This is a genomic window from Caulobacter sp. DMC95, assembly GCF_056313785.1.
In genome coordinates this window covers 540,362-595,804 of record NZ_JBQUZP010000001.1, presented here as the reverse complement: position 1 = coordinate 595,804, position 55,443 = coordinate 540,362, and the positions used below count along the sequence as shown (strand labels likewise).

The following is a 55,443-nucleotide window of genomic DNA, read 5'->3' as shown; positions in this document are numbered from 1 at the left end:
AAGCCGCTGGCCCAGGCCAGCCGGTCATTGGCGGCGGGCAGGTACTCGTTCTGGTGTTCGTCCTCGTGCGGCACGAGGAAGCCGTCCAGCCCCTGCGCCGCCATGGCCTGGCGGATCAGCGGGACGTGCTTGGGGCCGAAGGAGGGATCGGTGGATTCGTCGAAGGTCTGGCGCATGGGGAGGATTTAGGCCTCTCCGGGCGCGCAGGGAAGATGTTCTATCCTCCCCCAAGCGGGGGAGGTGTCGGCTCGAAGAGACGACGGAGGGGGAAGAGGCAAGCTTTGCAGACCTTCCCCCACCGGCCCTTCGGGCCACCTCCCCCGCGAGGGGGAGGATTTGGATTTCGACTGTCTACGGCCGCTGCAGCACCAGCGTCGCCCAGGCGTCGCGGTGGATGCGGGTCACGACCTTGAAGCCGCGCGAAAGGTAGGCGGCCTTGACCATCCGCTCTTGGGTGCGCAGCAGGCCGGACAGGATCACAGTGCCGCCGGGGACGAGGGCGCGCTTGATGTCTTGCGCGAGGCTGATCAGCGGGCGGGCCAGGATGTTGGCGAAGACGAGGTCGTAGGGCGCGTTCTCGGCGACCAGACGGTTCGAAAGGCCCGAGGCGTGGACGAAGCGCGCATTGGCCTTGTTGACCTGGGCGTTCTCCTTGGAGATTCGCACGCTGGGCTTGTCGATGTCGGTGCCGACGGCCAGTTTGGCGCCGGTACGAGCGGCGGCGATGGCCAGCAGGCCGGTGCCGGCGCCGACGTCGAGCACCTTGTTGAACTTGCGCGCCTTGATCAGGCGGTCATAGGCCTGCAGGCAGCCGACGGTGGTGCCGTGGTGGCCGGTGCCGAATGCCGCGCCGGCCTCGATCCGCAGGTTGACGGTGCTGGCCGGCAGGCGGCCACGGTCGTGCATGCCGTAGACGAAGAAGCGGCCGGCGCGCACGGGCGGCAGACCCGACAGGGCCATGGCCAGCCAGTCGGCGTCGGCCAGGGTGTCGCGGGAAACCTTTAGGTCGTATTCGCCCAGCAACGCCATCAGGCTGGCGTCTTCCTCGTCGGTCGTCGGGAAGGCGTCGATGCGCCAGACGTTCTTGTCCTCGTCCTCTTCCAGGATCGAGTAGGTCGCGCCTTCCAGGCCCGGATGGTTGTCGATGGCGTCGGCGGCGGTCTCGGCCTCGACGCGCGAGCCACGGGCGACGATCTGCTGGGGCGTATAGTCGGTCATGCCGCTCCGTTAGCGGCAAAGTCGTTGAAAAGCGAGCCTTCAGCGCGAGGTCATGCCCGTGGCGGCCGCGTCGGCGAGCATCAGGGTGTCCGCCGGGGCTGACAGACGATCCTCGGGAAGAGACGTATCGAGGATGTCGCCGCGTTCCGACGCCCAGTGCGCGCGCTCGGGCCCGGCGGGAACGTCGGCGGCGACGTGACGCGCAGGGACATAGGCTGGAAGCTCCGGCGGCGGGGGCAGGGGCGGCGGCTTATAGCTGGCGTAGGTGACCGGCGGGGCCTGGGTCGCCTTGAGAAAATCGGTTCCAACCACGTAGTCGGGAAGATCGCCTGACGGATAGATAATAGGCTCAGCGGTGGCCTCCATCCTGGTCCGCGTCGGTTCCATGTCCGGCTGGAATGGGCCGTCTTGCGGGCCTGTCTGCATGGCCAAGCCGGCGAGCGCGCCAACAAATGCGCAGAGCGGCGCGCCAAAGGCGACAGGTCGTGTCGCGCCGAAGGCCTTGAGCGGGGCGATCATGCGGTTCAGGCGTTGCATGTCGGCATAGCGCATCAGGCAGATTTTGGTTCTCCATTCCCGGCGGCCGCTGATGCGTTAGGATGACAGGCATGGCCAAGACCGTTCCCAGCTTGCTGCGCGCCCGCAATGCCGAGGAGCATGCGCGGGTCACCTATGCCGAGCTGTTCTTTGACCTGGTCTTCGTCTTCGCGGTGACCCAGCTCTCGCACGTTGTCTTGAAGCACCCGGATGGACCTGGGGTCCTGCATGCGGCCGTGCTGCTGCTGGCGGTGTGGTGGTCGTGGATCTACACCGCCTGGGTGACGAACTGGCTGGATCCCGAGCGGGGGCCTGTCCGCTTGATGCTGTTCGTGATGATGGCGGCGGCCATGGTGTTGGCGGCTTCGATCCCCGACGCCTTCGGCGCGCGCGGCCTGGCCTTCGCCGCAGCTCACGTCTTCATCCAGGTGGGGCGCAGCGCCTTCTTCCTGTGGACGGCTTGGAAGGACGAAGGGCACCGCGCCAACTTCCTGCGGATCACCGCCTGGCTGTCCTTCGCCGGGGTTTTCTGGATCACCGGCGCGTTCGTCGAGGGAGAGGGGCGACTGCTGGTCTGGGGCCTGGCGCTGGCGATCGAGTATGTCTCGCCGGCCGTGGGTTTCTGGACCCCTGGCCTTGGTCGCACCAAGACCTCGGAGTGGAACGTCGAGGGCGGCCACATGGCCGAGCGCTGCGCCTTGTTCACGATCATCGCGCTGGGCGAGTCGATCATCATCTCGGGATCGACTGTCATTGGCCTGGAGTGGGAGGCGTCGGTGATGGCCGCCTTCACCGGCGCGTTCCTGTGCAGCCTGACCATGTGGTGGATCTACTTCTCGTCCACGGCCGAGGCGGCTAGCAAGGCGATCGCTGAGTCGAGCGATCCGGGCGCGATCGCCCGCGTGGCCTATACCTACGCCCATCTGCCCATCATCGCCGGGATCATCGTGACCGCCGTCGGCGACGAGTGGGTGATCCATCACCCTATCGGCCACATGGAGACCAAGGTGGCGCTGGCGCTGATTGGCGGACCCGCGCTGTTCCTGCTCGGCGCGCTTCTGTTCAAGCGGGCGGTGTTCCGCCGCTGGTCGCGGCCGCGCCTTCTGGGTCTGGCTGGGCTGGCGGGATTGGGCGTGGCGTCGCCATATCTTCAGCCGCTGGCGCTATCGTGGCTGACAACCCTGGTTTTGATCGCCGTCGGCGTCTGGGAGACGCTGGGGCCGCGCCCCAGCGAGGCGCAGCCGGAGCATGACGGCGTCCGCCCTGGGCTAAAGCCCGAGGGGTGATCAGGCTTTCTCGACGAAGCTGTCGATGACCTTCTTCTCGCCGGCCTTGTCAAAGGCGACCGTGAGCTTGTTGCCTTCGATACCGGTGACCTTGCCGTAGCCGAACTTGACGTGGAACACCCGGTCGCCGCGCGAATAGGCGCTGTTGGTCGGGGCGGAGACCGCGACCAGGCGGCCTTCGCCCTCGATCGGGGCCGCACGCGCCGCCGAACCGGCGCGCACGCCCTGGATCCCGCGCCAAGATCCGCCACGTTCGCCAAAGCCCGAGGTGCGCTCCTGGGCCCGCTTCCAGCCGGGGCTGTCGTAGCTGCCGGCCTGGAAGGCGCTGGCGCCCGGATCGTCCCAGCGCGAGGCGGCCGTCGACTGCATGCCCGGGCCGCCGCCGTAGTAGCCGGTCTCCGAGGCCGCATCGACGTGGGCGATCGGCAGTTCGTCGACAAAGCGGCTGGGGAGTTGCGACGTCCAGCGGCCATAGACCTGGCGGTTGGCCACGAAACTGATGCGGGCTTCCTCACGGGCGCGGGTGATGCCGACATAGGCCAGACGCCGTTCTTCCTCGAGGCCCTTCTCACCCTTGTCGTCCATGCTGCGCTGGCTGGGGAACACGCCTTCCTCCCAGCCGGGCAGGAAGACCAACGGGAACTCCAGGCCCTTGGCCGAGTGCAGGGTCATGATCCAGACCGCGTCGCCGGTGGCCTCGCGATCGAGATCCATGACCAGCGACACGTGTTCCAGGTAGCCCTCAAGCGTATCGAACGCGCCCATCGACTGGACCAGTTCCTTCAGGTTTTCGAGGCGCGTCTGACTGGTCGGGCCCTTGTCGAGGCGCAGGGCGTCGGTATAGCCGCTTTCCTCCAGCACGGTTTCCAGCAGGCGCTGGTGATGCACGGTCCCGACCAGCGAACGCCAGCGGTCCAGATCGCGGATAAAGTTGCTCAGTGCGGTGCGGGTACGGGCCGGCAGCTCGTCGCTGGCGATGATCGCGCGGGCGGCGTCGACGGTGGAAATCCCTTCCAGGCGAGCGATTTGCAGCAGTTTCTGAACGCTGGTGTCGCCGATGCCGCGCTTGGGCGTGTTGACGATCCGCTCGAAGGCCAGATCGTCGTCGGGCGACTGGATCAGACGCAGATAGGCGTGGGCGTCGCGGATTTCGGCGCGCTCGAAGAAGCGCGGGCCGCCGACCACCTTGTAGGGGATCTGCAGCATCACGAAGCGCTCTTCGAAGGCGCGCATCTGGAAGCTGGCGCGGACAAGGATCGCCATCTGGCTGTACTTGCGACCGGCCTTCTTGGCGCGCTCGATCTCGTCGGCGATCATCCGGCTTTCGGCTTCGCCGTCCCAGACGCCTGACACCTTGACCTTCTCGCCGCCCTTGGACGGGGTCCACAGGGTCTTGCCCAGACGCCCCTTGTTGGCGGTGATCAGGCCCGACGCGGCGGCCAGGATGTGCTCGGTGGAGCGGTAGTTGCACTCCAGGCGCACGACCTTGGCGCCCGGGAAGTCGCGCTCAAAGCGCAGGATGTTGTCCACTTCAGCCCCGCGCCAGCCGTAGATCGACTGGTCGTCGTCGCCCACGCAGCAGACGTTCTGGCGGCCCTGGGCCAGCAGGCGTAGCCACAGGTACTGGGCGACGTTGGTGTCCTGGTACTCGTCGACCATCACGTACTTGAAGCGCTTCTGGAACTCGTCCAGCACGTCAGGATGGCCTGTGAAGATGCTGATATTGTGCAGCAAAAGATCGCCGAAATCACAGGCGTTCAGGATGCGAAGGCGCTCCTGATACTGCCGATAGAGGCTGATCCCCTTGCCGTTTGCGAACTCGCCGGCTTCGCTGGTCGGCACCCGATCAGGCGTCCAGCCGCGGTTCTTCCAGCCGTCGATGATCTGCGACAGGATGCGGGGCGTCCACCGCTTGGCGTCGATGTTCTCGGCCTCGATCAACTGCTTGAGCAAGCGCTCCTGATCGTCGGTGTCGATGATCGTGTAGTTCGACTTCAGCCCGATCAGCTCGGCGTGGCGGCGCAGAATCTGTGCGGCCACCGAATGGAACGTGCCCAGCCAGCGCAGGCCCTCAGCCTCCGGGCCGATGATGTGGGTGATCCGCTCGCGCATCTCGCGGGCGGCCTTGTTGGTGAAGGTGACAGCCAGCAGCTCCCACGGACGGGCGCGGCCGGTGGCCAGGATATGGGCCAGGCGTGTGGTCAAGACGCGGGTCTTACCCGTGCCGGCGCCGGCAAGCACCAGCAGCGGACCCTCGGTGGTCTCCACCGCTTCGCGCTGCTCGGGGTTCAGGCCGTCGAGGTAGCCGGGCGCGGCGCCAGCGGGCGGGCGGGCTCGGGCGAGGTCGGAAATGCGCGGAGCGGGCAGGTCGCCGGGGAATTCCTCGGTGGGGCTCGGCGAGTCGGTGTCGGGAAACATGGAACATATGTAGCACAAAGCGCGCCGGGCTTAAGCCCTTCGCCGTGTGTCTGTCTGTTGCAAGCCCTCAAGCCTGCGGGAACTTCCCATATCTCGCGCCGTTGATGGGCCATCACAGACATTGCCGTAGGGCGAGGAGATACAGATGGCTGAAGGCGCCAATCGTGGTGGGAACAGTGGGCTGGCGTTCATCGTTGGCGCGCTCGTCGTCGTCGTGGCCGTGCTCGCCTTTTTCATGATGTCCGGCGGGTTCACGCAGGAGAAGAAGGTCGACGTCGATATCTCGGCGTCTGCGCCGAAGCTGCCGGATGCGCCCAAGCCGGCGGGCGGCTAGTTCCGGCGGCGCCGCGCTCAATCGATGACGGGCGAGGCCGCTGGCGTCAGCGGGTTTTGAGCGACGTGCTCGAGCGCGAAGACCCTGCACGCCGACGCCAGCGGCCGCTCGCCCCGTTCCCGGTCGACGCTCTGGATCAAGGCCGCGAGGCTGTGGCCCCCTGCAACAGCTGCGGCTTCGAGGACCGCCCAGAACTCTGGCTCTAGAGCCAGAGAGGTGGCGTGGCCGACAAGGTTCACCGAGCGTTTGCGAAGGCCTGGCATGGGACGGTCTCCTGAGCGCTGGACATCGCGCACTTGGGTGTGAGGCGCAAGCGGCTGGCGTCCGACGCACGGATGGCCGACAAAGCGGTCTCTAGGCTCGGGGAGGGCGGACAGAGACTCATGGGCGAGGCGATTCAGTCGATCGTTATCCTTGGCGGCGGCTCCGCGGGCTGGATGGCCGCCGCGCTGCTCAACGCCGCCTTGGGCAAGCGATGCGCTGTCACGGTGGTCGAGTCCGCCGAGATCGGCGTGGTCGGGGTGGGCGAGGCGACCATTCCTGCGATCCGACAGTTCAACGCCATGGTTGGGCTCAAGGAGCCGGCTTTCATGCGCGCGACGCGCGCCACGCTGAAGCTGGGCATCGAGTTTGTCGATTGGGGTTGTTCGGGCGAGCGCTACCTGCATCCGTTCGGTGTTCTGGGCGGCCAGCCGACGCTCGGCGTATTCCCGCAGCATTTTCTGCGGTTGATGGCCGCCGATCCCGACGCGAGCCTGGAAGACTATTCGGTCTGCGCCCTGGCCGCCCGGCAAGGCCGGGCCGGGCCAACCGCCACTGACCCCGCGACGCCGCTGTCACAGCTGATGTCGGCCTATCATTTTGATGCGGTGCTCTATGGCCGCTTTCTCCGGCGATTGGCCGAGGGGCGCGGCGTTCGGCGGATCGAAGGCGAGGTCGTTGCTGTCGATCAGCGGCCCGAGGATGGCTTTGTCGAGTGCTTGCGTTTGAAGGACGGGCGCCAGGTCGAGGGTGAGCTTTTCATCGACTGTTCGGGGTTTCGGGGACTCCTGATCGAGGGCGCCCTGGCGGCCGGCTATGACGACTGGAGTCGCTGGTTGCCGGTCGATCGCGCCATCGCCGCCCCCTGCGCCAAGGTCGGACCCGCCGTTCCCTACACGCAGTCGATCGCCCAAGAGGCCGGTTGGCGCTGGCGGATCCCGCTGCAACACCGCACCGGCAACGGCTATGTCTATTCCAGCGCCTTCACCGACGATGATCGCGCCGAGACGGTTTTGCGTGACGGCTTGGACGGCGACCTGGAGGCCGAACCGCGCAAGCTGCGGTTCGTGACGGGTCGGCGTCGGGCCGCCTGGAAAGCCAATGTCGTCGCCCTGGGTCTGGCCAGCGGGTTCATCGAGCCGCTGGAGTCGACGAGCCTGCATATGGTTCATTCCGGTCTGCAGGCCCTGCTGAAGTTCTTCCCGGACCGATCGTTCAGTCCGGTTCTGCGGGCGGGCTACAACGCTGCGGTCAAGGCCGAGGGCGAGCTGATCCGCGACTTCATCATTCTGCACTATCACGCGACGCGGCGGGTCGGAGACCCGTTCTGGGACTATGTCCGCACCATGCCGATCCCCGACAGCCTGTCCGAGCGTGTGGCCCTCTACGCCGAGCGCGGCGTCTTGGTCAGCGGCAGTGATGAGCTGTTTTCGACCTCGTCCTGGCTTGCGGTGATGCACGGGCAGGGAATTCGGCCGCGGCGAGCCAGTCCGCTGTACGACGGTGTGAACACCGCCGCCTTGGCCGCAGAGTACGCCGCGACAGCCCGGCGGCTTCGCAGACTGGTCGAAGGCTTGCCGCCCCACGAAGTCTACCTTCAGGACACAGGCGCTTGGGCGGAGCCGGACGCCTAAGGGCTCAGTCTTCGCGCTTGGCGCCGTCGAGATCGCGGCGAAGCTTGTCGGCGCGTGCGGCGTCGAGCGTCTTTTCCGCCTTGGTGCGGCCAAAGCGGGCGCGGTTTTCGGCGGCGCGCGCCTTATCGTCGGCCTTGGTCTTGGCCTTCCGGGCCTGGTTCAGATTGACGATTTCGGCCATCGATCTCAGGGCTTCTTCTTGTTGGCGGGGCGGATCACGACTGTCTCTTGGAGCCGAAGCGCCTGGTCCTTCCTAAGGATCAGGGGCGCACGGCCGGGGAACACGCAGTTCTGCATCGAGCGCTCATTGTACAGCATCCAGCGCGTCACCGCCTCTCCATTGGCCTTGCAGGCAAGTCCGACTGTCCAGGCCGGAGAATTCGAGCCGCCCGCCCAGGCGAAGCCCATCGATGGCCCTGCCTTGAGCGCGGCTCCATTGGGAGTGAGCGTCTTTCCAGACGAGGCGAAGGCTAGGTGCTCGGGGTCTACCAAGCGGATCGAGAAGCCGCCAAAACCTCTGTCATCCTCGCTGCCGCCCAGGCCAAGCGCGTCGACGCGGGCGGTGATTGTGGTTTCGAACTCCACACGCCGCACGCCGCCCTTAAGCGGCCTGATGATCACCTGGGTGACCTCGCGGGCGATGTAGGCCAACTCCGGCCCCGAATTGACGATCCAGTCGACCTCCACCGTCAGGGTCCCGCCGCCCTCCGCGTCGCCCAAAAAGCGCTTCTCGCGAACAAAGTACGACAGGTTTTTCATATACCAGCCGTCGGCGACCGACTTGCCGTCCACCTGCACCTTCATCCAGGCCCACCAGAGACCCCGGTGGTGCGGGTGATCTCCAGGCTTGTCCTCGGTAAGCGCCGTTCCGTCCGGCGCGTAGAGCGGGCTGACATAGTTTGCGCGGCCCGGCTCGTTCCCCGCATCCAGCGGCTTGGTGCGATAGACCAGCACTGTCTTGCCGGCCTCGGTCAGGGTCACCGCATCGTCTGCGAAGACCGCCTCGACCCGTTTGCCGATCGCCGGATCAGCGAGAGCGGACCCGGACGCCGCCAGCATGGCGGCGACGAGGAGCGTAAGGAGGCGCATGCAGATCTCCCGGGCATGACGTGAACGTATCAAGAACAATCTTGGCGTGCATAGCAAGCGGGAAGTTTCGCCGGTTGTGCGCGCTGGCGCCACAGTCACTGCGGTCCAAGCCGCCTTGACCCCGGTCGCGAAGCCGTCGTCTATCCGCCTCGACCCACGGAAGGAGACGCGATGTACACGCTCTACGGTTCGCCGAGCACGGCCGGTACGGCTATCCACTGGCTTCTCCTGGAACTGGACGTGCCGTTTGAGATCCGACTCCTGGATTTCGACAACGGTGAGCACAAGACGGCCGACTACTTGGCGATCAATCCCGACGGCGTGGTGCCCACCCTGATCGTGGACGGCGCGCCCGTCACCCAGATGGCGGCGATCGCCACATTGCTGGCCGAACGCCACCCTGAAGCCGGCTTTGCGCCGCCCGTGGGCTCACCCGAACGGGCGGCCTATCTCAGCTGGAGCTTCTGGCTGGCCAACAGCTTTCAACCCCACTTCAGAGCCTGGTTTTATCCGCATGAGCCCGCCGGCGGCGAGGCGCAGGCGGCGGTGCAGGCCGCGGCGCGCGCCAAGATCGAAGAGGGTTTGGCGCGGCTGGACGCCCGCCTCGCCGATCGGGACGTCGTGGTTGGGGACACCTTCACGACGGTGGACCTGCTGACGACGATCCTTTGCCGCTGGACGCGCAACATGCCCAAGCCGGCGACCGAGTGGTCGAACCTGAAACGCTATCTGGATCGCGTGCGCCAGCGACCAGCGTTGATCGAGGTCCACGCTCGCGAGGGTCTGACGGACTGGATCAGGGGATAGATCTTGAAAATCCTCCTCCCAGCGGGGGAGGAGGCCGAAGGCCGGAGGGGGAAGCGCGAGCTATCGTGCCTGTTCCCCCTCCGTCGTCTCTTCGAGCCGACACCTCCCCGTTAGGGTGAGGATTTGAGGACTACTTCACCGCCGCGCAGAAGCGCTGAATGCGCGAGCAGGCGTCTTCCAGCACGTCGCTGCTGGTGGCGTAGCTGATGCGGAAGAACGGCGACAGGCCGAACGCCGCGCCGTGCACGACGGCTACGCCCTCAGACTCCAGCAGTTCGGTCGCGAAGTCTTCGTCGCTCGCGATGACCTTGCCCGAAGGCGCGGTCTTGCCGATCAGGCCGGCGCACGAGGGATAGACGTAGAACGCGCCTTCCGGGGTCGGGCAGTGCAGGCCGGTGGCCTGGTTCAGCATCGACACGACGAGGTCGCGGCGTTCCTGGAACAGCTTGGCGTTCGGCTTGATGAAGTCCTGCGTGCCGTTCAGCGCCTCGAGCGCGGCCCACTGCGAGATCGAGCAGGGGTTCGAGGTCGTCTGGCTGATCATCTTGCCCATGGCCTTGATCAGCGGCTCGGGACCGCCGGCGTAGCCGATGCGCCAGCCGGTCATCGAATAGCCCTTCGAGACGCCATTCATCGTCAGGGTGCGGTCATAGAGCTTGGGCTCGACCTGGGCGATGGTGGTGAACTCGAAGTCGTCGAACACCAGGTGTTCGTACATGTCGTCGGTCAGCACCCAGACCTGCGGGTGGCGCAGCAGCACGTCCGCGATCGCCTGCAGCTCGGCGCGGGTGTAGGCGCCGCCCGACGGGTTCGACGGGCTGTTGATGATCAGCCACTTGGTCTTGGACGTGATCGCCGCTTCCAGAGCCGCCGGGGTGATCTTGAAGCCGCTCTCGGCGGTGGTCTCCACCGAGACGGGCGTCCCGCCGGCCAGCAGGGTCATGTCGGGGTACGACACCCAGTACGGCGCGGGGATGATCACCTCGTCGCCCGGGTTCAGGGTGGCGACCAGGGCGTTGTAGATCACCGGCTTGCCGCCCGGGGCGACGTGGATCTGGCTCGGCTTGTACTCGAGACCGTTCTCACGCTTGAACTTGGCGCAGATGGCCGCCTTCAGCTCGGGCATGCCGTCGGGGTCGGTGTACTTGGTCTTGCCGGCCTTGATGGCCTCGATGGCGGCGTTCTTGATATTGTCCGGCGTGTCGAAGTCGGGCTCGCCCGCAGAAAGGGCGATCACGTCACGACCGGCGGCTTTCAGCGCGCGCGCCTTGGCGCTGATTGCGATGGTGGCCGACGGTGCGATGCGCCGCAGGGCGGCGGACTCGAGCGACATCTTGCAGGACTCCCCTGTGTTGCCTGGTCCGAACAACAGGACCGTTTTCAGGATTGCGGCGGTGTTTACGCCCCCGTTCGCCAGGGTGCAACGCGACACGGTCGTGGTTTGAGACATTTTGGCGAACTTCGCGTCTGAGGGTTCTTGCGCCCGAACGCCCTCGGAGATACCGCTACCATTTGTAGGATCGATCCCGGGAAACGCGGACGATCCTCGGGGGAAACGCACGGCCGTAGGACGGCCACGCAGGGGGAACACCGCCTATGAAATGGAAGCTTCTGTACATCGCGCTGGCCGCCTTGGCGCTGGCGATCGGCGCCGCCTCGCCGGGTCTGGCGCGGCAGTCCAGCGATGGCGACATCATGCAAAAGGCGATCAACCAGCCTTCGGCGACTTGGGGCGTCTATGGCGCTGGCCAGAAGAGCGCGGCGGTAAAGGACAAGACCGTCCAGGGCGGTGGGGCGACCAAGGTCGAGGTGCAAAGCGCCAGCGCCAACCCCTGGGACGTTGGGGCGTCGCAGCCCCTGACCGGCAAGATCACCAAGGGCGACGTGCTGCTGGTGGCGTTCTGGGCCAAGGCCGAGCCTGTCGACGGTGGTCCGGCCAGCGCCGACATTCCCGCCGTCCGCATCCAGCAGTCCTCGGCGCCTTATGACGCGGCGCTGCAGGGCGGGATCAAGGTCGGCGGCGAGTGGAAGATGTACACCGTGCCCGGCCGCGCCATGATCGATATTCCAGCGGGCGCCGGTGCTGTCGGCCTGCATCTGGGCTCGGCCAAGCAGACGGTGCTGCTGGGCGCGCTGTTCGTGCTGAACTTTGGACCCGACTACGACCTGCGCAAGCTGGCGGGCGGTTAGGCCCGCGCCCTGACAATCTCGACGAAGCTCGCCAGGTGGCGCGTGATCGCCTGGCGAGTGCGCTCGTCCGTCAGTACGCCATTTTCGATCTTGGTATGGGCCTGGCCGACCAGGATCTCCGACAGCGGAGCCAGGTCGCAGCCGGCGCGACGCAGGTTGAGGCGAAGGGCGTCCTGCGCGCGGACCGTCCCGGTGATCCCGGGGCTGGCCCCCATCGCACAGGCGATCTTGCCGTCCAGGGGCGCAGGCTTGCCGCGCGAGGCCCAGTCGATCGCGTTCTTCAACGACGCGGTCAGGCCGCCATTGTACTCCGGGCAGGCGATCAGCAGGGCCGGGGCCGCACGGACCGCATCCTTCCAGGCGACGACGGGCGGCGGGTCGCCCTCCGCCTCCACATCCTCGTTGAAGAAGGGGAGGTCGTGCAGGCGGAAGATCTCGATCTCCACGCCCGTGGGCGCGAGTTCGCCGGCCGCGCGCAGCAGCGCGGTGTTGTAGGAGGCGGCGCGCAAGCTGCCCGAGACGGCCAGAATCTTCATGGGCGCAGGCTAGCCCGCCCGGACCTGGATGTCCCCTTGACCCAGCAGCATTGGCGCCAGCAGACCCCAGAGACGCGAGATTTCCTCGGCGGCGGGCGATCCCGGATCCCACTCGCAGACCGAACGGCCATGGGCGATCGACTGCTGGAAGGCGGTGCGGGCGCGCAGACCGACCGCGGCGAGGGGCATCCCCGTGAAGCGCAACGCCTCGGCGGCCTTCAGCACGGCCGGCGGCTCCACGCCGTTGCGACGCGGCGGCGCCTGGCTCAGGACGATCAAGCCCTTCTTACCCAGACGGCGGACCGCTTCGGCCGAGCGGACGACCGAGGCGATGTCCAGGAAGGTCGGGCGGCAGACCAGCACGCAGAGGTCGGCGCAGTTGATCGCCTGCAAGACGTCAGATTCCGGCGAGGCGGGCGTGTCGATGACCAGGGCGTCGAAGTCGGTGTTCTGAGCCTGAACCTGGGTCGAGAACAGCTTTCCCGCATTGATCTCGGCAAGCGTCGGACCTTCGCCGACGCGGGCTCTGATGGCGTCCGACGCGGAGCGTTGCGGATCGATGTCGGCCAGCATGACGCGAAGACCGGTCAGATGCGCCGTGATCGCCAGATTGACCGAGAGCGTCGTCTTGCCCGCGCCGCCCTTGCGGGAAATGACAGCCAGGGTTTTCACGTCCGCGACTCCTTAACAGGCCAAGGTTTGCGGGCCTTGCAGCCTGTGGATAAGTAACGCTGTCATGTGAAGGGCGCGCAACACAAATGTCGCCACGGGCGAATAAGGGCGTCCCCGGATCGCGGTTTGGAGGTATCGGCCCGAAAAACGCCCGTTTCGTTTGCAGCTGTCCGCCTTGCGCCGCTTGACCCCCGAAGGCGCTTGGGCGAGGAGGGCCCGTGATCCGCCGCTTCATCGACTTCGTGACCAATATGGACGCCCGCGCCTGGCGCATGGTGGCGGTGTCGTTCGTCTTGTTCGGCGGGGTTGGCCTAGTCTTCCTGTTTGGCGCGCAACTGCTAGGCGTCAACGGCGAAGCGGCGGTCGAGCACTGGCTGGTGGCGGCCAGCGGACCTTGGGCGCTGCCTGTCGCCATCGCTGTCTTCGCGGTCATGGCCTTTCTGGGCGTGCCGCAGTTCGTGCTGATCGCTGCGGCGGTCGTGGCCTTCGGGCCCTGGACGGGTTTCGCCTACAGCTGGGTCGGCACCCTGGTCTCGTCGCTGGTCGGCTTCTGGCTGGGCCGCGCGTATGGCGCGCGGATCCTGCGTGACTTCGCAGGCGAGAGCGTCAACAAGTTCATGCGGATGATCGGCAAGAACGGCTTCATGGCCAGCCTGATAGTGCGGTTGGTGCCCAGCGCGCCGTTCATCGTCGTCAACATGGCGGCCGGCGTGACGCCGATGCGGCTGCGCGACTTCGCCGCCGGCACGGCCATCGGCATCGTTCCAAAGATCGCCCTGACCGCCTTCGCTGGAAACTCGATCGTTCAGGCCATGCGCGGCGGGGGCAAGCAGCATATCGCGATGATCGCCCTGGCGATCGTGATCTGGCTGGCCATGGGTCTGCTCAGCCGCGCCTGGCTCAAGCGGCGTGAGGCGGGGGAAGCGGAAGGGGGCTGAGGCCCGCCGCCGCATAGGTCGCTTCTCGCCAGGCGCGCACGATCTCGCCGAACCAGCGGGTGCGGGTGTCGTCGTCCATGCCGTCGCTGGCTTCGATCCCGGCGGCCCAGGCCTCAATCACGAACGGCATAAAGGTTCGCGCCGCGTGGCGGCAGGTGGCGCGCGCGGTGTCTGAGGCGTCGGCGGGCGGGGCGACGAAGGGTTCGATCAGACGCGTCAGCAGGGCTTCGAGCGCTGCACGCCAGGCTGCGGCCTCGGGCGCGCCGCGTGCGTCGCGAAGCAACAACAACGCGAGTTTGGGATTGACGCGCGACATCGTGACCAGCCGGGCGATGCTCGAGCCATAGCCGCCCCACGGGCGACCGGCTTCGGCCTCGACGCGCGCTAGCATGTCGCCGAACAGCGCGTCGATCAGCGCCTGACGCGACGGATAGAGGCGATAGATCAGGATCTTCGCCACGCCCATCCGGTCGGCGACGTCCTGCATGGTCGCTGACTGCAGCCCCTTTTCGGCGAAGACCTCGACGGCGGCCTCCAGCACGGCGAGGCCGCGCGCGGCCTTGTCCACACGCGGCTTCGGCTGGCCGGGACGGCCTCTTGGCGTACCGGAGACGGGGGCTTTCGCGATCAAGCTCATCGATGCTATGTAGAATGAAACTATAAAGTTTCAAATAATGGGGAGTGAGATGCGCAAGGGGATGTTCGCGGCCACCGCGCTGGTGATGCTGATGGCGGCCGGCGCCGCCGAGGCTCGGGACCCGGCGTCGCCCGTCACAGTCGAGCGACAGAAAGCTTTCGCCCAGACCCTGCCGACGAACGACCGTCAGGACTTCGATTTCGCCGACAAGGGGTTCTTGGGGACGCGCTCAGACCCGGTGATCAAGCGCGCCGATGGGCAGGCGGCCTGGAATCTCGCCGCTTACGACTTCTTGAAGGCCGAACCGCCGGCGACCGTGAACCCGAGCCTGTGGCGTCACGCTCAGCTGCTGTCCAAGCACGGGCTCTACCAGGTGTCGGACCGGGTCTATCAGGTGCGCGGCTTTGACATCTCGAACATCACCTTCGTGCGCGGGGACACGGGCTGGATCGTCATCGATCCCCTGACCATGCAGGAGACGGCGCGCGCCGCGCTGGATCTGGTCAACGAGAAGCTGGGCAAGCTGCCCGTGACGGCGGTAGTCTACACCCATAGCCACAGCGACCACTTCGGCGGCGTCCGTGGCGTCGTCGACGAGGCCGACGTCAAGAGCGGCAAGGTTCCGATCGTCGCGCCCAAGGGCTTCATGGAGGAGGTCGCCGCCGAGAACATCGTGGCCGGCAACGCCATGAGCCGGCGCGCGCAGTACCAGTTCGGCGTCATGCTGCCGCCAGGCGTCGAGGGGCAGATCACCGCCGGCATCGGCCAGAACATCGCCCGTGGCTCGATCACCCTGATCCCGCCGACCGTCATCGTTGATCATACCGGTCAGGAACTGACGCTGGATGGCGTGAAGGTGCGGTTCCAGTACACGCCCTCGACCGAAGCCCCGGCCGAAATGAACCTCTATTTCCCCGAGCTGCGCATCCTGGACATGGCCGAGAACGCCAATGTCTCGATGCACAATATCCTGACCCCGCGCGGCGCCCTTGTCCGCGACAGCAAGGCCTGGGCCGACGGCCTGACCGAGGCGCTGCGCCTGTTCGGCGACGTCTCCGACATCATGATCACCAGTCATGGGTGGCCGCGGTTCGGCGGTCCGGTCGTCAAGGATTTCCTGGCCAGCCACCGCGACGCCTACAAGTATCTTCACGACCAGACGGTGCGCATGATGAACCAGGGCCTGACCGGCGACGAGATCGCCGCCAAGATCCAGCTGCCGCCCAGCTTGTCCAAGGACTGGTTCAATCGCGGCTACTATGGGTCGATGAGCTTCAACAGCCGGGCGGTCTATCAACGCTACATGGGCTGGTACGACGCTAATCCGGCGCATCTCATCCCGTCACCGCCCGCGGACGCGGGCAAGCGCTACGTGGTCGCGATGGGCGGGGCCGCCAAGGTCAAGGCGATGGCCACTGAGGCCGCCGCGAAGGGCGACTATGGCTGGGCGGCCACGCTTCTGAACCACGCGGTCATGGCCAACGACGGCGACAAAGAAGCCAAGCGCCTGCTGTCCAGCGTCTATGATCAGCTTGGCTATCAGACCGAGAATTCGCTCTGGCGGAACATGTATCTGACGGCGTCCGACGAGTTGCGGGGCGGCGTGCGCAAGTTGCCGCCTTCCATGGCTCCCTTGGACATGATCGCCGCGCTTGAGAGCCAGATGATCTTCGATGTGCTGGCGATCCGTCTCAACGCCGAAAAGGCGAAGGACGCGCGGCTGCGGATGGTGTTCGACTTCCCCGACCGTAAGGAGCGGTTCCTGGTCGAGGTCCGCAATGGGGTGCTGGTCGCACAGCCTTCGACGGGCGGGGAGGGGGCGGATGCGACGCTGACGGTCGACCGGCCCGTTTTTCTGGCCTCCCTGTTCGGCGGCGCGTCGCTGCTGCCCAAGATCTTGAAGGGCGAGGTGAAGCTGGAGGGTGATCGGGCGGCGATGGCGCGGCTTGCAGGATGGTTTGACACCTTCCCGACCGACTTCCCGATCGTAACGCGCCCTCAATAGGCCAATACGGGGAAGGAACTTGCGCCGCTCGCGACTGATTGTTCGGGCGGCGCAAATTGCTTGCTCGATTCAGGGGCTCTGTGTAGAAAGTCAGGCATGACTGTCGCGCGCGACCTGCTTTCGCTTCGGCTTATCAGCCCCTGGGCGCTCTAGGGGCCGCGCATCGTCGTGGCCGGGCGCACAGGGGATGATTGAACCCGCAGCCCGCACGCAGACACACCCCTTTCGACGAGTACTCCTATGACCACCGCACCCGCTGGCGCTATCAGCAAGCGCGACAACGTCGTCGTATTTGACACCACCATGCGCGACGGCGAGCAGTCGCCCGGCGCCTCCATGTCGCTGGAAGAAAAGCTGGAACTGGCCAAGATCCTCGAGGAGATGGGGGTCGACGTCATCGAGGCCGGCTTCCCGATCGCCTCGAACGGCGACTTCGAAGCCGTCCGCCAGATCGCCGAACTGATCACCGAAAGCACCGTCTGCGGCCTGGCCCGCGCCGCCGCCGGCGACATTGATCGCTGCGCCGAGGCCGTTCGCCGCGCCAAGCGCGGCCGCATCCACACCTTCATCTCCACCAGCCCTGTGCACATGAAGTACAAGCTGCAGATGGAGCCGGACGCGGTGCTGGAGGCGATCACCCGCTCGGTCAGCCACGCCCGCAACCTGGTGGGCGACGTCGAGTGGTCGGCCGAGGACGCCACCCGCACCGAGCGCGACTTCCTGAAGCGCTGCGTCGAGGCCGCCATTAAGGCTGGCGCCACCACGATCAACCTGCCCGACACGGTCGGCTATTCGTACCCCTCGGAATACGGCGAGCTGTTCCGCGACGTGATCACCAGCGTTCCGGGCGCCGACAAGGCGATCTTCTCGGCCCACTGCCACAACGACCTGGGTCTGGCGGTCGCCAACTCGATCGCCGCCATCGAAGGCGGCGCGCGCCAAGTCGAGGTCGCGATCAACGGCATTGGCGAACGCGCCGGCAACGCCGCGCTGGAAGAGATCGTCATGGCTCTGCGCGTGCGGGGCGACCACTTGCCTTACGGCACCAACGTCGATCCGGTGCACATCACCCGCGCCAGCCGCTACGTCTCGGCCATCACCGGCTTCCCGGTGCAGTTCAACAAGGCGATCGTCGGCAAGAACGCCTTCGCGCACGAGAGCGGCATCCACCAGGACGGCATGCTCAAGAACGCCGAGACCTACGAGATCATGAAGCCTGAGGACGTGGGGCAGGGCGCCACGAACCTGGTCATGGGCAAGCACTCGGGCCGCCACGCCTTCCGCGAGAAGCTGAAGGCCCTGGGCTATGAGCTGGGCCAGAACGCGCTGAACGACGCCTTCGGCCGCTTCAAGGAACTGGCCGACAAGAAGAAGCACGTCTTTGACGACGACATCGTCGCCCTGGTCGACGACGCCCTGGCCCGCGGCTCGGAAAAGATCCGCGTTTCGCGCCTGCGCGTCGTGGCCGGCACTGACGGCCAGTCGGCCGAACTGACCCTGGACATCGACGGCGTCCCCAGCACCGCCGAGGCGACCGGCGACGGCCCGGTCGACGCGGTGTTCAACGCCATCCACAAGATCGTGCCGCACAGCGCCGCCCTGCGCCTCTTCCAGGTGCACGCCGTGACCGAGGGCACTGACGCCCAGGCCCAGGTCTCGGTGCGTCTGGAGGAGGACGGCCGCATCGCCACCGGCGCGGCCGCCGACACTGATACGCTGACGGCTTCGGCCAAGGCCTATGTCAACGCGCTGAACAACCTCTTCGCCCGCAAGGAAAAGAGCCGGCCCGAGGCGGCGATCGCCAGCGGGTTCTAACCCCAAGCGCTATTGCGACGGACAGGTTGATCCTGTCCGTCAATCTTGCCGGCCCGCCATGGCCGTGCGAACGCACGCGCGTTTTGAAGCGGCTCTTCGCGTATCGCGGAGAGGGGGGGGCGTTTGATCTGGATCCCGATCACCATCGGCGCGGCCGCCCTTCAGGTGGCGCGCAACGCGGCCCAGCGTTCGATCATGGGCGACGCCGGCCCCTGGGGCGCGACCCTGGTGCGGTTTCTGTTCGGACTGCCCTTCGCGACGGTGTTTGCAGCGACCGCTTGGCTGATGACTCCCGGAGCGACGGCGCATCCCACGGCGCACTTCTGGCTGGCCTGCGCAGCGGGGGCGGGGCTGCAGATCGCCGCGACGGCGGCCCTGCTGACCGCCATGCAGCGGTCGACCTTCGCGCTGGGCACCGCGATGCAGCAGAGCGGCCTTCCGTTCGCGCTGGTCTGGGGCGTTCTGTTCTTTGGCGATCATGTCGGCCCGGTGACCTGGGCCGGTGGCCTGATCGCCTCACTCGGCCTTGCGATCCTGACCTGGCCGCGCGGCGAGGTCACGCTCCGCAGGGGCGCGGTTCTTGCGGGGCTGGGATCGGGCGCGATCTTCGCGCTGAGCGCCAATTGCTTCCGGCAAGCCAGCCTAGCGTTCGAGCCGGCCCATCCGGCCGCCTCGGCCTTCGTCACGGTGATGGTGGTTCAGGCCATCCAGACGGCGGCGCTGACGAGCTACCTCGCCTGGCGTGATCGCGGAGCGCTCAGGGCCGTCATCGCCGCCTGGCGTCAGTCTCTGGGCGCGGGCTTCTGCGGGGCGGCGGCCTCGGGCCTCTGGTTCACCGCCATGGCGCTGTCGCCCGTGGGGCCGGTGAGGGCGGTCGGCGTGGTCGAGATGCCGATCGCGGCCATCGCGGGCAGACGTCTGTTCAAGGAGCGCCTGACGGCCTTGCAGATCGTCGCCGGGGCCATAACGGCGGTCGGCGTTGTCATGGCGGCGCTCGGCTAGATTTCGCCACTTTCGGATGCTTGACCGGCTTGGTTGTAAAAGCCTTCAAAAGCCCCGCGAATAGACCTTGAAATCAACGCTTTCGCAGGGCAAACGGGCGACGTCAGCGCGTTTCTCGTCGCTCGGACGACGGCGCGGCCAGGGGGCGGCGCTCCCGTCGGGCGGCTGGACGCGCGGACCGGATCGAAATCCGCCAAATGCGGGAATCATGTTGTCCTCGCATTGAATTGAAGTAGGAGCCTTTTCTTCTCCGCCGACGCCGTCTTCGAGACGGAATTGGCCCTTCTTCAACGATCTGCCCTTCGATCCGACCGCTCGTTACGCCCCTCCTACCCCTCAGTCAGGGCTTTCAATGTTTTCTTCCCTCTTCGGCGTGATCTCGAACGACATCGCCATCGACCTCGGAACCGCCAACACCCTCATCTACATGAAGGGCAAGGGGATCGTTCTGAACGAGCCGTCGGTGGTGGCGCTTCGGAATGTTGGTGGTCGCAAGATCGTCCATGCCGTGGGTATCGAGGCCAAGCAGATGCTGGGCCGTACGCCGGGCCACATGGAAGCCATCCGCCCGATGCGCGATGGCGTGATCGCCGACTTCGAAGTCGCCGAAGAGATGATCAAGTACTTCATCCGCAAGGTTCACAACCGCAAGGGCTTCGTGAACCCGAAGGTGATCGTGTGCGTGCCGTCGGGCGCCACCGCCGTGGAACGTCGCGCCATCAACGACAGCTGCCTGAACGCCTCGGCCCGCCGCGTCGGCCTGATCGACGAGCCTATGGCCGCCGCGATCGGCGCCGGCCTGCCGATCCACGAGCCGACCGGCTCGATGGTGGTCGACATCGGCGGCGGCACCACCGAGGTGGCCGTGCTGTCGCTGTCGGGCATCGTCTATTCGCGTTCGGTCCGCGTCGGCGGCGACAAGATGGACGAGGCGATCATCAGCTACATGCGTCGCCACCATAACCTACTGATCGGCGAAACGACCGCCGAGCGCATCAAGAAGGAGATCGGCACCGCCCGCGCGCCGGCTGACGGCGAGGGGCTGTCGATCGACGTCAAGGGCCGCGACCTGATGCAGGGCGTGCCGCGCGAAGTCCGCATCAGCGAAAAGCAGGCCGCCGACGCCTTGGCCGAACCGGTCGGGCAGATCGTCGAGGCCGTGAAGGTGGCCCTGGAAGCCACCCCGCCGGAACTGGCCTCGGACATCGCCGACAAGGGCATCATGCTGACCGGCGGCGGCGCGCTGCTGCGCGGCCTGGACGCCGAAATTCGCGACCATACCGGCCTGCCGGTTACGGTCGCCGACGATCCGCTCTCGTGCGTGGCCTTGGGCTGCGGCAAGGTGCTGGAGCATCCCAAGTGGATGAAGGGCGTCCTGGAATCCACGCTGGCCTAAGCCGGCATTCCTTCTAGAAGCGCCGCGGGGGGCGTCGGGAGAAACTAAGTGCGCTTTCGTGAAGGTCCGCTGGGCGACCTGAAGGTGCCATTGACGTGGACGGCGGCGGTGGCCCTGATCGTGGCCGCCGTCATCGCTGTCGCCTTTCTCCTGGCGGACCGTCGCGAGACGCTTCAGGAACAGGCCTATGGCGTCACACGGCAGACCGTCGACACCGTAGCGCGGCCCGTCAGCGGCGCCATCGCCGCGCCCGGACGCTGGACGGGCCTGGGCCTCGACTATGTCCGCAGCTACTTTTTCACCGCCCACGAGAACCGGCGCCTGAAGACCGAACTGGCCGAGATGCGTCAGTGGCGCGATCGCGCCCTGGCGCTGCAGGACCAGAACGACCGCTTCAAGAGCCTGCTGGGCCTGCGCACTGACCCGCCTATCCCGATGGCCTCGGCCCGTGTGGTCAGCGACAGCCGTGGCCCATTCGCCAACACGCGTCTGGCCGACGCCGGATCTGAACGCGGCATCGTGGTCGGCAATCCCGTCCTCAACGAACGCGGCCTGGTCGGTCGCGTCGTTGGCGTGTCGGGCGGCGTCAGCCGCGTGTTGCTGCTGACGGATATCGCCTCGCGCACCCCCGTGATGATCGACCGCACCAATGCGCGCGCGATCCTGACGGGCGACGGCGGTCCCAATCCCAAGCTCGAGTATCTGCGGGGCGTCGATCCGATCCAGCAGGGCGACCGCGTCGTGACCTCGGGCGACGGCGGCGTGGTGCCGCGCGGCCTTCCCGTCGGCGCGGCCGTGAAGGGCCTGGATGGCCGCTGGCGCGTCGTGCTGTTCGCCGACCAGGCCTCGATCGACTATGTCCGGATCCTGCTCTTCAAGGACTTCGCCCAGTTGGCTGATGAAAAGCAGCTGCAGGCGCGCTCGCTGCCGCCGGTGACGACCGAGGATCCGCAGACCTCGATCCTGTCGGCCCCCAAGCCCGTCGCACCGTCGCCATCGCCTTCCGCCGCCGCCGCCCCCACGGCTCCGAAGCCCGCGACCCCCGGCGCCCGGACGCCGACCGCCGCCGCCCCGCCTCAGACGGGGGCGCCCCGATGAGCATGAGCGGCGCGCGACCTCTCAATCCGGCGCGCTGGCTGGGCGTGCCGATGTTGATGTGCATCGGCGCCACGATGGCGTTCGCCGCGCCGATCCGGATCTGGGGTCTGCAGTTGCCCGAACCGGTGTTCGCCATGGTGCCGGCCTTCGCCTGGGCGATGATCCGGCCATCCATTCTGGCGCCGTTCGCGCTGCTGGTGCTGGGCCTGTTTCTGGACATCTTCTGGGGCGGACCGACGGGTCTCTGGGGTCTGGCTTTGCTCGTCGCCTACGCGATGGTGCTGATCCTGCGCAACGCGATGACCGGCCAGAGCCGGCCGATGATGTGGGCCTGGTTCGCCGGCGTCACCGCGATCGCCATGGTCGCCGGCTGTCTGTTCACCATGCTCGACAGTTTGGCCATGCCCAGCCTGCTGGCGGTGTTCTGGCAGTTCCTGGTGACGGCGCTGCTGTTCCCGTTCGCTCACCGTCTGGTCGATCGCTTCGAGGACGCCGACGTGCGGTTCCGATGAGGCCATGAGCGAACCGTCCATCTTCTTCTTCGAGGTCAACGAGCGTCAGGGCGTGTTCCACCGGCGCGCGTTCCTGCTGGGCGGTCTTACCGGCGTGGGCTTGCTGGCGCTGGGAGGACGGCTCGCGCAACTGCAGTTGGTTGAAGCCCAGCGCTACCAGAAGCTCTCCGCTGGCAACCAGTTCAACTACCGCCTGGTGCCGCCGCCGCGGGGCCTGATCATGGACCGCAACGGCGTCTCGCTGGCGTCGAACCGGCCAAACTTCCGCTTGATGATCAACAAGGACAAGGGTCTGGACGCCGAAGGGGTGCTCGACGATCTGTCCAAGCTGGTGCCCATCGACGGAACACGCCGCGCGCGTATCCTCAAAGAGCTGGACCGCGCGCCGCGCAAGGCGCCGGTGGTGGTGATGGAGGACCTCTCCTGGGAGGAGTTCAGCCGCGTCAACATCCGGGCGCCGGAACTGCCCAACGTCACCGCCGACATGGGCGAAGTCCGCGTCTACCCGTTCGGCGGCGCCTTCGCCCACGTGATCGGTTACGTCGCCAAGGTGTCTGACCGCGACCTCAAGGCGGCCGAGGGCGACCCCAGCCAGGATCAGGACCTGCTGCACCATCCAGGCTTCCGGATCGGCAAGCAGGGCGTCGAGAAGGCGTTCGACAAGGAGCTGCGGGGACGCGCAGGCGCGACCAAGGCCGAAGTCGACTCCGTGGGACGCGTCGTGCGCCTCGACCCTGCGGGCGATATCCCGCCCGCGGCCGGCAAGGCCATCCGCCTGACGCTAGACGCCGACATCCAGAACCGCGCCCTCGAGGTGATGGGCGAGGAGAGCGGCGCCATCGTCGTGATGGACTGCCGTAACGGCGACCTTTTGTGCATGGCCTCGGCGCCGAGCTTCGACGCCAACCGTTTCGTGCGCGGCCTTTCCGGACCCGAGTACAAGGCCTTGGCCGAGTACGAGCGCAAGCCGTTGCTCGACAAGTCGATGACCGGCCTGTTCCCGCCGGGCTCGACCTTCAAGCCGACCGTGGGTCTGGCTGCGCTCGCCGCCGGCATTGATCCCGACATTCGGATCAATTGCCCCGGCAGCTGGTATTACGGCGGCCGCGTCTGGCGGTGCTGGGAGAAGGGGGGCCATGGCCCCCAGAACATGCACGACGCCATCAAGAACTCGTGCGACATCTACTTCTACCAGACGTCCCTGAAGATCGGTCCCGACGCCATCGCGCGCGCCGCGCGCGCTGTGGGCTTTGGTCAGACCTTCGACATCGGCATTCCCGGCCAGAAGAAGGGCATCGTCCCCGACCGCGAGTGGAAGAAGCGCGCCTTCAAGCGCAATCCCGCCAACCAGATTTGGTTTCCCGGCGAAACCCCCAGCTACGCGATCGGGCAGGGCGCCTTGACGGTCAATGCGCTGCAACTGGCCGTGATGACGGCCCGACTGGCCAACGCCAAGAAGGCGCTGGTTCCGCGCCTGATCAAGTCCATCGGCGACGTTGAGCGTCCCGCCGGCTCCGACGTGCCGGACCTGCCGTTTTCGCCCGAGCATCTGGCCTATGTCCGCGCCGGTATGGCCGCCGTGGCCAACGACGTGCGCGGCACCGCCTACCGCAACAGCCAGCTGGGGCTGGGCGACGTGCAGATGGCCGGCAAGACCGGCACGGCGCAGGTTCGCAGCTACGACAAGGGCGTGTCGCGCGACAGCAAGGACGTGCGCTGGCGCCTGAAGGACCACAACCTGTTCGTCGCCTTCGCGCCCTATGACGATCCGCGCTACGCTGTCTCCGTCATCATCGAGCACGGTGGTCTGGGCGGCGCCACGGCCGGCGCGCCGCGGGCTCGCGAGGTGATGCGCGTGGCGCTGCTGAAGGATCCCGAGATCCGCGCCCGCATCGAGCGTCCCGCGCCCTTGCCCGAAGCGGTCCCCGAAGCCGATATCGAAGGCGCCGCGCCGGACGATCCGGTCGAAGCGCCGCCGCCCGTCCCGGGCGCGCCCCCCACGGCTCCGCAGGGAGGCCAGATATGACCCTGAGCGGCGGCCTCAGCCGGCCCGGCGAACGCGACCGGCCGACCATCAAGTTCATGGAGATCGACTGGACCTTCTGTCTGGTCCTGTGCCTGATCGCCGGCGCCGGCGCGCTGATGCTGTTCTCCATCGCGGGCGCGTCCTGGGAGCCCTGGGCGGCCAAGCACCTGATCCGTTTCGGGCTCTACTTCATCATGATGGTCATACTGGCCATGTGCGACCTGCGTTGGTGGTTCATGGCCGCCTATCCGATCTACGGGGTGGGCCTTCTGCTGCTCATCGCCGTGGAGGTCGCCGGTGATGTTTCGCTCGGGGCGCAGCGCTGGCTGTCGATCGGCGGCTTCCGGTTCCAGCCTTCCGAGATCATGAAGATCGGCCTCGTCCTGGCTCTGGCGCGCTACTATCACGGCCTTTCCGCTGACAGCGCCCGTATGTCCTGGCGCCTGCTGATCCCCGCCACCATGATCGCCTTGCCGGTGCTGCTTGTCGCGCACCAGCCCGACCTGGGCACGGCCTCCCTGATCGCCGCCACCGGACTGTCGATCGTAGTGCTGGCGGGCCTTTCATGGCGCATCATCATCGCCGGGATCACGGCGGTGCTGATCGCGATCCCGCCTTTCGTGATGTTCGTGCTGCATGACTACCAGCGCCACCGGGTCATGACCTTCCTGAACCCAGAGGCCGATCCGTCGGGCAAGGGCTATCAGATCGTGCAGTCCAAGATCGCGCTGGGCTCGGGCGGCCTGCTGGGCAAGGGTTTTGGCCTGGGCTCGCAGAGTCAGCTGAACTTCCTGCCCGAGAAGCAGACTGACTTCATCTTCGCCACCCTGGCCGAGGAGTTCGGCTTTGTCGGCTGCTTCGCCGTGCTGTTCCTCTATGGCGCGGTGATCTTCATGGCCCTGCGGATCGCCTCGATCAGCCACAGTCACTTCGGGCGTCTGGCCGCCGGCGGAACGATCTCGACCTTCGCGGTCTATGTGCTGATCAACGGCGCGATGGTGATGGGCATGGCGCCGGTCGTGGGCGTGCCCATGCCGATGCTCTCTTACGGCGGCACCGTCATGCTGACGGTGATGATCGGCTTTGGCCTGATCCAGGCCGTCCGCGTGCACCGCTATACCGAAGTGACCAGCGGCAAGGGCTCGCTGGTCTGAAGACTGAGGATGAGGCGGCTCTTCAGCCCGCCTCGTCCAGATAGGCCTTCACTCGCGCGAACAGGTCCTCGAACATCGGCGTCGTCAGGCGGCCGGTGTTCGTGTTGAGTCGCGAGCAGTGGTAGCTGTTGAAGATCCGATACGGACCCGCCTGGAACTCAGAGCCGTGGCCGGGCACGCCGGCCGAGGCCTTCAGGCCCAGGGTCTTGAGCACATTGCGGCGCGAGACGTCGCCCAGGGTGACGATGACCTTCAGGTTCGGGAACATCTCCAGCCGCGCCTTCAGGAACGGTCGGCAGGCGTTCTCTTCGGAAGTCTCGGGCTTGTTGCCGGGCGGCGCGCAGCGAACGGCGTTGGTCACCGCCGCGTCGATCAGCTTCAGCGAGTCGTCGGGCCGCGCCTCGAACTGGCCGGTGGCGAAGCCGAACTTGATCAGGGTCTCGTAGAGCAGCGCGCCGGCGAAATCGCCGGTGAAAGGTCGTCCCGTCCGGTTGGCGCCCTTGCGGCCGGGGGCGAGGCCGACCACCAGAAGACGAGCGTTCCTGTCGCCGAACGATGGGGCGGGGCCGTTGAACCAGTCGGGATAGAGATCCTGGTTCTCGCGCCGATAGGCGACGAGGCGCGGGCACAGCGGGCAGTCGCGCGGCGGCTCGGCGGGGTTGGGGACGACTTCGCCGACGATGTTGGAGGGCTGGGACATGCTCAGTACTCGTCGTCGGCGTCGCGTTCGGCGGGGGTGCGGTTATCCATCACCTGTCGGGGCGGCGTGCGCTGCGGGCGGCCGATGATGTTTCCGAGGTCGGCGAGGTCGACGAAATTGTCGGCCTGGCGGCGCAGGTCGTCGCTGGTCATCGGCGGCTGGCTCTTCATGGTCGAGACCACGGTGACCCGGCGGCCCTTGCGCTGCACCGCCTCGACCAAGGCGCGGAAGTCGCCGTCGCCCGAGAACAGCACCAGGTGGTCGGCGGTCTCGGCCATCTGCAGCATGTCGACGGCGATCTCGATGTCCATGTCGCCGCGCCAGCGCTTGCGCCCCTGGCTGTCGGTGAACTCGCGCGCCGGCTTCGTCACCAGGGTGAAGCCGTTATAGTCCAGCCAATCGACCAAGGGGCGGATCGGCGAATAGTCGTCATTCTCTGCGATCGCGGTATAGTAGTAGGCGCGGATCAGGATCCCGCGCTTTTTGAACTCATCGAGCAGCTTGCGATAGTCGATGTCGAAGCCCAGCGCCTTGGCGGCGGAGTAGAGATTGGCTCCGTCGATAAACAGGGCGATCCGGTCGGTTGGATAGAAGGTCACGGTAATTCCTTGAAAAATCAGGTCGTTCGAAATGACTTGGACGAGGCCGTGATCGTGGCGCTCGGCTGCAATCTGCCCGGAGCCTATACGAGTCGCGAGGCCTTGTTGGAAGCCGCCGTGGCGGCCCTGCCGGAGGTCGGGCTGGAGGTGGTCACCCGCTCTAGCTGGTGGGTTTCGGCCGCGTGGCCTGATCCCACGGGACCGGCTTACCTGAACGGCGTCGCGGTCGTGCGGACCGCGCTTTCGCCGAGGCAGGCTTTAGACGCGCTGCATCAGTTGGAGGCGCGGTTTGGGCGGGCGAGGGGAGAGGCCAACGCCCCGCGGACTCTGGACCTGGATCTTATCGCCCATGGTCGCACCGTTCTGGATGACGGCCTTGTGGTGCCCCATCCTCGCGCCCACCAGCGGCTCTTTGTGATGGGGCCGCTCTCCGAGCTCTATTCGGGCTGGATCCACCCGGTCACGGGTGAGTCGGCTTTCCACCTGGCCGCGACCGCCACAATCGGCCAGGACGCGCGACCAATGGCTGCGCCGGCCCCCTAGAGGGTGGACATTGCAACCCGAAGCGGGCATAAGCGCCCGCTCGCGAAAGCAGGATGCTCGTGCGCGGCGTTGCGCGCCGCCGCACAGAAGCCTATTTTCCGTTTGCTTACCGGCAGCCCGAGGAATTCATGGCCCGCGTCACCGTCGAAGATTGCGTCGAGAAGGTTCCGAACCGTTTCGCGCTCGTTCTGCTCTCGGCCCACCGCGCTCGCGGCATCTCGGCCGGCGCCGCGCTGATGGTTGACCGCGACAACGACAAGAACCCGGTCGTGGCCTTGCGCGAGATCGCCGATGACGTGATCGACCATGAAGGCCTGAAGGAGCACCTCATCAGCACGCTGCAGCGCGTTGACGAGCACACCGAGGCCGAGGAAGAAGCCGAAACCCTGGCCCTGCTGGCCGACCCCAGCCACATGCAGATGAGCGAGCTGGAACTAGTCCGCGCGCTGCAAAGCGACCGCGACGGCGGTCAGGAGGAGCGGTACTGAGCCCCGACGGCGCAGACCCTCTGACCCTTGAAGCGGTCGATCAGACCGCTCCATCCGAACGCGCGCCGGATTTGCCCCCTACGGGGACCGAGTCGGGCGCGTCGTCGTTTGTGGCTCCCGCCACGGCGGCTGAGGCTCCGGCCAAGCCGCGCCCTAAATTTCTTCGCCAGTACGAACTGATCGAGCGGGTTCACGCCTACGACCCGACCGCCGACGAGGCGCTGCTGAATCGCGCCTATGTCTATGCGATGCGGATGCACGGCTCGCAGACCCGGGCCAGCGGCGACCCCTACTACGCCCACCCGATCGAGGTGGCGGGCATCCTCACCGAATACCGGCTCGACACCGCGACCATCGTCACGGCGCTGCTGCACGACGTGATCGAGGACACGCCGGTCACCAAGGAGGAGATCGCCAAGCTGTTTGGCGAGGAGATCGGCGAGCTGGTCGAGGGCGTCACCAAGCTGTCCAAGCTCGAGCTTCAGGCCGAGCACATGCGCCAGGCCGAGAACCTGCGCAAATTCATCCTGGCCATCTCCAAGGACGTGCGCGTCCTGCTGGTCAAGCTGGCCGACCGTCTGCACAACATGCGGACGCTGCATTTCATCAAGAACCAGGCCAAGCGCGAGCGCATCGCCCGCGAGACGCGCGACATCTACGCGCCGCTGGCCCGGAACATCGGCTGCCACCGCATCTGCATCGAGCTGGAGGAGCTGTCCTTCCAGCACACCAATCCCGTCGCGCGCGACGCGATTATTCGTCGTCTCGATGTGCTGCGCGAAGAGCAGGGCGGGGCGGTGGCCCTGGTCAGCCAGGAAATTTCAGCGCGGCTGGAGTCTTCGAACCTGCCGGCCCGAGTCTTCGGCCGCGAGAAGTCACCCTATTCGATCTGGCGCAAGCTGCAGCGCAAGTCGATCGGCTTCTCGCAGATGTCCGACATCTACGCCTTCCGCGTGATCGTCGAGAGCGAGGAAGATTGCTACCGGGCGCTGGGCGTCGTGCATCGGGCCTGGTCCAGCGTGCCCGACCGCTTCAAGGACTACATCTCGACGCCCAAGCGCAACAATTACCGCTCGCTGCACACCACCGTGGTGGGGCCGCGCGGCATGCGCATCGAGATGCAGATCCGCACTGAGGCCATGGACCGGGTCAACGAGGAGGGCGTTGCCGCGCACTTCCGTTACAAGGACGCCTCTTACGGCCTAGACCTTGAAGGCATGGAAGCCGCCGGCGGTCGCGATCCGCTGGCGAACCTGCGCCAGCTGGTGCAGGTGCTTGAGCATGGTGGCGACTCTGAAGAACTGGTCGAGCACGCCAAGCTCGAGATGTTCCTCGACCAGGTGTTCGTGTTCACCCCGAAGGGCAAGCTGGTCAGCCTGCCGCGCGGGGCCATGCCGCTGGACTTCGCCTACGCCGTCCACACCAGCGTCGGCGACACCTGCATCGGCGTGAAGATCAATGGCGAGCTGAAGCCGCTGCGTACGCCGCTGGTCAACGGGGACGTGGTCGAGGTGGTGCGGGGCTCCAAGCCCGTGGTGCCGCCAGACTGGCGCTCTCTGACCGTGACCGGCCGCGCCCGCTCGGCCATTCGGCGTCACATCCGCCAGACCGAGAAGGAAGAGTTCCTGCGCCTGGGTCGCGCGTCGCTGGAGCAGGTCTTCGAGCGCGCCGGCAAGAAGCTGAAGGACGTGTCGCTGCGGCCGATCCTGGAGCGGTTCGTGCTAGAAAGCGACGAGGCCCTGTTCGACGCTGTCGGTCGCGGCCGCGTGTCGCCCAGCCAAGTGCTGGAGACCGCCTATCCTGGCATGAAGGACTCTGAGCGCGAGGCGGCGACGGCCCGGCGCAAGATCGAAGGCGGCCAGGAGGCGGCGCGGCTCTATGTGCGCGGCGGCGGCCTGACCCCCGGTGTCTCGCTGCACTTCGCCCATTGCTGTAGCGCGGTGCCCGGGGACCGGATCGTCGGTATCCTGCGCGAGGATGGGGAAGGCCTCGACGTCCATACGATCGATTGCCCACGCTTGGCTGAGTACGAGGACCGCGAAGAACTCTGGCGCGACCTCAACTGGACGCCCGAGGCCGAACGCTCGACCATCTCGCTGACCCGCCTGCACGCCACGATCCAGAACGCCCCCGGCGTGCTGGGTCTGGTCTGCACGATCATCGGCGAGGCCGGCGGCAATATCGTCAACCTGCGCATGCACCACCGGCAGAGCGACTTCTTCGACACCGACATCGACGTCGAGGTCCGCGACGCCAAGCACCTGACCAACATCCAGGCGGCGCTGCGCGCGTGTCCGTCGGTGGAGACCGTGGACCGGACGCGGGGTTAGGGGGCGGCTTCGGCCTGTCGGATCTTTCAAGCAGAGCGACCTCCCCGGCGAACGCCGGGGCCCAGATGCAGCCAGAGAGGTTTGGGGTGACGCGCCATCTCTCGGCTCCGAACGGGTAGGCGCTCGTGGCCTCGATCTGGATCCCGGCATTCGCCGGGAAGGTCGGGTTTGTGGAGCAGTTATGGAGACTGCAGGCGACCCTAGTCGGACATTGGCACCTGCGTCGATCGGCGAATATGCTTAGGCCATGCCTGCTGCAAAGCCGCCGCTCCAACCGATCGCTCCTTGGCCACTCCCAGATACCGAGGCTGCGTTCATCAAGGAGACGGTCCAGCGGGTCTTAGGTACCGACACGGTGGTTCGTAATTTTGGGCCGGACCCTGCTCGGATCGACCTGCATGTCGAGACCAGCGCGACACCCGGTCTGAAGCTGGACGAGTGCATAGGCTATCTGTGGTGTCGAATTGAGAGGCCTATTTCGCTCATCGCAACGAAGCGCGGCACCCGCGCACACGGACTCGCGAAGGTAGCGTACCGTCAGGGCATCATACTCTGACGGATGCCCCTGCGCCCGAACTCCACCTTGAGCGTACATTGGCCCTATGTCGGGAGCGAAACCTCTAAAGCTCGTCCTTCGAGGGATGGGGCATGGCCATTGCGTAGGATCATGACCCCTTTGGCCGTCCCGAGATGGAGGCCACGTGCATAGCCCGAAACCTGCTGCCAGCCTGTGTCGGTCTCCTCCTCAAGCGTCACGGCATACGGTCGTTTTCCGCGAGACCCAAACTTGCAGAAGAGCCGGACGGTACCCGAGAGAAGGCCATCTAGCGCCCTTGCGAATTCGGCTTCTCGGTCGGGACTATGGGCGGGAAACCACTCAATCGAAAAGAACTCGTGCTGAATTCCGATTTCGTCGTTGTTCTGGAGGTTCAACCACAACGACCAATCCAGCCCTGGCTGCTTAGGGATATTCGCGGCCAGTTCAACGGGCGCACCTTCGTCCCATTCGAGGGCTAGAGCATGCTTTTCAGCGGCTCGGATGAACAGTTCACGGGCGCGGGCGATCATCCCTTCCACCCGCACTTCTGATGACTCACCGGTTCCGCGCCTAAACATGGCATGGAGCGTAGCCCGAGCCGGTGTCTGCTTTCCACCCTGAGCCGGCCCAGGCTTGGTCCGCTTTGATGAGGCCGTCGCGCCCTTACTCCTTCGTCAAATCCTGCCGCCGGAACAGCCACACCGCGCCCGCCGTCAGCGCCGAGACCCAGGCCAGCAGCACCGCCAGCGCCACGCCGGCCGAGCCGCCGGCGACGCCCACCTGGTCCGGCGCCAGCAAGGCGGCGCGCAGCAGGTCGGCGTCGAAGACGGGGAGGGCCAGGAGCTTCCAACTCGGCGCCTCGTTTTGCTCCATCAGCCGCAGCGAGCTGGCCAGGATGGTCTGGACGAAGCGGAATCCCAGGCACGCGACGACCACGCCCATGGTCGAGCGCGACAGCACCCCGACGCAGGCCGCCAGAGCCGCCAGGGTCATGGCCTCCAGCCAGGTGATCGCCAGCACCCCGATCACGTCGAACAGGTTGCGGCCCGCCATCGACACCGTCAGGACCTTGCCGTTGATCCCGGCCCCGATCACCCCGGCGAAGACCGACAGGATCGCCGTCAGCAACAGGCTCCAGAACACCGCCTCGCCGACCACGACCAGCTTGGCCAGCAGCAGGTTCTGGCGGGTGTTGCGCGGGGTCAGCAGCCGCCAGGTCTCCCAGCGATAGTCGCCGGCCAGGATGGCGGCCGCGCCGATCATCAGGAACAGCGCGCTGAAGGTCGAGGCGCCGTTCGACAACGCCTTCAGCACCTGGTCGATCAGACCCACGGTCAGGCCCGGCATCGGCTTCTTGATCACGAAGCGCAGGAACAGGTCGCCGCCGATGTTGAGCGCAAAGCCCACCAGCGGCGCGAAGCAGAAGCCCCAGAAGATGGCGGCGCGGTCGCGCAGCAGGCGGAAGCGTTCGGCGGCGATGGCGTCGGCGAGCATCAGGCGGCTCCTTCGGCGGTGGCGGCCGTCGGCGTCTGGCCGAGGGACTTCAGATAGACGCCCTCAAGATCGACCTCGCGCCAGCGGGCCTCGACGATGTCGACGCCGGCTTCAACGAGCGCGCGGATGACGGCGGGCGCTTCAGCGCGGGGGATGTCAGCCAAGACCGAGTCCGGCCCATCGGCCTCGCCACGATCGCCCAGCACCGCCAGGGCCGGGGCGACGGGAGAGGAGAGGGTCAGGCGCAGGCGGGCCTCGCCGGCGGTCAGTTCGGCGACGGCGCCCTCGGCGACGACCTTGCCGCGCGAGAGGATGGCGACGCGGTCGCAGACGCGCTTGACCTCGTCCAGCTGGTGGCTGGCCAGGATGACGGTGACGCCTTCGATCTTGGCCAGGTCGATGATCAGGGCGCGGATCTCCTGGATGCCGGCCGGATCCATGCCGCTGGTCGGCTCGTCCAGGATGACGAGTTCGGGCTTAGTCAGGAAAGCGGCGGCCAGGCCCAGGCGCTGCTTCATGCCGACCGAGAAGCCGCTGGTGGCGCGGTCGGCGGCATGGGTCAGGCTGACCCGCTCCAGCCAGCCGCCGATGTCGGCGTCGGCCTTGCCGCTCTCCAGGGCCAGCATCTTGAGGGTGTCGCGCGCCGTCAGATACGGCGGATAGCGCGGGGTCTCGATCATTGCGCCGACCTTGCGCAGGGCGGTGATGTCGCCCGGCGCGGCGCCGAACAGGCGCGCCGTGCCGCTGGTGGGGCGCACGAGGCCCAGGGCGATCCGGAACAGGGTGCTCTTGCCCGCGCCATTGGGGCCCAGGATCCCGAACACGCCGCCGGCGGGGATGGCGATGGAGAAGTCGTCGAGGGCGCGCACCGCCCCATACGTCTTGGTGAGGCCAGCGGCCTCCAGGGCGATCGACATGGAGCACTTCCGGACGCCGACCTGAGTCGGCTCGACACGGTGACTATGGCGAGCGCGTTCGCCCCCGCCAAGTTAAGAGGGTGTCATGCCTCGCAAACCGCCGATCGTCATACGCCTGCAATCTGGAGCGCGGATGACCCCTGAAACTGTCGTTCCAAGTCGAGTTTGAAGATGATCCTGCGCCGCCTGCTGTCCCTGGTGTTGGCCTTGGGTCTGATCGTCATCGCCCAGAAAGCCGAGGCGCGGGAAAAGGCCCCGCACCTGACGATCCTGGTGTCGATCGACGGTTTCCGCGCCGACTACCTGGATCGCGGCGATACGCCGGTGATGAAGGCTCTGGCTGAAGGCGGCGCCCGGGCGGCGATGCGTCCGTCGTTCCCGTCGGTGACCTTTCCCAACCACTACACGCTGATCACCGGCAAGCGCCCCGACCGCAACGGGATCGTGTCCAACACGATGGTCGACCTCAGCGTCTCCTCGGACAAGTTCACCATGCGCAGCCTTGATCCCGCCTGGTGGAGCCAGGCCAAGCCGTTCTGGGTCTCGGTGGAGCAGCAGGGCAAGCGCGCTGCAGCGATGTTCTGGCCGGGCTCCGAGGTCGAGATCGACGGAGTGAGGCCTTCGCGCTGGGTCAAGTTCGACCAGGCGATGCCTGGCGAGGCGCGGGTCGATCAGGTGCTGAACTGGCTGGACAGCGCCGGTGGCCCGCCGATCGCCTTCTCCACCCTCTATTTCGACATCGTCGATACCCAGGGTCACCACTATGGCCCGGACTCCGCCGAGGTGCGCGCCGCCGCCGCCTCGGTGGACGCCGCGCTGGGGCGGCTGGTGGAGGGCCTGAAGGCTCGAGGTCGCTTCGAGAGCACCGATATCGTCATCGTCGCCGACCACGGCATGGCGCCGCTGCCGGCCGCCAACCGTGTGGTGCTGGACGATCTGGTCGATGTCTCGAAGATCCAGCTGGTCACCACAGGCGCGGTTACCGCGTTCTCGCCCAGGCCCGGCGAGCGCAAGGCCGTGGAGAAGGCGTTCCTCTCCAAGCCTTTGCCGCACATGACCTGCTGGAAGAAGACCCGTATCCCGGTCCGCTTCCACTATGGCCGAAACGCCCGTGTTCCTGCAATTGTCTGCCTGTCGGAGACAGGCTGGTACACGACCACCGCCGCTGCCAAGCAGAAGCCCAGCGCGTGGGACGGCAAGGACGGTGGGGCGCACGGCTTTGATCCCTACGACCCGACCATGCAGGCGGTGTTCGTCGCCCACGGCCCGTCCTTCAAACCTGGCGTCACGCTGCCGCTGTTCGACAATGTCGACGTCTATCCGCTGCTGGCCAAGGTGACGGGTGTTCGCCCGGAGAAGGCGGATGGTTCGCTGAAGGTCGTGGGTCAGGCGCTTCGGTAGGCTTGGCGTCAAGTCGCTTCCCAGACCGGGCGGCTGGCGGCAGTCTCCCCTCGGGGAGGACCATCAGGCGTGATCAGCGAAACGACGGATCTGGGCGAGTACGACTACATCGTGGTCGGCGCGGGCTCGGCGGGATGCCTTTTGGCCAACCGCCTGTCGGCCGATCCGCGTCATCGTGTGCTGCTGGTGGAGGCAGGCGGCGACGATAACTGGATCTGGTTTCACGTGCCCGTCGGCTACCTGTTCGCGATCGGAAACCCGCGCGCCGACTGGATGCTGGAGACCACGCCGCAGGCGGGGCTGGACGGACGGGTTCTAGCCTATCCGCGTGGCAAGGTGATCGGCGGCTCCTCGGCGATCAACGCGATGATCTACATGCGCGGTCAGGCCCGGGACTATGACGGCTGGCGTCAGCGCGGCCTGGTCGGGTGGGGCTGGTCCGACGTGCTGCCGTACTTTCTCAAGCACGAAGATCACCTAGACCTGCGCGGCGACCATCATCGGGCCGGCGGTGAGTACCGCGTCGAGCACCCCCGCGTGCGCTGGCAGGTGTTGGACGCCATCCGGCGTGCAGGTGAGGAGGCCGGCGTGGCCCAGATCGATGACTTCAACGCCGGTGACAACGAAGGCTCTTCTTACTTCCAGGTCAACCAGCGCGCTGGGCGTCGATGGAGCACGGCCACCGCATTCCTCAAGCCGATCCTGTCTCGCCCAAACCTGCGCCTAGTGAAGGGCGTGGAGGTGGAGCGTCTCATCCTGGACGGCAAGCGTGTGCGAGGGCTCCGCGGACGTCGGGGCGCCGAGGCGCTGACCGCCCGCGTGTCAGGCGAACTGATCTTGGCCGCCGGCGCGATCGGGTCGCCGGTGATCCTGCAGCGCTCGGGGATCGGCCACGGCGAGTCCTTGGCGCAGGCGGGCGTCGTGGTCAGCCATGACCTGCCCGGCGTTGGGGCTAATCTTCAGGACCACCTGCAGATTCGGCCCGTGTTTAAGGTCAGCGGCGTGCGGACGCTCAATACCGACTACGCCAACCTGCTGCGACGGGCGGGGATGGGCTTGGACTATCTGTTGCGCCGCTCGGGCCCGCTGACCATGGCCCCGTCGCAGCTGGGGATGTTCTGCCGTTCGGGCCCTGAGCAGGGCCGCGCCAATCTGGAGTTTCATTTCCAGCCGCTCAGCCTGGATCGCTGGGGCGAGGGGCTGCACCGGTTTGGGGCGGTGACCGCCAGCGTCTGCAATCTGCGGCCGACTAGCCGTGGGAGCGTCTATCTGTCGGGGCCGGGCCTTGAGCATCCGCCCAGGATCGATCCCAGCTATCTGGCGACCGAGGAAGACCGTCGCGTCGCCGTGGACTCTCTCAAGTGGGCCCGGCGGATCATGGGGCAGGGAGCTCTGGCGGCCTACGCGCCGGAGGAGTTTCGACCAGGCTCCGCCGCCGACAGCAACACGGCGTTGCTCGCCGCCGCCAAGGCGCTGGCGACCACGATCTTCCACCCCGTCGGCACGGCGGCGATGGGGCCCGATGATGACCGGATGGCGGTGCTGGACGAGCGTTTGCGGGTTCGGGGGCTCGAGGGTCTCCGCGTGATCGACGCCTCTGTCATGCCGGCCATCACCTCGGGCAACACCAATGCGCCGACCGTGATGATCGCGGAAAAGGGCGCGGCGATGGTTATTGAGGATCGCCGCTAGCTTCGAGCTTGCGCAGATAGTTTTGATATGCGTTAAATATTCCATATCCTTGAAAAGGAATGGCGCATGTCCAATCCCGCTGGCCTGGTTTCGGCCGTGACCTATCGCGACCCCAAGGCGGCGCTGGCCTGGCTGGAGGCCGCCTTCGGCTTTGAGCTCACCTTCCTGATCGAGGGGGAGGACGCCAGCGTCGCCCATGCGGAGATGACCCATGGGGCCTCGCGGCTGATGGTCGGCGGGGAATGGAGCCCCGCCCACGCCAGTCCCGCCTCAATCGGCGGCAAGGTCACCCAGACGGTGCACATCTATGTCGAAGGCGATGTCGACGCCCATTGTCGGGCGGCCACGGCCGCCGGGGCCGAGATCATCGAGCCGCCGACGACCCAGTTCTACGGCGCGCGGACCTATCGCTGTCGGGATCTGGAAGGCCATCTCTGGACGGTCTCGGCCGATGTCGAAACGGTTTCGATGGACGAGATGGAGGCGCGCAGCGGTCTGAAGATCACGGTCGGCAAGTCTTGATTTCGCCGGATGACTTCCGCCGACTGGCTCTGACGCTGCCCCAGGCGATCGAAAGTTCGCACATGGGAACAGCCGACTTTCGGTGCGGAAAGATTTTCGCGACGCTCGGCAATCCGGACGCGGCTTGGGCCATGGTGAAGTTGACGCCAGATCAGCAGGACATGCGCGTCGCGGCTGCGCCCGAGGTGTTTTTTCCCGTGCCGGGCGGCTGGGGACGGGGCGGGGCCACCCGCATGCGTTTGGCGGCTTGCGATGAGGCCACTGCGCGGGGCGCCCTGCTCGACGCTTGGCGCAATGTCGCGCCGAAGAAGCTGCTCGGCGCCGAATCGTGAGCGAGGCCTTGGATCGCACCCTGGCGGCGCTGGCCGACCCGCATCGCCGGCGAGCGGTGGACCTGCTTCGAGAGCGACCCCGTCGCGCCGGAGAGCTGGCCGAAAGCCTCGGGCTCAGCGCGCCGGCCATGAGTCGGCACCTGCGGACGTTGCGGCAGTCAGGTCTTGTCGAGGAAAGCCATCCCGAGTTCGACGCCAGGGTCAGGGTCTATCAGCTAAGGCCCGGGCCGATGGACGAGCTCAAGGCGTGGCTCGAAGCGGCCGAGGATCACTGGGTCGACCAACTTTCAGCGCTAAAGGCTCACGTGGAAGCCAGGCGCTCGTGAGCTCTCGAGTTTTCGTCTCGTTACGCATCGCCGCTCCGCCCGAGGTGGTCTTCGACGCCTTCGTCGAGGACACAGCGCTGTGGTGGCGGCCCAACACGCTGTTTTCGTTCACCCCAAGATCACCCGGCGTAATGGCCTTCGAGGGTGAGCGCCTTGTGGAGCGCCTGCCTAACGGCAAGGTGTTCGAAGTCGGCGTCGTCAGCGTCTGGGAGCGCGGCGCGCGGCTGGTGTTCGGCTGGCGGCAGGCGACGTTTGCGCCGGACATGAACACCGAGGTCGAGGTCCGTTTCGAGGCGGTGGGGGTGGGGACCCGCGTTACGGTCGAGCATCGCGGCTGGGATACTGTTCCAGCCCCGCACGTAGCGCGGCACAGCTTTCCCAACACCGTCTTTCTGGAGCGACACGGCGAGTGGTGGCGCAACCTTCTGGCCGGACTTGCGGCGCGGGCGAACAGCGTCCACCTAGGGGCGGGCGACGAGGGGCAGTTATGAACACGACGATCACGGGGGGACGGCGTCAGGCCGCCCTCGGCTTTATCTTCGTCACCGCCATCCTGGATGTGCTGTCGCTCGGCGTGATGATCCCGGTGCTGCCGAACCTTGTGAAGGCGTTCGGTGGCGGCGACACGGCTGCGGCGGCTGACTGGAACGTGCTGTTCGCCACGACCTGGGGTGTGATGCAGTTCTTCTGCTCACCGATCCTGGGGTTGCTGTCCGACCGTTTCGGTCGACGGCCGGTGATCCTGACCTCGATCTTTGGCCTGGGCGTTGACTTCCTGTTCATGGCCTTCGCGCCGAACCTCTGGTGGCTGTTCATCGGCCGGATCTTCAATGGCATGACGGCCGCAAGCTTCTCGACCGCCAGCGCCTATGTCGCCGACGTGACCACGCCGGACAACCGCGCCAAGGGCTTTGGCCTGATGGGCGCGGCGTTCGGGATCGGCTTCACCTTTGGTCCCGCGCTCGGCGGGTGGCTGTGGGAGTTCGACCATCGCGCGCCGTTCCTGGTCTGCGCCGCCTTGGCGCTGACCAACTGGCTGTACGGCTTCTTCGTGCTGCCAGAATCTTTGCCGCCCGAGCGCCGCCAGCCGCGCTTCGACTGGAAGAAGGCCAATCCGATCGGTTCGTTGCAGTTGCTGCGACATCATCCCGGCTTGATGGGCTTGGCGGGCGTCGGATTCCTGTTCCAGCTTGCGCACAACGTGCTGCCGAGCGTCTTCGTGCTCTATATGGGCTTCCGCTACGGCTGGAGCCCGCAGACCGTCGGCCTGACCCTGATGGCCAGCGGGATCGCCAGCATCCTGATCCAGGCCTTTGTCGTGGGGCCAGCAGTCAAGCGTTTTGGCGAACGCGGCGTCCTGTTGATTGGCCTGTTCGCCGGCTTCCTCGGGTTCTCGATCTACGCCTTCGCGCCCACGGGGATGCTGTACCTGGCGGGTCTGCCGATCTTTACGTTCTCAGGCCTGATCCAACCGGGCTTGCAGGGTTTGATGACCCGGCGCGTCGGACCCAATGAGCAGGGCCAGCTGCAAGGCGCGAACGCGGCGATGATGGGCATCGCCTCCATCATTGGTCCGCCGCTATTCCTGATCCCGTTCGCCTTCGCGGTTCGGCATGACGCGACGCTGCACCTGCCGGGCCTACCGATCCTGATAGCCGCGGCCTTGATGCTGGCGGCGACCCTCCTAGCTTATGCGAAGGCCAAGCCAGCTCCGGCGCCGGAACCCCAGCCGGCCTGACGGCTTTGGTGATGGCCAAACCTCGACCTTTCGTCGCCTTAGACTCGCCCGAAAGCTGGGCTGAGTTTCCGGCGAACCGCTAGGAGTCCTTCGTGACCAACATGCGCAAGCTTCGCGCCCTGCTGCCCGTCTTCGTCCTGCTGACGGCCTGCTCGAACCCGGCCGGCCCGTCGAACGCCCAATCCATTCCGGACATGCCCCAGCCCACGCGCCGGGTTCCGGCCGATGCGGCCTCGATGAAGCAGTCGTTCTCGCCGGTGGTGAAGAAGGCCGCGCCCGCCGTGGTCAATGTCGCCAGCCGCCGCGTGGTCCAACGCCGTGTCGATCCGTTCTGGGAGTTCTTCATGGGCGGCGGGCAGGGCGGCTCGCAGGTGCAGAGCTCGCTGGGCTCTGGCGCGATCGTCCGCGCCGACGGGGTGATCATCACCAATCACCACAACATCAACGGGATGAGCGACATCACCATCCAGCTGGCTGACCGGCGCGAATTCCCGGCCGTGGTGCTGCTGGACGACCCGCGCGCGGACCTTGCTGTCCTCAAGATCGACACCAAGGGCGAGAAGCTGCCGGTGATGGCTATCGACGACCAGGAGCAACTGGAGGTCGGCGACCTCGTCCTGGCCATGGGCAATCCGTTCGGCGTTGGCCAGACCGTGACCAACGGCATCGTCTCGGCCTTGGCGCGGACCGACGTCGGCGCGGCTGATTTCGGCAGCTACATCCAGACCGACGCCGCTATCAATCCCGGCAACTCCGGCGGTCCGCTGGTCGACATGGACGGTGATCTGGTTGGCATCAACACCTTCATCATCTCACGTTCGGGCTCTTCGTCGGGCGTCGGTTTCGCCATTCCGGCCCGCGTTGTGCGCCAGGTGGTCAACGCCGCCCTGGGCGGCGGGCACAGCATCGTGCGGCCCTGGCTGGGCGTGAAGGGCCAGACCGTGACCGGCGACATCGCCAAGAGCCTGGGCATGGCCGCGCCGCGCGGCGTGCTGGTGGCCCAGGTCTATCCAGGCTCGTCCGCCGAGCGCGCCGGCCTGAAGGAAGGCGACGTGATCCTGTCGATCGATGGTCAGCCGGTGAACGACGAGGGCGGCGGCGCCTTTGCGATCGGCACCCACAAGGTCGGCGATCGCGTGCCGATGCAGATCCGTCGCGGCGATCGCGAGATGACGATCACCGTCCGCGCCGACGCCGCGCCGGAAACCCCGGCTCGCGACGAACGCACCCTCAGCGGCAACAACCCGTTCAACGGCGCGACGGTGATGAACCTGTCGCCAGCCGTCGCTCAGGATCTGGGCGTGGATCCGTTCGCCGGACGCGGGGCGCTCGTGACCAAGATCGGTCCGGGCTACGCCGGCAACTGGATGCGTCCCGGCGACTTCGTGCGCAGCGTCAATGGTCGCCAGATCAATACGGTAGCCGATCTGGCCTCGGCGATCGCCGGTCGGGCGGGCCGCTGGAGCATCACCATCGAGCGCGGGGGGCAACTGGTTCAGGCGCAGTTCTAGGTTTGGACTGCGCCCTCCTGGCGCCGGACAGCGGGCGAAACCGCTCACACTTTCGCCCGCCACGCTCTAGAACCGAGTCATGTCCGATCTCTTCCAGGCCGCCGGTCTGACACCTCACGCGCCATCGCCTCTGGCCGACCGCCTGCGGCCCCAGAGCCTCGATGAGGTCGTGGGCCAGCAGCATCTGCTGGGCCCCGAGGGGCCCATCGGACGGATGGCGGCGGCGCGTCGCCTAGCTTCGATGATCCTGTGGGGACCGCCGGGTACGGGCAAGACCACAATTGCTCGGCTGCTCGCCAAGGCCGGCGGTTATGAGTTCATGCAGATCTCAGCGGTGTTCTCGGGCGTCGCGGACCTGAAAAAGGCCTTCGAGCAGGCGCGCGCGCGTCGTATGGCCGGGCAATCGACGCTTTTGTTCGTCGACGAGATTCACCGCTTCAACCGCGCCCAGCAGGACGGCTTCCTGCCGTTCGTGGAGGAGGGTATCGTCACCCTGGTGGGCGCCACGACAGAGAACCCCTCGTTCGAGCTGAACGGCGCCTTGCTGTCGCGCTGCCAGGTTTTTGTGCTCAAGCGGCTGACCGAGGACTCGTTGGAGCAGCTTCTTCAGCGCGCCGAGACCGCTGAAGCCAGGCCCCTGCCGATCGACGCCGAGGCCCGCTCGGCGCTGGTGGCCATGGCCGACGGCGACGGCCGCTACCTGTTGACCCTGGCCGAGACCCTGTTCTCGATCGGAACCGATACGCCGCTGAATCCGACCCAGCTGGGCCAGTTTCTGCAGAAGCGCCGCCCGGCTTACGACAAGGATCGCGAGGAGCACTACAACCTCATCTCGGCCCTGCACAAATCGGTGCGCGGCAGTGATCCGGACGCTGCGCTCTACTGGCTGGCGCGAATGTTGGAGGGCGGCGAGGATCCGCTGTTCATCGCTCGGCGCCTGGTGCGCATGGCCTCTGAGGATATCGGCGCGGCTGACCCGCTGAGCCTGCTGCTGACCACGGCCGCCAAGGACGCCTACGACTTTCTGGGATCGCCCGAGGGCGAGCTGGCCCTGGCGCAGGCCGTCGTCCACATGGCCAGCGCGCCCAAGTCGAACGCGGTCTACACCGCCTACAAGGCCGCCCGCCGCGCGGCCAAGGAGACCGGCAGCCTGATGCCGCCGGCACACATCCTCAACGCGCCGACCAAGCTGATGAAGTCGCTGGGCTACGGCGACGGCTATGCCTATGACCACGATGTCGAGGGCGGCGTGTCGGGCCAGAACTACTTCCCGGACGGCATGGAGCGCCGGCGCTTCTATGAGCCCAAGCCCGTGGGCGCCGAGGCTAAGGTGCGTGAGCGCTTGGAAGCCTGGGGCAAGGTGCGTAAGGACGGCAAATGAGCAGTCCGAAGTTCCGCCGCCCGCCGGGCGTGGCCAAGCCCAAGGCCTCCGAGACCCCCATCGTCCTGACGCCGGACGAAATCGCGGCGGCGCAGTCGTGGGTGCTGTACGAGGACGAGACGATCATCGTGCTGAACAAGCCGGCGGGTCTCTCCAGCCAGGGCGGCCGCATCAAGGCCCACACCTTGGATGACCTGCTTTGGGCCTTCGCGCGACCCAACCGGCCTCGGCCCAAGCTGGTGCATCGACTGGACCGCGACACCTCCGGCGTGATCCTGACCGCCAAGACCAAGCCTGCGGCGTCAATGCTGGGCAAGGCCCTGGAGGCCAAGCGGTTCCGCAAGAGTTATCTGGCCATCGTCGCCGGCGCGCCAGAGCCAAAGGGCGGGATGATCGACAGTCCGCTGCGCCGCGAGTCGATGGGGCGCGAGGCCTATATGCGCGTCTGCGCGCCGGACCATCCTGACGCTGAGACGGCGCGCAGCCGCTATCGGACCCTCGCCCACAACGGCCTGGCGGCTTTGGTGGAGCTGTCGCCGGACACCGGCCGCATGCACCAACTGCGTGTCCACATGGCGTCGATTGGCCGACCGCTGGCCGGCGATAGCCGCTACGGCGGGGCGCTGATGCTGGGAGGTGTCGCCGCGCCGCGTCTGATGTTGCATGCCGCCAGCCTTACATTTCCGCATCCGCTGGGTGGTGAGCGCAAGATCCTCGCCCCGCTTCCGAGCGACTTCATTGCGATGCTCAAGGCGCTGGACCTGCCCGTCCCGGAACAGCCGGGTCCCGCGCCCGTTGATCCAGCGTAAGAGGTATCCGCCATGACGTTCAAACGCCCCCTGATCTCTGCTGGATTGGCTGCTCTGCTGCTTGCCGCCTGCGTCACGGCTCCGACCGTCTATCGCTCGGCGGCGAGCTCGCCGACCGCCGTCGGCTACTCTGAGTATCGGCTAGAAGCTGGGCGCTACCGCGTGACCTTCCAGGGTGGCGCGGGCGCGTCGGAAGCCCAAGTCGCTGACTATGCCTTGTTGCGCGCGGCGGAGTTGGCGCTGCGCGATGGCTACGACTGGTTCCGCATCGCTGACCGCTCCACGACTGTCCGTGGTGGCGAGTCGGGGCCGCGCCTATCGGTCGGCGGCGGCTCGGCGAGCTTTGGGCGACATAGCAGCGTCGGCGTGGGCTTGGGAACGAGCTTCAATCTTGGCCCGGGACCCGCCTACGCCCGTTCGATCGAGGTGGTGTTCGGCAAGGGGGCCACGCCGCGTGACCGCGACGCTTACGACGCCCGCGAGATCGTCAAGGTCATTGGTTACGGTCGCGCCGAGGCCTGACGCCGGTCGCTAGCGAAAGTCCGGCGCGCGCTTGACGTAGGGGCGTGCTTTCGCCCGCCTTTTGCGCATGCAAAGCTTTGACGTCCTTACGCTGCCAAGAGCGGCCGCTGCGGCGTCTGCCTACGGGACGCGAAAACGCCCCCTGTCCTTCCTCCGGAGCTCGAGATGTCATCGCCCCTGCACACGCTCTTTGATCTGACGGGCCGGGTGGCGATCGTGACGGGTGGGTCGCGCGGTCTTGGTCTGCAGATCGCCCGGGCCCTGTCGGAGTACGGCGCGGCGGTGGCGCTGGTCGCCCGCAAGCAGGCCGAGCTTGACGCCGCCGTTGAAGTCCTGACGGCGGAGGGGCGAACCGCCGTTGGTTTCGTGGCGGATCTTAGCCTAGCGAACGCGACGTATGACCTGACCGCGCGCGTGCTCGAGCGTTTCGGTCGGATCGACATTCTGGTCAACAACGCCGGCGCGGCGTGGGGCGCCCCAGCCGAGGACTACCCGCCGGAGGGCTGGAACAAGGTCATGGACCTGAACGTCACCGGCCTTTTCCTTCTCACTCAGGCCGTCGCGCGGGAGGCCTTCCTGAAGCAAGGCAAGGGCGCTGTCGTCAATGTCGCTTCGATCGAAGGCCTGCAGGGCCACCACCACAGCCAACTGGGCACCATCGCCTACAACACCGCCAAGGGCGCGGTGATCAATATGACCCGGGCGCTTGCGGCGGAATGGGGACCTAAGAACATCCGCGTGAACGCGGTGGCGCCGGGTTACTTCCCCTCGAAGATGACCATGACCACTCTCGGTCAGCACGGCGACGACATGTTGCGCCAGACGCCGCTGGGCAAGCTGGGAGGCGACACCGACCTGATGGGACCAGCCTTGCTGCTGGCGTCTGATGCGGGCGGGCACATCACCGGCCAGGTCATTGTCGTCGATGGCGGCATGACCGTCATCTGACGTCTGCTCGCCGCCTCGGAGGTCTGCGGTGTTGAGAACTCATGCCCTAACGCTGGCCTTTTGCCCGCCAGGGCATGCGGATCTGCGCGCCAGCCGAGCGCTGTAATCGGCCGTTCATCTGGCCGACAGGGCGGGTTCACCCGCCGTATCTAGCTCTGTCGTCGCGGGCGAAGGCTCGCGCCACAGGGCAGGAGACAATGCTTAAGAATATTCCAGTCGTCGCCGCGGCGACCGTCTTTTTGGGTTTAGCCGGCATAGCCGGAAACGCCCAGGCTGCCGAGGCAGGCAAGTTCCAGCTAAAGCTGCTGGCGACGAACGTAGCGGTTGATGGCGCCATCACGAAGGTCAAGGTCGACCAGCTTCGTCTGCCAGCCGGCTCCGATACCCGGGCCAAGGACGCCTGGGTCCCGACTGTCGCTGCCGAGTACTTCGTCGCGCCTCGCGTCTCTGTCGAGACGATCTGCTGCGTCACCCAGCATGACGTTCGCGGCTCGGGCACGCTGAAGGGCGCGGCCCTAGTCGAGAACGCCGAGGTCATCCCCGCGACGGTGACCGTGAAGTACCATTTCCCGATGGAGGGTGGGATCAAACCTTATGTGGGCGCGGGTCCTGCCTACTTCATCGTGTTTGGCGAGGGCGTCGGCGCCAGCGCCCGCGCGCTCGGCGCGACGAAGGTCGGCCTCTCAAGCGAGTTCGGCGCGGCGCTGCAGATGGGCGTCGACGTCCCGCTCCGCGACAAAGCCATGGGTCTCAGCCTCGATGTGAAGCGCTACTTCGTGGACACCACGGCGCGATTCCACGCCGGCAGCCAGCTAGTGCTCGAGACGGAGCACAAGCTGAACCCCTGGGTGGCGAGCGCGGGTGTGACATGGCGCTTCTAAGTGCTCGCCGGGGCGGTCGCGCCCTGACGGCCTTGACGCTGGCGGGCCTCGTGCTCGCCGGCGCCGGAGCGGCCCACGCCACCGACGAGGATGCGCAGGCCTGGACGGTCGTCAACGCCACGGGAGCGCTGAACGACAAGGTCGTGCTAGCCGTCGACGGCCAGGCCCGCTTCAGCGACGACGCCAGCCGCCTCGGCCAGCTGATCGTCCGCCCATCCGTGGGCTGGCGGCTGGACGCCACGACGACCGCCTCGCTGGGCTACGCCTACAACCGCTCGACGCCTAGGAACCGCGCGACCATCCACGAGCACCGAGGCTGGCAGCAGATGACCTATCGCCTGGCGGGGGACGGCAAGGGCGTGACGCTGACGGGACGGACCCGTCTGGAGCAGCGCTGGGTCGAGGGGCGTGACGGGACAGGCTGGCGCGTGCGCCAACAGGTCCGGATAACCGCGCCTCTCAAGGATAGGGTGCGCGGCGTGGTCTGGACCGAGCCCTTCGTCGGCTTCAACCAGACCTCCTGGGGGCAGCGCGACGGACTGCACCAGTGGCGCAGCTTCGCCGGGGTGTCCGCGCCGATCTCCAAGACGGTGACGCTAGAGCCCGGCTACCTGCACCAGCGCGCCTTTCGGACCGGACCCGACGCGGTGATCCACGCCGCGGCCGTCTGGATCAATCTTCAATTCTGAGCAGTAAGGAGCAACATCATGAAAAGGTTGGCTATCCCCATGGGCGCGACCGCGCTCGCCTTGCTCGTCGCCGCGGGCGCCGCCCAGGCCTCCGTCGGCCACAAGCCGCTGCCAGCGTCGCTGGTCAAGATGACGCCGGGTAAGATCGCCGAGCGCATCGAGGTGCGCGACGATCCGCTGGAGGACCACGTGCTGTTCAGCACCAAGCCCGTCTTCCGCAAGGGTGGCTATGTCGACGGCGTGGCAGTGCACGACGGGCACCTTAAGGCCAGCAAGGCGCGCGACGGGGCCGGCGTGTCCTGGCGCATCACCTACGACCTGACCTATTTCGGCGCCCGGCGCGACGTGACCCAGGTCCACCTCCGCTCGGCCGACGGCCTGATGAAGATCGCGCCCAGCGCCGTGCGTCGCTGGAGCGAGGAGTGCGGCGAAGGCACGGTCACCTGCGGCCAGCACATGACCGTCGAGTTCGAGGCGCCCGAGAAGGTCATCCGCGACATCGCCGCCGCCTACAAGCCGGGCGACGCCACGCCCTGGCGCGTGCGCTTCAAGGACGACCATGGCGAGGGTCTGACCGTGGGCCTGGCGCCGGCCGAGGTGGCCGCGCTGGTCAACACGGTCGACAGCTGGAAGCGGTAGTCTCAGTTCCCGTCTCGAGGGGATTGCCGCCGACGGAGAGCCGCGTCCCGGAAGGGGCGCGGCTTATTCGTTGCGCCGCGCCGGAGGGCGGAGCCTGTAATCCGCCGTTCATCTTCGCGACAGTTCAGGTTCACCCGGGGTCCTTAGACCTGTTTCCACGGCGCTCGACGCCAGACAGATCAGGAGAACACCATGACCCCCCGCTCCCTCATCGCCGCCGGCGCGCTCTTGGCGGCGGTCGCAACCGCGCCGGCCGCCTGGGCGAATTCCACCTATACCGGCGCCCTGACCGAGTCCGAGGTCCTGGCGGCCCAGAAGGCCTGGGGCGAGGCCCTGGTGTCGATCGCTCGCGAACATGAGACCGGCGGTCACGCCAAGGCCAAGGCTCTGGCCAGCACGGTGCTCGACAAGGCCTACGGCTACAACCTGGGTCCGGTGCTGTTCAAGCCGACCCTGACCTCGGCGCCGCAGACCTTCCGCACCACCAAGGACGGCGCCTTGGCCTACTTCGTCGGCGGCGACCCGGCCTATCCGAACGACAAGGGCTTCGCCCTGCAAGGCTGGCGTTCGGTCGAGATCAAGAACGCCGCCGTCCAGATCCACGGCGACACCGCCAGCACGACCGGCAACGTCATCATGACCGACAAGAACGGCAAGGTGACCGTCGTCGACAAGAGCTGGACGTTCAAGAAGACCGACGACGGCGCGATCCGCATCGTCGCCCATCACTCCTCGCTGCCCTACGGCGCGGCCAAGTAAAGCGTACCCCCCACACCCCGCATTTTGTTTAACCCCTTCAACTTGCGCCCCACCGGGATCCCCCGCCCGGCGGGGCGTTTTCTTGGAGCGAGGTCTTCGCGAGGCGGATCGGCTCAGGCCTCGATCGGCGCCTTTTGCGGGACGGGCTCAAGGCGATAGCCCAGGCCGCGCACGGTGGTGATGAAGGACGGCGCGCCCAGCGGGTCGACCTTGGCGCGCAGCCGCCGCACATAGACGTCCACGACATTGGTTAGCGGGTCCTCGTCAACGCCCCAGACGTTGGAGAGGATGCGCTCGCGGCTCAGCACCCGGCCGGGCGACGAAAGGAACAGCTCCAGCAGGGCCAGCTCCCTCGCCGTCAGCACGATCTCCTCGCCGTCGCGAGTGACGCGCATCGTCGAGCGGTCCAGCTCGACGCCGCCGGCCTGGAGCTTGCGGTTGGTCGGCGCCTTCTGGTCGCGCGGACGGCGCAGCAGGGCCTCGATGCGGGCCAGCAGTTCCTCGAACGAGAACGGCTTGACCAGATAGTCGTCGGCGCCCGTCCGCAGGCCGGTGACCCGATCCTCCACAGCGCCCAGGGCCGTCAGCATCAGGATCGGCGTCATGATCCCCGAGGCGCGCAGGGTCTGGCAGACCTCCATGCCGGTCATCTTTGGCAGCATCAGGTCCAGCAGGATCACGCCGCTCTGGTCCAGCTCCTTAAGCATGGCGTCCAGTTCGCGCGCGGCCTCCAGGCCGCCGGCACCGTCGCGCACCACCCGGACCTTGTAGCCCTCGGCCTTTAGGCCGCGTTCGAGGAAGTCGGCGACGCGGGCGTCGTCCTCCACCACCAGGATGTGCATCAGGCGTCTCCTTCGACGAGGGCGGGGTTCATGCGCGGCAGGGTGAGGACGGCGCGGACGCCCTGGCCGTCCCGGCTCTCCAGCCGGAGGGCGCCGCCCTGGCGTTCGGTAAGCGTTTTGGCGATCGGCAGACCCAACCCTGTGCCGTCAGCGCGGTGGGCGCGGGCGGCCGAGGATCGGAAGCCGCGTTCGAAGACCCGCGCCATGTCGGACTCGGCGATGCCGATCCCCTGGTCCTGGATCTCCAGGCGCCAGGCCTCGGGCGCCGCCGGATCGGGACCGGCGCGGACGGCGATGACGCCGTCGGGGTGCGAGTAGCGAATTGCGTTGTCCAACAGCAGGGCCATCACCTGCTGAAGCCGCTGACCATCAGCCTCCACACACGCGGGAGTTTTGTCGACCTCGACCCTGAGCTCCAGGCCTTTACTGTGGGCCACTGGGGATAGGGTGGCGATGGCCTCATCGAGGGCTTGGCGGGGGTCGACCTGGGTCAGATTAAGTTGCAGCACCTCAGCGTCGCTGCGGGCCATCATCAAGAGATCCTCGATCAGCGCGCCCATCTGGCCCGAGGCCTGGGTGATGCGCTGGAGGGCCTCGCGATAGTCCTCGATCGACTTGCTGCCGCGCAGGGCCACCTCGGCCTCGCCGCGGATGGCGGTCATCGGCGTGCGCAGTTCATGACTGATGTCGCCCAGCAGCTGGCGACGCCGCGCCTCGACCTGCCGCAGTTCGCCCAGGGCCGCCTCGAGCTCCCGGGTGCGGGTTGCGACCTGCACCTCCAGGCCCGCGCGCAGTTCGGCTTCCTGCTCGCGGCGGGCAGACAGTTCCTCGGCCATGTGGTTGATGCTGGCCCCCAGGCGCGAGAACTCGCCAAAGCCGTCCTCGGGCATCCGGTGATCCAGCTGGCCCTGCTCAAAAGCCTTCGCGCCGTCAGACATGGCCGCCAGCGGGCGCCTCAACGCTCGGATAAAGTAGATCGCGAGGATGACGCCGGTCAGGCTGAGCGTTCCCGCCGCCGTCCAGCACAGCACCTTGACCCGTTCCAGATAGACGTCCGCCGTCTGGCGGGTGCGCTTGAGTATCTCCGCCTCGGTCTGGATGCGCCCGTTGAGCATCTCGCGCAGGTCGCGGCCGGCGCCCTTGTCGAATACCGCCTCAATGGCCGACCAGGCGGTCAAGGCGTCCTGGGTCGGGCCCCGGCGGTTGATCTCGGCGATCGGCTGGCGCAGCGCCACGACGCTTTGCGACAGCAGCTTCAGCGCATCGTCCCGCTGGGCGCTCTCGTCGGACTGGATGCCCATGTTCCGGTCCATCTCCTCGGCGCGCGCGCTGAGCTCCTGCAGTCGGGTGATCGTGGCGGCCATGCGCAGGCGTAGCATTTCACCGTCGCCGGGGGCGTGGGGGGCGCCCATCAGCGCGCGAAGCGACCACGCCCGCAGCCGCTGCTTTGTCGCCGAGAGCTCCCAGAAACCGCTCTGCAGGTCGCCGGCGACCCTGCCCCGGATGACTTGGTGCTCCGCGCGCGTTGCGATCCAGGCGGCTAGGCCTCCTTGCGCCAGCGCCAGCGACGCCATCAGCGCGAAGGCCACGGTGAGGCGGGTCGAAAACAGCGGCTTCACAAAGATCTCCGCAGCTAGGGGCGCTATAGAGATAGGCCGAAGCTTCGCTATCGCCAGCTCCTGGCCATCGTCAGGCTCCGTCTGCGGTCGGCTTTGGCGTCGCCCGGCGTCATGTCCCCAGCGTGGCTTGAAGAGCCGCGGAGACAATCCGCCGTTTCGTCGTTTTTCCTAACCCCGACTGGAAAGGGAACCTCATCACCCGCGCGCCTCGCGAAAGCAATCAGCGACTAGCTATGCCTTAGACTCGGCGGCCTTTAACAGACTAGTGGACTAATTGGGCGGGGCTTAATCTTCTTCCCGCTGGGCGCGTTGGCCGGCATGGCCGTCGCTCCGTTACTGGCCTCTAACGCCGCCGCGAAGACCGGCGGGCCTCTACCTCCAATCACGATCCATCATCTCGAAGGTCGTCGGTCTGAACGGATCGTATGGCTAATGGAGGAATTGGGCTTTCCTTACGACCTGAAGTTCAAGCGCGGCGATCTGGCCGGCTCGATGGCCCTGATCCGTGAACTTAGTCCAGTGGTCCCGATGGCCCCGACCGTAAAGTACGGCGATCAGATTCTGGTCGAATCCGGCGCAATTATCGAGCTGATCCTCAATCGTCACGCTCCTGGCCGCCTTCAATCCGCGCTGGACAGCCGCGACCATCCTGACCATCTGATGTGGATGCACTACGCTGAAGGCAGCCTCGCCGCACGTCTGTTCTCAGACTACCGCGCCTGGACCGCCCAGCCGCCCAAGCAGCGCTCGCGCCTAGTCGACTCGGAGGCGGTGGTGCAGTTCGCGGAGAACTTCCTAGCTCAGCATTCGTGGTTTGGCGGAGCATCCTTCTCAAGCGCCGACATCATGATGATGTTCCCGCTCAACGCCGCCACGGCGTTGAGCCTCGTAGAGCAATCGCAGTTTCCTAGGGTGGCCGACTGGAAAGCCAGGATCGAGGCCCGTGCGGCCTATCGGCGCATGCTGGCCAAGGCTCGTCCGGACGGCATGATTGGAGGCCTGCCACGGTTGCCGCAACATGCGCCGGCAGGGCCTAGGGACGCGCCGCGAGCGCCTGGATAGGCCAGGCGATCGCTGGGCGTCCGACTTATGCGGCGAGAGCCAATTGAGGCGCTTCGCCATACATAGCCCAACAAGCTGGATAGGTATTTCGCGGGACGACGCTTGTAACGCGCCTGGCGGGGACGCCGGGCACTGCCGCAGTCTCAAGAGGTCGCCGAAGGTCACTGTAGCGTCAAGCTTGCGGGCGGCGGGTAAGATCCCAGTGGCGGCCACGCTCGATTTGCCGCATCCATAAGTCGGCGTACTTGCGCACGTCGAGTGTCTCGCTCAGATAACCGCCCTTGTTTCAACCGCGCACACACCAATTGCCTGATATTTTTGTTTTATAGTGACGGCTATCACGCCAGAAAATCGGTGTGGAGGCGCATGGCTTGGAGAAAATCCGCGAAGTCTAGAGTAGATGTTTGCGCCTCGATTTTGGTATAAATAATTGTATTTTAAGGATAAAGATCTGACATACCAAGCCCATCGATTTTCTGTCGCGCCTATGATGGACTGGACAGATCGGCACTGCCGGTCTCTGCATCGCGTGCTGTCATCGCAGGCGCTCCTCTACACCGAGATGGTCACCAGCGGCGCCGTGGTGCACGGGGATCGCGACAAGCTGCTGGGCTATGATCCCGGCCAGCATCCGGTCGCGTTGCAGTTGGGTGGGTCCGACCCGGTCGAGTTGGCGCAGGCGGCGCGGATCGCCGAGGATTTCGGATATGACGAGGTCAACCTGAATGTCGGCTGTCCTTCCGATCGCGTGCAAAGCGGCCGGTTCGGCGCCTGTCTGATGCGCGAGCCGGACCTGGTGGCCGAGTGCATGGCGGCGATCAAGGGCGCTGTACAGGTTCCGGCCACGGTGAAGTGCCGGATCGGCGTCGATGACCAAGACCCCGAGGACAGTCTCTTCGCGCTCGTCGATCGCTGCGCGGCGGCCGGGATAGAGACCTTCATCGTGCATGCGCGCAAGGCCTGGCTCCAGGGGCTGTCGCCCAAGGAAAACCGCGACATCCCGCCGCTCGACTACGATCTCGTCTATCGGTTGAAGCGCGAGCGCCCCAACCTGACGATCGCGATCAACGGTGGCGTGTCGAGTATCGACGCCGCGCTGGAGCACCTGGCGAAGGGGGTGGACGGCGTCATGTTGGGGCGCGCGGCCTATCACGAGGCCGGCTTGCTGGGTCAGGTTGACCGCCGCGTGTTCGGGTTCGATGTCGATGACGTCGACAGCTTACAGGCTGTCGAGCGCTACAGGCCCTATCTCGCGCGAGAATTAGCCGCCGGAACGCATCTGGCGGCGATGAGCCGGCACATGCTGGGCCTGTTTCACGGACTGCCTGGCGCACGCGCCTGGCGCCGGATCCTGACGGTCGAGGGCGTCAAGGCGGGCGCTGGTCTGGAGGTGGTGGACCGCGCCCTGGAGGCGGTTCGGGTCGCCTTGGCGTCGCGCGAGGAGCGGTTGGTTCCGGCGGACGAATAGGGTCAGGGGTGCAGGATCAGCGAGGTCTGAGTGGCCTCGAACCGCGACAGGCGGCCCAGATAGCTCATGCCCAGCAGCGAGTTCTCCAGGCCCTTCTCGATGACGAGGGCGTCGACGTCGCGAACACGCGCGCCGGCGATCGAGACGCTGGCCAGTTTCACCGCGGCGGCGCGGGTGCGGCCGTCGGCGGTGATCACATTATAGTCGTAGGTGAGGCGGCTGGTGTCGATGCCCAGCCGCTGAGCATCGGCCATGCTGAGCGAGACGGCGGTCGCGCCTGTATCGACCAGGAACCGAACGGCCTTGCCGTCAACATTGCCTTGGGCCCAGAAATGGCCATCGCTGTCTTTGGACAGTTGAGCTGCGCCGCCTTCGGCCCCGCCCAGGGTCGCCGTCGCAGCTGACGGTGCGCGGAGTTGCGGATGACGCAGGTCATCCAGCGAGACGACGGCCTTAGCGGCGCCGACCGCCGACAGGGCCCCGACAAGGGCGATGACCGCGAACCTCAACATAGAAGACACCCTGCCTTGTAGGCTTTGAGACCGCTTCTGCGATCGTTGCCTGAATGATTAGCGGTGAGGCGTTTTCAATGGATGAATCAGACGATCTAATTTTTCGGTTTGGTTACCGAAGCAATAATGCGCTGCTCATCTACTTCAGTTTTGCTCCCAGGTCTAAGTGAAGGGGGATTGTTTCTCGAATTCCGGCCTCGGTTATTCGAGGGGTGGGTCACCCAGATCCCTGCGTTGACGCCATCAGTGCGACCATGGGGTCAGGGCGATGGGGGAGGGCGGCCATCACGGCCTCGCGTTCGGCGTCGCTGAGGCGCGCCCAGCCGGCAATCTCGGGCAGGGTTCGGCGACAGCCCAGGCAATAGCCGGAAGCGCCGTCGACCGCGCAGACCTTTACGCAGGGCGTGACAATGGGGCGTGGGGGCTGGGCGCTCGTCGTCATGCTTGTCAGCATTCCTGTTCGCCGCCGTGGGCGCAAGGGTTTGCGGGGAGGGGGCTTGCTTTGGCCGAGGACCGGTTTAAGTCCGCTCCATGACCGACCAGACCGCTTCTCCCTTCTCTGACATTCGCCAGCTCGCGATCTCGCCGCCCCGGCCGGGACCGTCGCCGGCGCTCGAACAGGGTGGGCGTCTGGCCGAAATTTCGGCTTGGTTGACGGCCTGGTCCGGCAAGACTCCGCCCGCTGTCAATCGGCCGGTCGTCGCGCTTTACGCCGGCGCCCGTCAGGGCGTGGGCCCTCGGGGGTGGGCGCGGGAGCGTCTGGAGGCGATTGCGGCAGGAGGCGCGACCGTTTCCCGTCTCGCTGGCGTTCAAGGCGCAGGTCTGGAAGCCTTCGACCTGGCGATTGACCGGCCTTCGCCGGACATGGTGGCCAAGGCCTCGATGAGCGAGAAAGAGGCGGCCGCCACCATGGCGTTCGGCATGGAGGCGCTGGCGAAACAGCCGGATCTGCTGATCCCCGGCGTCATCGCCGCCGAGCCGGCGCGCACCGCCGCTGCTGTCTGCCTCGCGCTGTTTGGCGGCGAGGCGTCCGCCTGGTCCGACGATCCAGAACCGGTGGCTGCAGCTGTTGCGCGCGCCCGGAGCGAGGGCATGGGCGATGATCCGCTTGAGATCCTTCGCCAGTTGGGCGGTCGCGAGACGGCCGCTGTGGCCGGCGCAATTCTGGCCGCCCGCGTCCAGAAAGTGCCCGTGCTTCTTGACGGTTACGCAGCCTGCGCGGCCGCCGCGATTGTTCAGGCGATCCAGCCCACGGCGATCGACCATTGTCTCGCAGCGCATGTGAGTTCGGCGACGGGGCACGCCAGGTTGCTGGACCGGCTTGGCAAGTCCCCGCTCCTGACCCTCGAAATCGACGATGAGGAGGGTGTTGGCGGCGTCTCGGCGCTGGCGTTGGTGAAGCTGGCTTGCGAGGTCCGGTAGGCCCGTCTGGGGGCGTCTAAGTGAACGCGGATAATATTCACTTCCGTTGACGCTAACGTCATCTTTCCAAACGGACGTTCGAGCCATATCATGACTCCCGAAACGCAATAACGGCCTCCATCCGAGGGGCCGATTGAACGGGAGCTCGCCATGAATCTCGACTTCTCGCCCGAGGACCTCGCCTTCCGCGACGAGGTTCGCGCCTTCATCGCCGAGAACTATCCGGCCGGGCTGCGCGACAAGCAGGAAGAAGGCGAGGAGATGGCCAAGGAGGACTTCCTCTCCTGGCACCGCGTTCTCGCCAAGAAGGGGTGGGTGGCTCCGGCTTGGCCGACCCAATACGGCGGCCCGGGCTGGACCTCGGTGCAACGCTACATCTGGTCGGAAGAGACCGCGCGCGCCGACTGCGTGCCGATCCTGCCGTTCGGCATCAACATGGTCGGTCCGGTGATCTACACCTTCGGCACGCCCGAGCAGAAGGAACGCTTCCTGCCGGCGACGCTGTCGGGCGACATCTGGTGGTCGCAAGGCTACAGCGAGCCGGGCGCAGGCTCCGACCTCGCTAGCCTCAAGACCAAAGCCGAGCGCTTCACGGGCGACGATGGCAAGGAATACTACCTGGTCAACGGCCAGAAGACCTGGACCACCATGGCCCAGCACGGCGACTGGATCTTCTGCCTGGTCCGCACCGATCCGAACGCCAAGATCCAGGAAGGCATCTCGTTCCTGCTGATCGACATGAAGTCGCCGGGCGTGACCGTGCGTCCGATCATCACCCTGGGCGGCGAGCACGAGGTGAACGAGGTCTGGCTCGAGAACGTCAAGGTGCCGGTCGAGAACCGCATCTACGAAGAGAACAAGGGCTGGACCTGCGCCAAGTTCCTGCTGGCCCACGAGCGTAGCGGGATCGCGGGCGTGGCGCGTTCCAAGCGCGGCATCGAGCGCATCCGCCAGATCGCGTCGACCGAACTGAGCGATGACGGCGACGCGCTGATCAAGGATCCGATGTTCAAGCGCAAGGTCGCCGAGCTTGAGATCGACCTGACCGCGCTGGAGTACACCGAGCTGCGCACCCTGGCCGGCGAAGCCGCCGGCAAGGGTCCCGGGCCGGAGTCCAGCGTCCTGAAGATCAAGGGCACCGAAATCCAGCAGCGGATCACCGAACTGGTGCTGGAGGCGGCCGGCCACTATGGC

The 55,443-nt window shown here is 66.6% G+C and carries 57 protein-coding genes and 1 pseudogene (2 of these 58 only partly in view); 38 read left to right on the top strand and 20 right to left on the bottom strand.

What is annotated here, in order from left to right:
• From ACT53N_RS02920 to ACT53N_RS02910, 3 genes are all read right to left on the bottom strand, one after another.
• Nucleotides 1-176, bottom strand: partial view of an aminopeptidase P family protein gene (locus ACT53N_RS02920; RefSeq protein WP_476062465.1) — the 5' end (the start) only. The gene continues 1,636 nt to the left of window position 1, outside the view; 176 of the gene's 1,812 nt are visible here — the first part of the coding sequence; its start codon is at nt 174-176; its stop codon lies beyond the left edge, outside the window.
• Nucleotides 177-351: 175 nt separating this feature from the next.
• A complete protein-coding gene (locus tag ACT53N_RS02915) occupies nt 352-1,218 on the bottom strand; it encodes a 50S ribosomal protein L11 methyltransferase (protein WP_476062464.1) in 867 nt (288 codons plus the stop codon).
• A gap of 39 nt (nt 1,219-1,257) precedes the next feature.
• Nucleotides 1,258-1,770 (bottom strand): hypothetical protein, encoded by a 513-nt coding sequence (locus ACT53N_RS02910; RefSeq protein ID WP_476062463.1) that lies wholly within the window; start codon nt 1,768-1,770, stop codon nt 1,258-1,260.
• A gap of 56 nt (nt 1,771-1,826) precedes the next feature.
• Between ACT53N_RS02910 and ACT53N_RS02905 the strand changes: the two genes are divergently transcribed.
• Nucleotides 1,827-3,041 (top strand): low temperature requirement protein A, encoded by a 1,215-nt coding sequence (locus tag ACT53N_RS02905; protein WP_476062462.1) that lies wholly within the window; start codon nt 1,827-1,829, stop codon nt 3,039-3,041.
• On the opposite strand, the gene ACT53N_RS02900 is transcribed toward ACT53N_RS02905, so the two are convergent.
• Nucleotides 3,042-5,459: an ATP-dependent helicase gene (locus ACT53N_RS02900; RefSeq protein WP_476062461.1), complete on the bottom strand. Its 2,418-nt coding sequence runs from the start codon at nt 5,457-5,459 to the stop codon at nt 3,042-3,044.
• Nucleotides 5,460-5,604: 145 nt separating this feature from the next.
• On the opposite strand from ACT53N_RS02900, the gene ACT53N_RS02895 reads away from it, so the two are divergent.
• Nucleotides 5,605-5,793, top strand: coding sequence for a hypothetical protein (locus ACT53N_RS02895; protein WP_476062460.1), 189 nt, complete (start codon nt 5,605-5,607; stop codon nt 5,791-5,793).
• 17 nt (nt 5,794-5,810) lie between these two features.
• On the opposite strand, the gene ACT53N_RS02890 is transcribed toward ACT53N_RS02895, so the two are convergent.
• Nucleotides 5,811-6,056 (bottom strand): ribbon-helix-helix domain-containing protein, encoded by a 246-nt coding sequence (locus tag ACT53N_RS02890; RefSeq protein WP_476062459.1) that lies wholly within the window; start codon nt 6,054-6,056, stop codon nt 5,811-5,813.
• Between the two features lie 120 nt (nt 6,057-6,176).
• On the opposite strand from ACT53N_RS02890, the gene ACT53N_RS02885 reads away from it, so the two are divergent.
• Entirely contained in the window at nt 6,177-7,688 is a 1,512-nt protein-coding gene (locus ACT53N_RS02885) for a tryptophan halogenase family protein (protein ID WP_476062458.1), read from the top strand.
• A 4-nt stretch (nt 7,689-7,692) separates the two neighbouring features.
• Here ACT53N_RS02885 and ACT53N_RS02880 read toward each other — a convergent pair whose 3' ends face one another.
• Nucleotides 7,693-7,869, bottom strand: a complete 177-nt coding sequence (locus ACT53N_RS02880; protein ID WP_476062457.1) for a DUF4169 family protein — start codon at nt 7,867-7,869, stop codon at nt 7,693-7,695.
• Between the two features lie 5 nt (nt 7,870-7,874).
• A complete protein-coding gene (locus ACT53N_RS02875; protein ID WP_476062456.1) occupies nt 7,875-8,777 on the bottom strand; it encodes a DUF6807 family protein in 903 nt (300 codons plus the stop codon).
• A gap of 171 nt (nt 8,778-8,948) precedes the next feature.
• Between ACT53N_RS02875 and ACT53N_RS02870 the strand changes: the two genes are divergently transcribed.
• Nucleotides 8,949-9,584 carry a glutathione S-transferase family protein gene (locus tag ACT53N_RS02870; RefSeq protein WP_476062455.1) on the top strand — a complete coding sequence of 212 codons (636 nt, stop codon included), beginning with the start codon at nt 8,949-8,951 and terminating at the stop codon, nt 9,582-9,584.
• A 130-nt stretch (nt 9,585-9,714) separates the two neighbouring features.
• Here the strand turns inward: ACT53N_RS02870 and ACT53N_RS02865 are convergent, their stop codons facing one another.
• A complete protein-coding gene (locus ACT53N_RS02865) occupies nt 9,715-10,917 on the bottom strand; it encodes a pyridoxal phosphate-dependent aminotransferase (protein WP_476062454.1) in 1,203 nt (400 codons plus the stop codon).
• Nucleotides 10,918-11,180: 263 nt separating this feature from the next.
• Here ACT53N_RS02865 and ACT53N_RS02860 point away from each other — a divergent pair, with 263 nt between their 5' ends.
• Nucleotides 11,181-11,774 carry a carbohydrate binding domain-containing protein gene (locus ACT53N_RS02860; protein WP_476062453.1) on the top strand — a complete coding sequence of 198 codons (594 nt, stop codon included), beginning with the start codon at nt 11,181-11,183 and terminating at the stop codon, nt 11,772-11,774.
• Here ACT53N_RS02860 and ACT53N_RS02855 read toward each other — a convergent pair.
• Both ACT53N_RS02855 and ACT53N_RS02850 read right to left on the bottom strand, forming a co-directional pair.
• Entirely contained in the window at nt 11,771-12,310 is a 540-nt protein-coding gene (locus tag ACT53N_RS02855) for an NADPH-dependent FMN reductase (RefSeq protein ID WP_476062452.1), read from the bottom strand. The genes ACT53N_RS02860 and ACT53N_RS02855 overlap by 4 nt on opposite strands.
• A 9-nt stretch (nt 12,311-12,319) precedes the next feature.
• Nucleotides 12,320-12,982, bottom strand: coding sequence for an AAA family ATPase (locus ACT53N_RS02850; RefSeq protein ID WP_476062451.1), 663 nt, complete (start codon nt 12,980-12,982; stop codon nt 12,320-12,322).
• A gap of 218 nt (nt 12,983-13,200) precedes the next feature.
• On the opposite strand from ACT53N_RS02850, the gene ACT53N_RS02845 reads away from it, so the two are divergent.
• Nucleotides 13,201-13,920, top strand: coding sequence for a TVP38/TMEM64 family protein (locus ACT53N_RS02845; RefSeq protein ID WP_476062450.1), 720 nt, complete (start codon nt 13,201-13,203; stop codon nt 13,918-13,920).
• On the opposite strand, the gene ACT53N_RS02840 is transcribed toward ACT53N_RS02845, so the two are convergent.
• Nucleotides 13,883-14,557, bottom strand: coding sequence for a TetR/AcrR family transcriptional regulator (locus ACT53N_RS02840; RefSeq protein WP_476062449.1), 675 nt, complete (start codon nt 14,555-14,557; stop codon nt 13,883-13,885). The two genes, ACT53N_RS02845 and ACT53N_RS02840, sit on opposite strands and share 38 nt — an antisense overlap.
• A gap of 49 nt (nt 14,558-14,606) precedes the next feature.
• On the opposite strand from ACT53N_RS02840, the gene ACT53N_RS02835 reads away from it, so the two are divergent.
• The 9 genes from ACT53N_RS02835 (at nt 14,607) to rodA (ending at nt 25,565) form a co-directional block, all read left to right on the top strand.
• Nucleotides 14,607-16,562, top strand: coding sequence for an alkyl/aryl-sulfatase (locus tag ACT53N_RS02835; protein ID WP_476062448.1), 1,956 nt, complete (start codon nt 14,607-14,609; stop codon nt 16,560-16,562).
• A 96-nt stretch (nt 16,563-16,658) separates the two neighbouring features.
• Complete coding sequence (locus ACT53N_RS02830) at nt 16,659-16,715, top strand: hypothetical protein (RefSeq protein ID WP_127847010.1); 57 nt, start codon at nt 16,659-16,661, stop codon at nt 16,713-16,715.
• Between the two features lie 87 nt (nt 16,716-16,802).
• A complete protein-coding gene (locus tag ACT53N_RS02825; RefSeq protein ID WP_476062447.1) occupies nt 16,803-18,377 on the top strand; it encodes a 2-isopropylmalate synthase in 1,575 nt (524 codons plus the stop codon).
• 123 nt (nt 18,378-18,500) lie between these two features.
• Nucleotides 18,501-19,379 carry a DMT family transporter gene (locus ACT53N_RS02820; RefSeq protein ID WP_476062446.1) on the top strand — a complete coding sequence of 293 codons (879 nt, stop codon included), beginning with the start codon at nt 18,501-18,503 and terminating at the stop codon, nt 19,377-19,379.
• 352 nt (nt 19,380-19,731) lie between these two features.
• Nucleotides 19,732-20,775: a rod shape-determining protein gene (locus ACT53N_RS02815; protein ID WP_004623009.1), complete on the top strand. Its 1,044-nt coding sequence runs from the start codon at nt 19,732-19,734 to the stop codon at nt 20,773-20,775.
• 48 nt (nt 20,776-20,823) lie between these two features.
• Nucleotides 20,824-21,873 (top strand): rod shape-determining protein MreC, encoded by a 1,050-nt coding sequence (gene mreC, locus ACT53N_RS02810; protein WP_476062445.1) that lies wholly within the window; start codon nt 20,824-20,826, stop codon nt 21,871-21,873.
• Nucleotides 21,870-22,385, top strand: a complete 516-nt coding sequence (locus tag ACT53N_RS02805; RefSeq protein WP_310216197.1) for a hypothetical protein — start codon at nt 21,870-21,872, stop codon at nt 22,383-22,385. The genes mreC and ACT53N_RS02805 overlap by 4 nt, the downstream gene beginning before the upstream one ends.
• Nucleotides 22,386-22,389: 4 nt before the next feature.
• A complete protein-coding gene (mrdA, locus tag ACT53N_RS02800; RefSeq protein ID WP_476062444.1) occupies nt 22,390-24,411 on the top strand; it encodes a penicillin-binding protein 2 in 2,022 nt (673 codons plus the stop codon).
• Complete coding sequence (gene rodA, locus ACT53N_RS02795) at nt 24,408-25,565, top strand: rod shape-determining protein RodA (RefSeq protein WP_476062443.1); 1,158 nt, start codon at nt 24,408-24,410, stop codon at nt 25,563-25,565. Before mrdA ends, rodA begins: the two co-directional genes overlap by 4 nt.
• A gap of 22 nt (nt 25,566-25,587) precedes the next feature.
• On the opposite strand, the gene ACT53N_RS02790 is transcribed toward rodA, so the two are convergent.
• Together ACT53N_RS02790 and ACT53N_RS02785 are read right to left on the bottom strand one after the other, a co-directional pair.
• On the bottom strand, nt 25,588-26,265 hold the full coding sequence (locus tag ACT53N_RS02790) for a uracil-DNA glycosylase (protein ID WP_476062442.1): 678 nt from the start codon (nt 26,263-26,265) through the stop codon (nt 25,588-25,590).
• Between the two features lie 2 nt (nt 26,266-26,267).
• The gene (locus ACT53N_RS02785) at nt 26,268-26,864 is read right to left on the bottom strand and encodes a LabA-like NYN domain-containing protein (RefSeq protein ID WP_310216188.1); all 597 of its coding nucleotides are present in this window, start codon (nt 26,862-26,864) and stop codon (nt 26,268-26,270) included.
• Nucleotides 26,865-26,912: 48 nt separating this feature from the next.
• Between ACT53N_RS02785 and folK the strand changes: the two genes are divergently transcribed.
• The 3 genes from folK to ACT53N_RS02770 all read left to right on the top strand — a co-directional run bounded on the left by folK (nt 26,913) and on the right by ACT53N_RS02770 (nt 30,225).
• Nucleotides 26,913-27,407, top strand: coding sequence for a 2-amino-4-hydroxy-6-hydroxymethyldihydropteridine diphosphokinase (gene folK, locus ACT53N_RS02780; protein ID WP_476062670.1), 495 nt, complete (start codon nt 26,913-26,915; stop codon nt 27,405-27,407).
• Between the two features lie 128 nt (nt 27,408-27,535).
• Complete coding sequence (gene rpoZ / locus ACT53N_RS02775; RefSeq protein WP_010919426.1) at nt 27,536-27,895, top strand: DNA-directed RNA polymerase subunit omega; 360 nt, start codon at nt 27,536-27,538, stop codon at nt 27,893-27,895.
• Nucleotides 27,896-28,005: 110 nt separating this feature from the next.
• On the top strand, nt 28,006-30,225 hold the full coding sequence (locus tag ACT53N_RS02770; protein WP_476062441.1) for a RelA/SpoT family protein: 2,220 nt from the start codon (nt 28,006-28,008) through the stop codon (nt 30,223-30,225).
• A 600-nt stretch (nt 30,226-30,825) separates the two neighbouring features.
• Here ACT53N_RS02770 and ACT53N_RS02765 read toward each other — a convergent pair.
• From ACT53N_RS02765 to ACT53N_RS02755, 3 genes are all read right to left on the bottom strand, one after another.
• A complete protein-coding gene (locus ACT53N_RS02765; protein WP_476062440.1) occupies nt 30,826-31,293 on the bottom strand; it encodes a hypothetical protein in 468 nt (155 codons plus the stop codon).
• Between the two features lie 133 nt (nt 31,294-31,426).
• Nucleotides 31,427-32,257, bottom strand: coding sequence for an ABC transporter permease (locus ACT53N_RS02760; RefSeq protein ID WP_476062439.1), 831 nt, complete (start codon nt 32,255-32,257; stop codon nt 31,427-31,429).
• Nucleotides 32,257-33,174 carry an ABC transporter ATP-binding protein gene (locus ACT53N_RS02755; RefSeq protein WP_476062438.1) on the bottom strand — a complete coding sequence of 306 codons (918 nt, stop codon included), beginning with the start codon at nt 33,172-33,174 and terminating at the stop codon, nt 32,257-32,259. The genes ACT53N_RS02760 and ACT53N_RS02755 overlap by 1 nt, the downstream gene beginning before the upstream one ends.
• Nucleotides 33,175-33,345: 171 nt before the next feature.
• Here ACT53N_RS02755 and ACT53N_RS02750 point away from each other — a divergent pair, with 171 nt between their 5' ends.
• The 16 genes and pseudogenes from ACT53N_RS02750 to ACT53N_RS02675 all read left to right on the top strand — a co-directional run bounded on the left by ACT53N_RS02750 (nt 33,346) and on the right by ACT53N_RS02675 (nt 47,324).
• Nucleotides 33,346-34,575: an alkaline phosphatase family protein gene (locus ACT53N_RS02750; protein ID WP_476062437.1), complete on the top strand. Its 1,230-nt coding sequence runs from the start codon at nt 33,346-33,348 to the stop codon at nt 34,573-34,575.
• Between the two features lie 69 nt (nt 34,576-34,644).
• Entirely contained in the window at nt 34,645-36,267 is a 1,623-nt protein-coding gene (locus ACT53N_RS02745) for a GMC family oxidoreductase (RefSeq protein WP_476062436.1), read from the top strand.
• A gap of 66 nt (nt 36,268-36,333) precedes the next feature.
• Nucleotides 36,334-36,789 (top strand): VOC family protein, encoded by a 456-nt coding sequence (locus ACT53N_RS02740; RefSeq protein WP_476062435.1) that lies wholly within the window; start codon nt 36,334-36,336, stop codon nt 36,787-36,789.
• 62 nt (nt 36,790-36,851) lie between these two features.
• The gene (locus ACT53N_RS02735; protein WP_476062434.1) at nt 36,852-37,121 is read left to right on the top strand and encodes an MmcQ/YjbR family DNA-binding protein; all 270 of its coding nucleotides are present in this window, start codon (nt 36,852-36,854) and stop codon (nt 37,119-37,121) included.
• Nucleotides 37,118-37,447, top strand: coding sequence for an ArsR/SmtB family transcription factor (locus ACT53N_RS02730; RefSeq protein WP_476062433.1), 330 nt, complete (start codon nt 37,118-37,120; stop codon nt 37,445-37,447). Before ACT53N_RS02735 ends, ACT53N_RS02730 begins: the two co-directional genes overlap by 4 nt.
• Nucleotides 37,444-37,938, top strand: coding sequence for an SRPBCC domain-containing protein (locus ACT53N_RS02725; RefSeq protein ID WP_476062432.1), 495 nt, complete (start codon nt 37,444-37,446; stop codon nt 37,936-37,938). Before ACT53N_RS02730 ends, ACT53N_RS02725 begins: the two co-directional genes overlap by 4 nt.
• Nucleotides 37,935-39,185 (top strand): TCR/Tet family MFS transporter, encoded by a 1,251-nt coding sequence (locus ACT53N_RS02720; protein ID WP_476062431.1) that lies wholly within the window; start codon nt 37,935-37,937, stop codon nt 39,183-39,185. Before ACT53N_RS02725 ends, ACT53N_RS02720 begins: the two co-directional genes overlap by 4 nt.
• A 92-nt stretch (nt 39,186-39,277) precedes the next feature.
• Nucleotides 39,278-40,696: a DegQ family serine endoprotease gene (locus ACT53N_RS02715; protein WP_476062430.1), complete on the top strand. Its 1,419-nt coding sequence runs from the start codon at nt 39,278-39,280 to the stop codon at nt 40,694-40,696.
• Nucleotides 40,697-40,775: 79 nt separating this feature from the next.
• Nucleotides 40,776-42,077, top strand: coding sequence for a replication-associated recombination protein A (locus ACT53N_RS02710; protein ID WP_476062429.1), 1,302 nt, complete (start codon nt 40,776-40,778; stop codon nt 42,075-42,077).
• Nucleotides 42,074-42,886 (top strand): RluA family pseudouridine synthase, encoded by an 813-nt coding sequence (locus tag ACT53N_RS02705; protein WP_476062428.1) that lies wholly within the window; start codon nt 42,074-42,076, stop codon nt 42,884-42,886. Before ACT53N_RS02710 ends, ACT53N_RS02705 begins: the two co-directional genes overlap by 4 nt.
• A pseudogene (locus ACT53N_RS02700) lies at nt 42,873-43,408 on the top strand (CC0125/CC1285 family lipoprotein). Before ACT53N_RS02705 ends, ACT53N_RS02700 begins: the two are co-directional and overlap by 14 nt.
• 165 nt (nt 43,409-43,573) lie before the next feature.
• On the top strand, nt 43,574-44,356 hold the full coding sequence (locus ACT53N_RS02695; protein WP_476062427.1) for an SDR family oxidoreductase: 783 nt from the start codon (nt 43,574-43,576) through the stop codon (nt 44,354-44,356).
• 197 nt (nt 44,357-44,553) lie between these two features.
• Nucleotides 44,554-45,237, top strand: coding sequence for an OmpW family outer membrane protein (locus ACT53N_RS02690; protein WP_476062426.1), 684 nt, complete (start codon nt 44,554-44,556; stop codon nt 45,235-45,237).
• Nucleotides 45,201-45,926, top strand: coding sequence for a DUF2490 domain-containing protein (locus ACT53N_RS02685; protein ID WP_476062669.1), 726 nt, complete (start codon nt 45,201-45,203; stop codon nt 45,924-45,926). Before ACT53N_RS02690 ends, ACT53N_RS02685 begins: the two co-directional genes overlap by 37 nt.
• Nucleotides 45,927-45,944: 18 nt before the next feature.
• Nucleotides 45,945-46,565 (top strand): hypothetical protein, encoded by a 621-nt coding sequence (locus tag ACT53N_RS02680; protein ID WP_476062425.1) that lies wholly within the window; start codon nt 45,945-45,947, stop codon nt 46,563-46,565.
• A 192-nt stretch (nt 46,566-46,757) separates the two neighbouring features.
• On the top strand, nt 46,758-47,324 hold the full coding sequence (locus ACT53N_RS02675; protein ID WP_476062424.1) for a hypothetical protein: 567 nt from the start codon (nt 46,758-46,760) through the stop codon (nt 47,322-47,324).
• Nucleotides 47,325-47,437: 113 nt separating this feature from the next.
• Here the strand turns inward: ACT53N_RS02675 and ACT53N_RS02670 are convergent, their stop codons facing one another.
• Both ACT53N_RS02670 and ACT53N_RS02665 read right to left on the bottom strand, forming a co-directional pair.
• The gene (locus ACT53N_RS02670; RefSeq protein WP_476062423.1) at nt 47,438-48,166 is read right to left on the bottom strand and encodes a response regulator transcription factor; all 729 of its coding nucleotides are present in this window, start codon (nt 48,164-48,166) and stop codon (nt 47,438-47,440) included.
• A complete protein-coding gene (locus ACT53N_RS02665) occupies nt 48,166-49,740 on the bottom strand; it encodes a sensor histidine kinase (RefSeq protein WP_476062668.1) in 1,575 nt (524 codons plus the stop codon). The genes ACT53N_RS02670 and ACT53N_RS02665 overlap by 1 nt, the downstream gene beginning before the upstream one ends.
• A gap of 486 nt (nt 49,741-50,226) precedes the next feature.
• Here ACT53N_RS02665 and ACT53N_RS02660 point away from each other — a divergent pair, with 486 nt between their 5' ends.
• Together ACT53N_RS02660 and dusA are read left to right on the top strand one after the other, a co-directional pair.
• Nucleotides 50,227-50,847 (top strand): glutathione S-transferase family protein, encoded by a 621-nt coding sequence (locus ACT53N_RS02660; protein ID WP_476062422.1) that lies wholly within the window; start codon nt 50,227-50,229, stop codon nt 50,845-50,847.
• A 487-nt stretch (nt 50,848-51,334) separates the two neighbouring features.
• On the top strand, nt 51,335-52,315 hold the full coding sequence (gene dusA, locus ACT53N_RS02655; protein WP_476062421.1) for a tRNA dihydrouridine(20/20a) synthase DusA: 981 nt from the start codon (nt 51,335-51,337) through the stop codon (nt 52,313-52,315).
• Nucleotides 52,316-52,317: 2 nt separating this feature from the next.
• On the opposite strand, the gene ACT53N_RS02650 is transcribed toward dusA, so the two are convergent.
• Both ACT53N_RS02650 and ACT53N_RS02645 read right to left on the bottom strand, forming a co-directional pair.
• A complete protein-coding gene (locus ACT53N_RS02650) occupies nt 52,318-52,836 on the bottom strand; it encodes a TIGR02281 family clan AA aspartic protease (protein WP_310211888.1) in 519 nt (172 codons plus the stop codon).
• A 208-nt stretch (nt 52,837-53,044) separates the two neighbouring features.
• On the bottom strand, nt 53,045-53,269 hold the full coding sequence (locus ACT53N_RS02645; RefSeq protein ID WP_476062420.1) for a DUF1289 domain-containing protein: 225 nt from the start codon (nt 53,267-53,269) through the stop codon (nt 53,045-53,047).
• A gap of 89 nt (nt 53,270-53,358) precedes the next feature.
• Between ACT53N_RS02645 and ACT53N_RS02640 the strand changes: the two genes are divergently transcribed.
• Nucleotides 53,359-54,249, top strand: coding sequence for a nicotinate-nucleotide--dimethylbenzimidazole phosphoribosyltransferase (locus tag ACT53N_RS02640; protein ID WP_476062419.1), 891 nt, complete (start codon nt 53,359-53,361; stop codon nt 54,247-54,249).
• 150 nt (nt 54,250-54,399) lie between these two features.
• On the top strand, nt 54,400-55,443 hold the 5' portion of the coding sequence (locus tag ACT53N_RS02635) for an acyl-CoA dehydrogenase family protein (RefSeq protein ID WP_476062418.1). 171 nt of this gene lie beyond the right edge of the window; the window shows 1,044 of its 1,215 coding nt (coding positions 1-1,044); it begins with the start codon at nt 54,400-54,402; its stop codon lies off the right edge, out of view.

Coding starts and splice junctions, on each gene's coding strand:
- ACT53N_RS02825 (WP_476062447.1), top strand. CDS start 16,803: ATGACCACCGCACCCGCTGGCGCTATCAGCAAGCGCGACAACGTCGTC.
- mrdA (WP_476062444.1), top strand. CDS start 22,390: ATGAGCGAACCGTCCATCTTCTTCTTCGAGGTCAACGAGCGTCAGGGC.
- ACT53N_RS02840 (WP_476062449.1), bottom strand. CDS start 14,557: ATGAGCTTGATCGCGAAAGCCCCCGTCTCCGGTACGCCAAGAGGCCGT.
- ACT53N_RS02735 (WP_476062434.1), top strand. CDS start 36,852: ATGGGAACAGCCGACTTTCGGTGCGGAAAGATTTTCGCGACGCTCGGC.
- ACT53N_RS02665 (WP_476062668.1), bottom strand. CDS start 49,740: ATGGCGTCGCTGGCGCTGGCGCAAGGAGGCCTAGCCGCCTGGATCGCA.
- ACT53N_RS02750 (WP_476062437.1), top strand. CDS start 33,346: ATGATCCTGCGCCGCCTGCTGTCCCTGGTGTTGGCCTTGGGTCTGATC.
- rodA (WP_476062443.1), top strand. CDS start 24,408: ATGACCCTGAGCGGCGGCCTCAGCCGGCCCGGCGAACGCGACCGGCCG.
- ACT53N_RS02900 (WP_476062461.1), bottom strand. CDS start 5,459: ATGTTTCCCGACACCGACTCGCCGAGCCCCACCGAGGAATTCCCCGGC.
- ACT53N_RS02870 (WP_476062455.1), top strand. CDS start 8,949: ATGTACACGCTCTACGGTTCGCCGAGCACGGCCGGTACGGCTATCCAC.
- ACT53N_RS02695 (WP_476062427.1), top strand. CDS start 43,574: ATGTCATCGCCCCTGCACACGCTCTTTGATCTGACGGGCCGGGTGGCG.
- ACT53N_RS02670 (WP_476062423.1), bottom strand. CDS start 48,166: ATGCACATCCTGGTGGTGGAGGACGACGCCCGCGTCGCCGACTTCCTC.
- ACT53N_RS02705 (WP_476062428.1), top strand. CDS start 42,074: ATGAGCAGTCCGAAGTTCCGCCGCCCGCCGGGCGTGGCCAAGCCCAAG.
- ACT53N_RS02760 (WP_476062439.1), bottom strand. CDS start 32,257: ATGCTCGCCGACGCCATCGCCGCCGAACGCTTCCGCCTGCTGCGCGAC.
- ACT53N_RS02875 (WP_476062456.1), bottom strand. CDS start 8,777: ATGCGCCTCCTTACGCTCCTCGTCGCCGCCATGCTGGCGGCGTCCGGG.
- ACT53N_RS02755 (WP_476062438.1), bottom strand. CDS start 33,174: ATGTCGATCGCCCTGGAGGCCGCTGGCCTCACCAAGACGTATGGGGCG.
- rpoZ (WP_010919426.1), top strand. CDS start 27,536: ATGGCCCGCGTCACCGTCGAAGATTGCGTCGAGAAGGTTCCGAACCGT.
- ACT53N_RS02645 (WP_476062420.1), bottom strand. CDS start 53,269: ATGACGACGAGCGCCCAGCCCCCACGCCCCATTGTCACGCCCTGCGTA.
- ACT53N_RS02835 (WP_476062448.1), top strand. CDS start 14,607: ATGCGCAAGGGGATGTTCGCGGCCACCGCGCTGGTGATGCTGATGGCG.
- ACT53N_RS02880 (WP_476062457.1), bottom strand. CDS start 7,869: ATGGCCGAAATCGTCAATCTGAACCAGGCCCGGAAGGCCAAGACCAAG.
- ACT53N_RS02905 (WP_476062462.1), top strand. CDS start 1,827: ATGGCCAAGACCGTTCCCAGCTTGCTGCGCGCCCGCAATGCCGAGGAG.
- ACT53N_RS02915 (WP_476062464.1), bottom strand. CDS start 1,218: ATGACCGACTATACGCCCCAGCAGATCGTCGCCCGTGGCTCGCGCGTC.
- ACT53N_RS02640 (WP_476062419.1), top strand. CDS start 53,359: ATGACCGACCAGACCGCTTCTCCCTTCTCTGACATTCGCCAGCTCGCG.
- ACT53N_RS02790 (WP_476062442.1), bottom strand. CDS start 26,265: ATGTCCCAGCCCTCCAACATCGTCGGCGAAGTCGTCCCCAACCCCGCC.
- ACT53N_RS02720 (WP_476062431.1), top strand. CDS start 37,935: ATGAACACGACGATCACGGGGGGACGGCGTCAGGCCGCCCTCGGCTTT.
- ACT53N_RS02910 (WP_476062463.1), bottom strand. CDS start 1,770: ATGCGCTATGCCGACATGCAACGCCTGAACCGCATGATCGCCCCGCTC.
- ACT53N_RS02675 (WP_476062424.1), top strand. CDS start 46,758: ATGACCCCCCGCTCCCTCATCGCCGCCGGCGCGCTCTTGGCGGCGGTC.
- ACT53N_RS02690 (WP_476062426.1), top strand. CDS start 44,554: ATGCTTAAGAATATTCCAGTCGTCGCCGCGGCGACCGTCTTTTTGGGT.
- ACT53N_RS02740 (WP_476062435.1), top strand. CDS start 36,334: ATGTCCAATCCCGCTGGCCTGGTTTCGGCCGTGACCTATCGCGACCCC.
- ACT53N_RS02865 (WP_476062454.1), bottom strand. CDS start 10,917: ATGTCGCTCGAGTCCGCCGCCCTGCGGCGCATCGCACCGTCGGCCACC.
- ACT53N_RS02860 (WP_476062453.1), top strand. CDS start 11,181: ATGAAATGGAAGCTTCTGTACATCGCGCTGGCCGCCTTGGCGCTGGCG.
- ACT53N_RS02765 (WP_476062440.1), bottom strand. CDS start 31,293: ATGATCGCCCGCGCCCGTGAACTGTTCATCCGAGCCGCTGAAAAGCAT.
- ACT53N_RS02710 (WP_476062429.1), top strand. CDS start 40,776: ATGTCCGATCTCTTCCAGGCCGCCGGTCTGACACCTCACGCGCCATCG.
- dusA (WP_476062421.1), top strand. CDS start 51,335: ATGATGGACTGGACAGATCGGCACTGCCGGTCTCTGCATCGCGTGCTG.
- ACT53N_RS02805 (WP_310216197.1), top strand. CDS start 21,870: ATGAGCATGAGCGGCGCGCGACCTCTCAATCCGGCGCGCTGGCTGGGC.
- ACT53N_RS02680 (WP_476062425.1), top strand. CDS start 45,945: ATGAAAAGGTTGGCTATCCCCATGGGCGCGACCGCGCTCGCCTTGCTC.
- ACT53N_RS02890 (WP_476062459.1), bottom strand. CDS start 6,056: ATGCCAGGCCTTCGCAAACGCTCGGTGAACCTTGTCGGCCACGCCACC.
- ACT53N_RS02885 (WP_476062458.1), top strand. CDS start 6,177: ATGGGCGAGGCGATTCAGTCGATCGTTATCCTTGGCGGCGGCTCCGCG.
- ACT53N_RS02855 (WP_476062452.1), bottom strand. CDS start 12,310: ATGAAGATTCTGGCCGTCTCGGGCAGCTTGCGCGCCGCCTCCTACAAC.
- ACT53N_RS02895 (WP_476062460.1), top strand. CDS start 5,605: ATGGCTGAAGGCGCCAATCGTGGTGGGAACAGTGGGCTGGCGTTCATC.
- ACT53N_RS02815 (WP_004623009.1), top strand. CDS start 19,732: ATGTTTTCTTCCCTCTTCGGCGTGATCTCGAACGACATCGCCATCGAC.